Genomic DNA, 48994 nt, shown 5'->3' with positions numbered 1-48994 from the left:
CAGGCCGGGGGACAGCCGCGGAGTCACTCACCCCGGCGCCCTCGGGCCTCCGGCGCCTGAGCGTAGTGTGCATGCAACCTCGAGGTCGCAGACGCTTGAGCCTGCGTTCGTGGATCATGTCCTGACCCCACGCACCGGCATGCTGGCCAAGGCGAATCCTTGATTGAAGCTGGCGCGTGTCACCAGTATGTATTTGAGGTAGCCGCCGGCCCCGGCGGCACAGGCCCCGGCGACGGCTAGCAGCAGCGGCTGCACCCAGGCTCCCAGCAACCAGCCAAGCGCCAGCAAAACCAGGGGCGCCACGCTGCCCAGCCACAGCAAGCGGCGCCCGGCCAGGTCCAGCGCGCGGCGGGCCGGCACGGCCAGAGTGTCGTCGACGCTGCCGCGGTAGCGGCTCCAGACCAGCAGACGCAGCACCAGCAGCGCCAGGAACACAATCGGCATGGCGCTGGAAACTCCGCCGTGCAAAAACCCCAGCAGCAGAAAAATGCCACAACCCTCACACCAGCCGGTAATCAAAAAAAGCGGCGACAGCAGCCCGGAGCGCCAGGCCGGAATACCGCGCGCCGCCGGCAACATGCGGCTCTGGCAGTAGAGAAACAACAAGGCCAGGGCTGCGGTCACCCAAAGCCAGCCGCTCCAGCCCAGCATGGCCGCCAGGCCGGCCGGGAACAAGACCGCGCCGACAAAGGCTTCGCGCGACATCCAGGAGGTGCGCGGATTGATGAAGACGTGCAGGGCGCGCAGCGGCCGCCCGATCTCGAGCCAGACGCACAGCAGCCCCAGGCCGACCAGGGCCAGTCCGACCAACAGCAGCCAGGTCTGGGTCCAGTGGCTGGCCACGCCGGTTCTGGCAAACAGGGCGCTGGTCAGCAGCAGACCGGTGCCGGCGCCGCCACAGATGAAGTTGCCGGCGGCACGCCAGTCCCAACTGGTCTGCTGCCATGGGTTGGGTCCGAAGGCGCTGGCCGCGCTGACTTTGATTTTCATGTGTCCACCTTGTCCCACAGGTAATGAAAACCGGGCCCGGTGCCAAGTTCTTCGTGCATGCGAAAACTCTGATTTTTTTCCAGCAGCTGCGAGACATTGCTGTTGGGGTCTTCCAGATCGCCAAAGGCCAGGGCATCGGCAATACACGAGTTGACGCAGGCCGGGGTCGCTGCCGGGTCGACGCCGGGTGTCAGACCGGCGGCCAGACCGGCGTCGATGCGGTCGACGCAGAATGTGCACTTGGTGGCTACCGCGAGACGCGAATCGTCGCGCCGCTTGGACTCGTTCTGGGTCGGCGCACCGTAGGCGAAACTGGCTTTCTCGGTCTTGTAGCGCGCCTGGTAGGGACAGGCGACGGCGCAGTAGGAGCAGCCGATGCAGAGGTCGTAGTCGATCGTCACGATGCCGTCGGGGCGCTGCTTGGTGGCAGTGGTGGGGCACACCTCCATGCAGGGCGGGTCTTCGCAGTGCTGGCAGCCGACCGGCACAAAAACACGTTTCACGTTCGGAAATTCTCCGAACTCCATGTCCAGCACGCGTCGCCACTGCACGTCCGGCGGCGTCGCGTTGGTGTGCTTGCAGGCGGCGGTGCAGGTCTGGCAGCCGACGCAGCGCCGCAAGTCTGCCGTCATGGCCCAGCGCGTCATGCTGCCACCTCCCGTGCGCGGCTGATTTTCACCCGCACGATGTCGGCGCCGGAGCCGGTGGCGTCGGTCAGCGCCATCGACATGGTGGCCAGCGAGTTCATGCTGGGCATGCCGAAGTCCTTCGCCAGCGGCGTCTCCCAGTGCTCAAACTGGCCGATCAGCAGCAGCGTGTCCGGGCGTATGCCCTGGCGCACCACCGCGCGACCGCGCACGCTGCGTTTCGGGGTGGCGATCTCGATCGCGTCGCCATCGGCAATGCCCAGCTTCTGCGCGGCGCCGCTGTTCATCACCACGCCGCGGTGGCCGGTGATGTTGTCGGCCACTTCGTGCATCAGTTGAATGCCGGCATTGGCGCCCCAGGCGTACTGCATGCTGCGGGCCGTGAGCAGCCAGAACGGATAATCCTGCGCCCGTCCACCGGTCTGGCCGATGATGGCCTCCCACAGCCCCGGAAAGTCCTTCCACACCGGCAGCGCCTGGTATTCCTTCAGCTGCTCGTCCCACCAGTGCATGTCGTGCTCGTGCAGGCGCCGGCCCAGCTCGGTGCCGACGCGCAGCAAGCGCTCCTGGTACGGCAGCTCGTAGCGCAGGCCCTGCTTGACCATGGTCCGGTCCAGGTACCAGGTGCTGCGTGACAGAGGCTTGGTCGCCAGGCCGTGCTCCTTCCACCAGTCCAGGCCGTGCGCGTGCTCTCCGTCGCTGACCTCGGCGCTGGCGGCGCGGCAGACCGCGTCCCAGATTTCGTCGCGGCCATGGCAGCGCTGCGTGTCGAGCGAAAAGTCGCCGTGCACACCCTTCAGCGGCACGCTGCCGGCACCCTTGTTGATGGCCGCCACATAGCGCTCGGTCAGGCCCGTGCGCTCGGCCAGCTCGCTGGCGATGTCGGTCATGTCGCGCGCCTCGCCACTGCCCTGCACCACCGGCTGGCGCAGCGCAAAACCATTAACCTCCCAATACTGTTCCTGGTACTTGGTGCCGCCGATGCGCATCAGTTGCAGGCTCTCCAGATCGGTGGCGTCGGGCAGCAGAATATCGGCAAAGTGATTGGTCTCGTCGCGCGTGTAGGCAAAGGCGACGACAAACGGGAAGCGCGCCATCTTCTCGGTCAGCGCGGTGGTGTCCCAGTAGGAAATGGCCGGATTGGTGCGGTACAGGAACCAGACATCGGGCAGCGTGACGCGCGGCAGCCCCTTGGGCGTTTCGTCCAGAAACAGCCACGAAAAATGGGTCGGCCCGAGCGCCTGGCTCCACGGTCCATCGGCCGCCAGCGGCACCATGGAGCGATAGGCGTTGCGGATGTTGGGGTTGGGCGACCAATGCGCCTTGTCGGTCGGATTGAGCGGGAAATGCATGAAGCCGTCGGGCCCCGGCTTGACGCTCTCATGCCGCTGCGACATCGGCCTTGTCAGCCGGATCGTGGTACCCAGCGTGCCACCGGGCACTTCCAGGGCGCCCACCAGCGTGGCCAGCAGGGTGCGCGCCCAACAGCACTCGAAGCCACCCCAGCCGTTGTTGACGGTCTTGCCCAGGGTCACCGCCACCGGCCGGTAAGGCATGGTGATGCCGTCGACCTCTATCGTCTGACCGACGCAGGCATGGTCTATAAACTCGTTGGCAATGCTGCGCATGTGCGCCGCCGGCACGTCGCAGATGGTTTGCGCCCACTCCGGCGAGTAGGGCTGCATGTGTTCCACCAGGCGCGTGAAGGCGGTACTGCCGGCCAGCCGGCCGTCGCCCAGCACTTCGTCGTCGGGACCGATCTCGATGGCGTCGACCTCGAAGCTGCCTTCAATCGCTTCCTGCAATCCCGGGCTGTCGTGCACACGCGCACTGCCAGTGGCCAGGTCCCACACCAGCGGCTTGCGGCTGGCGCGCTCACGCAGGTAAAACCCGTGCGGACCGACCAGATAGGGCGAGGCGGTGCGCGCCGCCAGGAACGCCACATCCAGGCGCGCGCGCGGCAGCTCGTGCAGCAGCACATGGATCAGGGCGTAGAGGAAGGCGGCGTCGGTCTTGGGCTTGATCGGCACCCACTGCGCCGAGCAGGCACCGGTGACCGACAGGTGCGGCTCCACCTGCACCCGTTTGAGGCCGCGCAGACGCGCCTCGGAGTGCCGCCAGACACCGATGACGCCGCCCGAGGCCTCGATGTTGGAGCCGCAGGAGATCAGGTAATTGCACAGGGGCGTATCGGGCGTGACGATGAAGGCGCGGTGCCAGAACTCGCCGTACAGATGCTCCGAGTGGTAGCACTTGACGCCCTGGCCGGAGCCGAAGCCCATGTCGACCGCGCCCCAGGCCGCCAGGAAGGCCGGCAAGGTTCCCATGTAGGACTGCGGCGTGCCGGCACCGCCAAAGCTGGCGGCCAGCCGCGGGTAGCCGGAGGCATCCAGGATGCCCTCCGCACGCAGTGCGTTGAGTTTGGCGGTAATCGTCTCGAAAGCCTCCTCCCAGGAGATAGCCACGAAGCCCGGGTCCTGGTCGCGCCCCTTCTTTGGATTGCTGCGCTTCATGGGCCTGAGCACCCGGTTCGGGTTGTAGGTCTTTTGCACCAGGCCGTAGGCCTTGACGCAGACCCTGCCGCCGCCGGGGTGAACATCGGCGGCGCAGAAATTGGGCTCGACCTCGGTCGCCACCCCCTGCTCCACTTTGACGGTGAGCAAGTCCGGCCCGGCGACGCACTGGTAACAGTAGGTCGGGACTTTGCGCACATCCTTGGCTTCAAGATTCATGGGAATCCTTGTCAGACGTGGTTCAATGCTGCGCTGGCGGCAACGCAAGGTCGCAGACGCCCCGTTTGGCTCCAACGCATCCCGCGTTCCAGGCCAGACCGGCTGCCAGAGGAGGTCTTCATCGATAGTCTCCGTTAGAGTATGGTGTCGTGGCACCAGTTTTTAGTACGGTTAATTTCATTCTACCTATTCTTGCATTTGCATGCAATAATTGCCTGAGGCAAAAAAAATGATGAGCAAAATCGCGCGCCAAGGCGCCCACCCCCAGGGTCCCAAAAAGAAGCCGGCAGCACCCGCCGCCGCGCCCACCGAGCCGGGCACCGCACCCCTGACCATCCGGCCGGTGCGCCGCGGCGACCTGGATGCGGTGATTGAAATGGATGCCATGGTGACGGGTATCGAGAAACGCGATTACTGGAACTCGCTGTACCGGCGGTACGCCGACGCGGTGGCCACCGGCCAGCACTTCCTGGTGGCGACGGCCCGTGACGAAGTGATCGGCTTTGCCATCGGCGAGGTGCGCGATTGGGAATTCGGCTCGCCGCCTTGCGGCTGGGTCTTTGCCATCGACGTCCGGCCCGACGCCCGCCTGGCCGGCACCGGAACGCAGTTGCTGCTGGCCATGTGCCAGGGCTTCAAAAAGGCCGGCGTCAGCAAGGTGCGCACCATGCTGTCACGCGACAACACGCTGATCCTGTCTTTCTTCCGCAGCCAGGGCATGATGATAGGCCCCTTCGTTCCGCTGGAGATGGACCTTGAACCCTGATCCCCTGCCACAGGTTGAGCGCTCATGAAACTACAACAGAACACGCGACTGGCCTTGTTCAGCCTGCTCGAATTCGCCGCCGATCCGGAGCGCCAGATTCCGGCCGCCGAGATCGCACAAAAGTACGAGGTGTCGTCACACCATCTGGCCAAGGTACTGGCGGAGTTGTCGCGTGTCGGCATGGTGCAATCGGTCCGGGGTGTAGGCGGCGGCTACCGCTTTATCGGCAATGCGCGCCGACTCACCCTGATGGATGTGATCTCGCGCTTTGAAGATGTGTTGCCGGCCGAGAACAGCCACAGCGAGGTGACGCCGGTGGGGCAGGCGCTGGCTTCGGTGCTGTCTGAAATTGACGAAATCGCCAAGGCCTCCATGAGTTCCATCACGCTGGCCACCATGCTGCGCATCATCGAACGCCAGCAAGCCGCCAGCGCCGCGCCGGCGACGGCCAAAGTGAAAATGAAACGTTCCACGGCTTGAGGCTTTTTCATGCGGGTCCTCAGGCGGCGCGAGCGCGCAGCTTGAACCTTTGAATCTTGCCGGTGGCGGTTTTCGGCAGCTCGTCGATGAACTCGATCCAGCGCGGATATTTGTAGGGCGCCAATTTGGACTTGACGTGCTGCTGCAACTCGCTGGCCAGCGCGTCGGTGGCGGCAAAACCGACCTTCAGCACAACGAAGGCTTGCGGTTTCACCAACATCGCCTCGTCCTGGCGCCCGATCACCGCCGCTTCCAGCACCGCCGGATGGGTGATCAGGCTAGCTTCCACCTCGATCGGCGAGACGTAGATGCCGCCCACCTTGAGCATGTCGTCGCTGCGCCCGGCGTAGGTGTAATAGCCATCGGCGTCGACCGAGTACTTGTCGCCGCTGCGGGTCCAGGGCCCCTGAAAAGTGTCGCGCGATTTGGCGCGGTTATTCCAGTAGGCCATGGCCGCCGTGGCGCCGCGTATTTGCAACTCGCCCACTTCGCCTGCCGGCAAGGGGTGCCCCTGCTCGTCCACGATGCGCAGGTCGTAGCCTGGAATCGGCTGGCCGGTGCTGCCGTAGCGCACGCTGCCGGCGCGGTTGCTCAGGAACACATGCAGCATTTCGGTGGAGCCGATGCCGTCCAGTATTTCGACGCCCAAATGCTCGGTCCAGCGCTTGCCGATGTCGGCCGGCAGCGCCTCGCCGGCCGAGGTGCACAAGCGCAGCCGCAGTTCGCCTTTGGCCGGCAGCAAAGGACTGGCCAGCAAGGCGGCGAACAGGGTCGGAACACCGTAAAAAATGGTTGGTTGCTGCTGGCGCAAACGTTTGAATACTGCCTCCGGAATGGCGCGCTCGGCCATCAGCAAGGCGGTGGCGCCAACCGCCATCGGAAAGGTCAGGCCATTGCCCAGGCCATAGGCGAAGAACAGCTTGGCCGCCGAGAACACCAGATCGTCCTCGCGCAGACCCAGCACCGGCAACGCGAACAACTCGGCCGTATTGATCAGGCTGGAGTGGATGTGCACCGTGCCCTTGGGAGCGCCGGTGGAGCCCGACGAATAGAGCCAGAAGCAGGGCTCGTCGGGCGACGTTTCGGCGGCCGCGAACTGATCGCTGGCGGCCGCGCACAAGGCGGAAAAGCTGAGCCGTTCAAGCGTCGAGGCACCGACTATTTCGCCCGACACGACAACGTGTTGCAAGTGTGGCAGCTGGCCCATCAATGGCGCCAGCTTGGGCCACAGCGCCTCCGAGACGATCAGCGCGCGGGCGCGGCTGTCGCGCAGCATGTAGTCGTAGTCGTCGGTGGTCAGCAAGGTGTTGGCCGCCACCGGCACCACGCCGGCCTTGATGCAACCGAGAAAGGCGACCGGCCAGTCGATGCTGTCGAGCAGGCACAGCAGGACGCGCTGCTCCGGCTGCACGCCCAGGCCGGTGATGGCATTGGCAAAGCGGTTGACGCGCTGCGCCAGTTCGCCGTAGCTGTAACTGCCGGCGTCGTCGATGACGGCCAGTTTGCCGGCGCGGCCCGCTTGCAGATTGCGCTCTATCAGGTCGAACGCCGCGTTGTACTGGCGCGGGAAAGTGACGGCGGGGGGTGTTGCGCTACGGTCAACAGTGCTCAATTGAGGCATGATTTTTCCTGTCGGTAAGAGGTGGTCCGGTACGGGAACTCCATCCTACGCTCTGTCGCTGGCGGCCAGGCTGGCTCTGGCCTGGCTGGTGGCCACGCGTTGTTGCAGCGTGGCCCAGCCGTCATCGATCTCGGCCTGCAGCGTGGCGATGTCGGCGCTGGCCAGGTTGCGGTAACGGCGTTGCAGCGCCAGGTAATCGGCCACCGGCCGGGTCTTGCTGGCGTGGTTGAGCGTGTAGCGCTGGCCGTCCTCGATTTCGTACAGGGGAAAAGCGCCGGACTCCACCGCGTAGCGCGCCGTCGTCAAGCCGGCGTCGTCGGCCACGCCCCAGCCGTCCATGCACGGAATCAAGAGCGTGATGATGCGGGTGCCCTGCATCGCTTTGGCCTTCTCGACCTTGCGCAGCAGGTCCGGCAGATGGCCCACGCTGGCGGTGGCAACGTAAGGGACCCGGTGCGCCGCCATGATTTCGGTCAGGTTCTTCTTGCGCGAAGTCTTGCCGGCCGGGGTCGAGCCGGTGCGCGCGAAATGCGGTGTCGAGGACGACTTCTGGGCGCCGGTGTTCATGTAGCCTTCGTTGTCCAGACAGAAATAGATGAAATTCTCGTTGCGCTCGGCGGCCGACGACAGGCACTGAAAACCGATGTCGTAGGTGCCGCCGTCGCCGGCAAGCACGATCACATGGGTGTCGTGCTTGCCCTGGGCGTCGAGCGCACGGCGCAGCCCGGTGGCAGCCGCGGCACTGGCTTCCAGCGTCGGCTGGTAGACCGGAATGCGCAGCGAACTGTAGGGCTGCGCGCCGGCAATGATGGCCATGCAGGAAGGCGGAATCACGGCCATGGTGTTGGGTCCCATGGCGCTCAGGACGTGGCGCGCCGACAGCGCGTCCAGGCAACCGGGGCAGGCGGCGTGGCCGGAGCACAGCATCGCTTCCTGCTCCGCTGGTTCGATTCTGATCATGCTGTTCACTCCGTTCACCTTACCCACTGCGACTCGGCCTGCGCTTCGCCCTGCACCGCCTGTTTGACGAACTCGACGATCCTGGCCGGCGAGACATTGACGCCGCCGACGCCCGCCAGCAGGCCATGGATGCGCGGCGTCACGGCGCTGCCATAGAGCGCCGCGCGCAGTTCCTGGTGCAGTACGCCGCCGTGGCCGGGGGAATAGTTGCGATCAAGCACGATGACCTCGTCGACCCCGGTCAAGGCGGCCCGCAGCCCTTCGACCGGCAGCGGCCGGAACAGCCGCACCTTGAGCAGGCCGACCGCCTCGCCGGCCTCGCGCAGGGCATCGACCGCGTCGCGCGCCGTGCCGCACATGCTGCCCATGGTGACGATCACCGTGCGTGCACCGTCGCAGCGGTAGCGCTCCAGCACACCGTGGCTGCGGCCGGTCAGTTGCGCCCATTCGAAGTCGGCCTGCGCGGCCAGTGCCGGCACCCGGGCCATCGCCTCGGAGAGCGCCTGGCGATGCCGGTAAAACATGTCCTGCGAGACCACATTGCCCCAGGACTCGACCTTGCCGGTGTCGAGCCGGTGCGGCGGATCGAAAGCCGGCAAGTACTGGTCGACCAGTTCTTGCGCCGGCACGAACACCGGCTCCAGCGCGTGCGAGACGTAGAAGGCGTCCAGATTGACCATGGTCGGCAGCAGCACCTGTTCGGCCACGCGAAACGCCTGCAGCACGCTGTCGAGTGCTTCCTGCGCGCTTTCCACGTAGTACTGAATCCAGCCGGTGTCGCGCTGCGACAAGCTGTCGGTCTGGTCCGGCCAGAACGCCCAGGGCGAGGCGACGGTGCGATTCACGTTGACCATCACGATGGGCGCGCGGGCACCGCTGGCGTAATGCAGCAACTCGTGCATCAGCAGCAAACCCTGCGAGGCGGTGGCGGTAAAGACACGGGTGCCGACCAGGGAGGCCGGAATGCAGGCCGACATCACCGAATGCTCGGACTCCGGCGTGATGATTTCGGCGTCGAACGTGCCCTGCGCCTGAAACTCGGTCAGCTGTTCCAGCACCGGCGTCTGCGGCGTGATCGGATAGACCGGAACCACCTTGGGCCGCGCCAGCCTGGCCCCCCAGGCGACCGCCTGGTTGCCGGTCAGCAGCATCGATTTCAGCGCCGTAGTCATTGATACCCCCTCGCTTGTCACTTCGTGTATGGCGCTGCCCCCCGAGGGGGTGCGAGCTTGCTTGGGGCGGCCCGGCGCGGCGCTCATCGCAATTCCTCCTGCATGGTCATGGAGCCGGTGGGGCATTCCTTGACGCAGACACCGCAGCCCTTGCAGTAATCGGTCAGGACGGTGTAGCCGTGGTCGACCCGCTTCACCGCCATGTCCGGGCAGTAGACGACGCAGTTGTCGCAGTAGATGCAGGTGCCGCAGGAGAAGCAGCGCTGGCTCTCGGAGAGCGCCTGTTCCAGTTCCAGGCCCAGTTGCACCTCGACCCCGCTGGCCAGGCGTTCCCGGGCATCCAGCAACTGGGTCTGGGCCCGCTGCGCCTTGGGGTGATAGAAGGTGCTGATGGCCGCCAGCGGCACCAGGGGCTGGTCGTCGCCGGTGGCGATGGCTGTCGTGTCCTGGTCAGCGCCGCGCCAGCGCAAGGCGTCGGCAATCGCCTGCGCCGCGCGCTGGCCCATGCCTATCGCTTCGGTCACAAAACGCGCCATGCTGACCAGGTCGCCGCCGGCGTAGATGCCCGCCGTGCTGGTGGCGAGCTGCGCATCGGTTTGCAGCAGACCACCGGCGGCGGCGAAGCCCTGGCCCAGCAGCGCCAGGTCGGGGTCCTGGCCGATCGAGGTGACGATGGCATCGGCGGCGATGCTAAAGCCGCCGCCTTCGATAACGCTGAGCGTGAACTGTCCGCGCTCTGCGCCGGGAACGAACAAGACCTTGCTGCAGGCCAGTGTCAGACCGTCGGTCCCGGCAGCGCTGACAGCGTCCAGACGGGCGCCGTCCAGCAAGGTGATGCCTTCCTCCAGCGCCTCCTCCACTTCCTCCGCCTGGGCCGGCATCTGGGCGCGCTGCTCCAGCGCCAGCAGAGTCACCTGGTGACCCAGTCGGCGCGCACTGCGTGCGGCGTCCAGCGCGGCACTGCCGCCACCGATGACCAGCAACCGCCGGCCCAGTGCCAGCGCTTGACCCGAGTTGGCGGCGGCCAGGTAGCGGGCGCCGTCGCAGACCCAGGGCTGGCTGTAGTCCAGCATGGGCAGGCGCTTCTGCCGCGCCGCGCCCAGGGCCAGGTACAGCGCATCGTGCTGTTGCCGCAAGCGCGTGAAATCTTCGGCGCTTTCGATGCGGCAACCGCAGTTGACCTTGACGCCCAAGGCCACGATGCGGGCGATTTCGCCATCGAGCACGTCGCGCGCCAACCGGTAGGCCGGAATGCCGTAACGCATCAGACCGCCCAGCTGGGCCTGCGCCTCAAACAGCGTCACGGCAAAGCCCATGCGGCGCAGTTGAAAAGCCGCCGACAGGCCGGAGGGACCGCCACCGACGATCGCCACATGACCCGGCTGCGCGGCAGCGGGAGCTTGAAAGCCCCAGCCTTGCGCCAGCGCCTGATCGCCGACAAAGCGCTCCAGCTTGCAAATGGAAAGTGCCTGGTCGTAGCCGCCCCGGTTGCAAGCCGTCTCACACGGGTGATGGCAGATGCGCCCGGCGATGGACGGGAACGGGTTGTGCCGCGTCAGTACCTGCCAGGCCCCATGGAAATCGCGCGAACGCGCCAGTCCTATCCACTCGGCGATGTCGCCATCCACCGGACAGGCGCCGTGACAGGGTGCCGGCGCCTTGATGTGTTTGGCCAGGGAAGCACGCCAGGTGCCGGTCTTGACGGCCTCTGTGCTGCCGGTGGTCCAGATGGTGGGGATGCGGGCGTTCATGCGGCGCTCTCCAGCAGTTGCAGGCCGGCGCGGTGGTAGCCCTCGGCGCAAGCGGCCACGTTCTCGTCGTGCTGCTTGGGCGCGTTGTCAACCAGGGCCTGCGTCAACACCGACAGCGCGGGCGCCTTGATGACCCGCGCCAGGGCGCCCAGCAAGGCCGAGTTGACGATGCGCCCCAAGCCCTGCTGGCGCGAAATCGTCAAGGCATCAATCGGGATCACGCGTTTGCCGGGCAGTATCCGGGCAAAGTCGGCGGCGCTGCGGGCCGAGTTCACCACGATCCAGGTGGCGGCATCGGCGCTGGCCAGCAGGCGGCCTTCCAACAGGCTGGCATCGAAGCACAGAATGGCGTCGGCACGCTCGATGTCGCAGCGCACCCGCACCGGACGCTGATCGACCCGGATGTAGGAATTGACCGGCGTGCCGCGGCGCGCGCCGCCATAGCTGGCAAAGCATTGCACCTGCAAGCCCTGCGCATGAAAAGCGCCGGCCAGCAGGTTGCCAGCGGTCTGCGCACCCTGGCCGCCGCGGCCCTGGATGATGATCTCAAGCACCTTGTCGTCTCCTTCTCGGTTTCTGCCGGCAATCAAACGCCTAGCAGATTTCCGTATGGTTGGTTCCCGGTAGGGACTTGTCTGGAACGGAATCTAGGCGCTTTGGCGTCATCCGTCTAATTGAATTTTGAAATCCGCTACATTCACGAAGCAGATAATCCGGATAAACCCTGATCATGAATTTCAGACAGCTCGACCTCAACCTGCTGCGCGTTTTGTGCGCTGTTTACCGCTTCGGCTCGGTCACCGAGGCGGGTCGGCATCTGGCCCTGTCGCAACCCGCCACCAGCAATGCGCTGGCCCGCCTGCGCACCATTTTTGCGGACGAGTTGTTTGTCCGCTCGCCGCGCGGCCTGCAGCCGACGCGCAAGGCGCAGCGCATGGTGCCGGCGGTGATAGCGCAACTCCACCTGCTGGAAAACACCGTCAGCAGCGCCGAGGAATTCGAGCCCGCCAGCAGCCATGTGCATTGGCGGCTGTCGCTGTCGGACCTGGGCGAGATGATGTTCCTGCCGCCGCTGGCGCAGGCACTGCGCAGCCAGTCGCCGGGCAGCCACATCTCGAATGTCGCGGTGGCGGCGCTGGAGGTGAGTGGCGCGCTGGAAGCGCATGAAATCGATTTGGCGATCGGCATTCTGGACACCAGCCGCAACTCGACCGCCAGTGAACTGCTGTTTCAGGAAAACTTCGTTGCCATCACGGCCCGCGACTGGCGGCCGCCCGGCTGGCGTGGTGGCGGCAAGCTGAGCGCCAAACAACTCTCCGCGGCGTCCCTGGCAGTGGCTTCGCCGGCCGCCACCTTTCATGGCAACCTGGACCTGATGCTGAGCCAACTCAAGCTGAGTGAGCGCATCGTGCTGCGCGCCCGCCACTACGGCGCGCTGCCGGAACTGGTGACGCGCACCGACCTGCTGGCCATCGTGCCCCTGATGTACGCCAACTCTTTGGCGCCGCGCTACGACGTGCGCATCTGGCAGTTGCCGGAGCACGGTTCGCGCTACGACGTGCACATGGTCTGGCACCAGACCGCCAGCCTGGATCTGGCGCACAGCTGGCTGCGCGGCGTGGTGCGCAAGCTGTTTCAAAGATCGCCAAAAATTGGCGCCGGCAGAAACTAATTTAACCGGCTGGGATGGCGGGCGCCGCTTGGGAGCAACGCCTTGGCCAGGGCGGGAGTGCCTTTGATGGCCCTCAGGCGGCCAACAATTCCCGATCCCGACGCAATTGATAAGGCTTGACCAATACCTCGGCAGGAAGTTTCAAGTTGACCGTGAGGCGTCGAATCATCTCCAGCGTCAAAGGGCGAGTCCGGTTGAGAATGTCTGCCACACGCCCTCGGGCACCGATGTAGGGCTCCATATCCTTGCGCGTCAGGCCCCGGCTTTCCATGACATGGTTGATGAACTCGATTGGATCGGGGTCTGCAATGGGATAGTGAATGCTCTCGTAGCGTTCAACCAGCAGGGCAAGAATATCGAGCTTGTCGGCATCCGAGGACTTGGCTGGCGCGTCCCACAGCCGTTCAATCTCTGCCAAGGCAGCCTGGTAGTCTTTCTTGGTATGGATGGGTTTGAGTTCCATGCTTACTCCTTCAAATCGTTTCAACGTCAATCTTGTCGTACTGTCGATGGGTTCCGATGAACCGGACAAACTGGTATCAATTATGGGCGCGCAATTGTTCGCGGGGAACAATGCTGATGGATTTGCCGAGCCTAGAATGCACCAACTACAAAAAGATGGAGTCCATTCATGCCGAATCCAACGCAGCTCAATACCTCATCGGCGGCTGCCTACCCAGTGGCGACAGCCCTGTTCAGAGAAGCCTCTGACGCCGGTCGCACAACACTGAACCGGAGCGAACTGAACACCTTGCTAGCCGCGCTGGGCAGCCGGCTCGCGGAAGATCTGGCCCCTGTGCTGACGTCGAACCATGGCGAGCTGCGTGTCGGCCTGCACAACAGCCGCGAGTTCGGCCTGGTGCTCAGCGCCGGCCTCGGCGGCCTCGACGGCGAGCTTTGTGAAAGCAACTTCCGCCAGGACCGGGCAGCCGTTCATGCGGCGGTGGAACTCTGCGGCAGCGCGGATTTTTTGCAGCGTTTCAAACACACGCTGGCTTACCAGAAACTGGCCGGCTACGCCCGGCACGCACAAGGGTCGGTGCCGGATGAACAACTGACGCAACTTTTTGAACAGTTGCTGCAACTGGGACGCGGCGCGGCAGCCGATGCGGGCGCGCCTTGGGTCCTGCAAACGCTGACACTCGAACTATTGGTCAGCGAGAGGCAGTTGCTGGTCTCCAGCGCGCAGTGCAGCTTCAGCTCGCCGCCGGCGGCACGGCTGCCGCGCCCGATCGCAAAAATCGACAAGCTGCTGCACCCCAGATCGATCGGCCTGATCGGCGTTTCGGCCACCAGCATGAATTTCGGCCGCATCATCTTGCGCAATCTGGTCGGCAGCGGCTACAGCAAAACACAGCTCAGCGTCATCCGTCCGGGTGAGACCGAGATCGACGGCGTCAAGTGCATCGAGAGTCTGAAGACGCTGGAGCACAAGCTCGACCTGTTGATCGTCGCCGTCGCCGCCGACGCGGTTTACGCGCTGGTCGATGAAATCATTGCCAGCGACGCCGTCGAGTCGGTGATGCTGATTCCCGGTAGCCTGGGCGAGACCAAACTGAGCCGGGAGCCGGCCGCCGCGCTGGCCGCCAGAATCAACGCGGCGCACGGCAGAGCGGGCGGCGGTCCGATCTTCCTGGGCGCCAATTGCCTGGGCGTGGTCTCGCATCCCGGCGCTTACGATTCGTGGTTCATTCCGTTGGAACGTTTGCCAAAGCCGCAGAAGAAGCCGCAAAGAAATTCCGTCATGCTGAGTCAGAGCGGCGCCTTCATGATCACCCGGCTCAGCCAGAACCCCTGGCTGGACACCAGCTACATGCTGGCCCTGGGCAACCAGACCGACCTGACACACGGCGACCTGCTGACTTATTTTGCCGCCCGTCCCGAGATCGAAACCATCGGTATCTACATCGAGGGCTTCAAGGATGGCGACGGACTGCACTTCGCCAAGGCGGTACGCACAGCGGTGCTGAGCGGCAAGCAGGTGGTGCTCTACAAGGCCGGCAAGACCGCGCCCGGCAGCGCCGGCGTGCTGGGCCACACGGCATCGATTGCCGGTGACCCGGCGCTGTTCGAAGCGGTGATGCGACAGGCCGGCGCCATCGTTGCCGAGGACATCAACAGCTTCGACGACTTGTTCTACATCGCCGGTGCCCTGCACCACAAGAGAATCGGTGGCAACCGACTGGGCGCCATCAGCGGCGCCGGCTTCGAAGCGGTCGGCATGGCCGATGCGATCAGTAGCGACACGTTTTCGATGCAGGTGTGCGAACTGCAGGACGGCACCGTCAAACGGGTCGAAGAAATTCTGCTGGCCAAGAAACTGGCGGCGCTGGTGGAGGTCAGAAACCCGATCGATATCAACCCCGGTGCCGATGACGAGGCGCATCTGCAGATCACCGAGGCCTTCCTGCTCGATCCCAACATCGACGCGGTGGTGGTCGGGCTGGACCCGACCGCTCCGTCGGTGCGCGCGCTCGAAGCGAGCAAGCTGCGCCCCGGCTACGACATCAACGATGCCAAGAGCACCGTGCAGTTGATGCCGCCCATGGTGCAGCGCAACGACAAGCCGATCATCGGTGTCATTGACGGCGGCACGCTCTACGATGCGATGGCGGCGCGGCTGATGGACCAGGGCGTCTGCGTGTTCCGCAACTGCGCGCGCGCTGCCAAGGCACTGGTGCGCTACTGCGAAGCGCGGCTGTATGCCGACAGCCTTCGCCAGCGGCCGGCCAAAAACTGAACCGAACAACTCACCCACCCTACAAGGAAGCCACATGAGCGAAGCACTGATCAACGACATTTTCCGCAGAGCACACAGCGAAGGGCGGTCCGCGCTGTTCGAGCATGAGGTCTACCGGCTGCTCGGCGTGGCCGGCGTTGGAAAGGCGCCAAGACATGAGGTGATCGCCGCCGGGACCGAGCCGACGGACGAACAATTGGCGTCGTGGCCGGGAAGCCGGGTGGTGGTGAAGATCGTCTCAGGCAGCATTGCCCACAAGTCGGACGTGGGCGGGGTCGCCATCGTGCCCAACCAACCGGCGGCCGTGCGAGCCGCCTGCAAAAGCATGCTGGCGGAGCTGTCGGGACGGGACATCGCGGGGCTGATGCTGACGGAGTTCATCGAAGCGGACGCCGCGGGTTCCGGCAGCGAACTCCTGGTGGGCATCCGCAACACGCGCGAGTTCGGCATGATCCTGAGCGCCGGGATGGGCGGCGTCGACACCGAGCTCCATGCCGCGAGCGCCCGTCGCGGGCAGGCGGTGGTGTCGGCCTCGACCGCGCTGACCAGTGCCGAGGAATTCCTTGAACTGTTCAGGCCGACCATTGCCTACCGGAAGGTCGCCGGACTGACGCGGGGGGGCCGCCGGCTGGTGGCAGACGAAACCCTGCTCCAGTGTTTTGGCGCCTTCATCCGCCTGGCGAACAGCTGCTCGGCGGGCGACCCCGAGACCGACTTCGTCATCGAGGAGCTGGAGGTCAACCCCTTCACCTGCTCGGCCGGCGCGCTGGTCGCGCTCGACGGCTTGTGCCGCTTCGGCCGGCCGCAGCGTGTGCGCCCGCCGCGGCCACAGGGCAAGATCGACAAGCTGCTGCACCCGGCTTCGATCGGCATCATCGGTGCCTCCGCCACGCGCATGAACTTCGGCCGGATCACCCTGAAGAACATCATCGCCTCCGGTTATGACAAGGCGCGGCTGCTGGTCATCAATCCCGACGGCCAGGAAGTCGATGGCGTGCGCTGCGTAGCGAGCCTGGGCGCGCTGGAGAAGAAGCTGGACCTGCTGATCCTCGCGGTGACCGCCGATGTCGCCTTCGGAATTGTCGATGAGGTGATCCGGACCGATGCCGTGGAATCGGTGCTGTTGATCCCCGGCGGCATGGGGGAAACCGAGGCCAGCCGGGAGCCGGCCCGGCGCATGCTGGCGACGATCGACGAGGCACGGCGCGCGGGGGTCGGACCGGTGTTCGTCGGCGCGAACTGCCTGGGCATCATCTCGCACCCCGGCAACTACGATTCCTGGTTCATTCCCGAGGAACGCCTGCCCAGAACCCAGAAGAAGGCACAACGCAGCTCGGCGTTCATCAGCCAGAGCGGTGCCTTCCTGGTCACGCGGCTCAGCAAGAACGCCTGGCTGGACCCGGCCTACATGGTCGCCCTGGGCAACCAGAACGACATCACGCACGGCGACATGGTCGAGAGCTTCGCCGCCAACCCGGACATCCATGTGATCGGCGCCTACGTCGAAGGATTCAAGGACCTCGACGGGCTGGCCCTGGCACGCGCCGTGCGCAAGGCGAGCGCTTCCGGCAAGCAGGTCGTCATTTACAAGGCCGGACAGTCCGCCGCGGGCGGGCGGGCCGCGATGGGTCACACCGCCTCGATCGCCGGCGACTACGAGGTCTGCCTGTCCGTGCTGACGCAGGCCGGCGCGCTGGTCGCGAGCGACGTCAGCGAGTTCAGCGACCTGTTCTACATCTCGGACTGCCTGCGCAACAAGGTCGTCCACGGCAAGCGACTCGGCGCGGTGGCCGGTGCGGGGTACGACACGGTGGCCATCGCCGACAGCATCCAGGTGGGCGACTTCTCCATGTCTCTGGCGGCGATCGGAGCAGCGACACGGGAACGGCTGGTCGCGATCCTGGCGTCCAAGAAGCTCGATGCGCTGATGGAAGTCAGGAACCCGTTCGACATCAACCCGGGGGCGGACGACGAGGCTCACCTGCTGTGCACCGAGGCCATGGTGGCCGAGCCGGAAGTCGACTCGGTCGTCGTTGGGCTCGACCCGACCTCGCCCATGGTCAGGTCACTGCAGAAGAGCGCGCGCTCGGGCTTCGACATCGACAGCCCGGAGAGCATCGTCCAGACGCTACCCAAGCTGGTCGCCTCCTGTCCGAAACCGATCGTGGCCTTCATTGACGGCGGAGCGCTGTTCGACCCGATGGCCGACAAGCTGATGGCGCAAGGCGTCTGCATCTTCCGCTCCAGCGAGCGTGCCACGCGAGCGCTCGTGCGCTATACCGAGGCACGGCTGCGCGCGGCACGCTTGCGCGGCGCTTGAAAGCGAAACTGGCCAAGGCAGGCTAAAACGGCGCGGCGACAAAGAGTCCAGGTTCGCAAATAAGGTGTCACTACCCGGCATGCAAATCCGTACCGTCACCGCAGGCGACATCCCAGTCCTGGCTCGCCTGCGGCTGGCCCTGCTCGAAGAGACCGGCGGCGTTTTGGGTGCGTCTGACAGAGGCACGCTGACCCAAGCCAACGAGGCCTTCTTCCGTGACAACCTGGGCTCATCGCTGTGGCAGAGTTGGGTGGCTGAGATCGCAGGCGAAACGATTGCCGTGGGAACGCTGGCCTTCTTCATGCGGCCGCCCTACCCTGGCAACCCCGAGGGCAGAGATGCCTACTTCCTCAACATGTACACGCGCCCTTCGTACCGCGGCCAGGGAGCGGCCAGCGCCATCCTCCAGGCCGCCCTGGCGTGCGCCCGTCAGCGCGGAGCACGCAAGCTGATACTGCACGCCACCGAGGCTGGGCGACCCCTGTACGCCAAGGCCGGCTTCCTTGCTTCATCGTCCTACATGGAACTCGCCATTGAGCCGCGCGACGCCTGAATTGAACAGCTGCGTTCGGCGACCGGCCATGAACCCATTCGCTCTCAAGCCGCAGGTCGAGCGTTCGAATGCTCAAGCAGGCGAAATCAACCGGCAGCCACCGATGCCCAAGTACGTCTCGATGATGCGCGGGTCGCTGGCCAGCTCACTGGACTTGCCGGTGAGGGTGAGTTCCGGCAGGCCAACAAGCAACAAGGGTCACATCAGCTGTTCGTCGCCGGGCGGCAAGTCAGTTGTCAAACCACTGTCCGTCATCGGGCCATTTTCATCGGTGTAGTCTTCCTTGATCTTCCGAATCGCGGGAAGCACTTTGCGGAAGGCGGCCATGAGGGAAGGGTCGAAGTGGTGACCATCTTCAGCATTCATGATATTTATCGAATCGTCGATAGCGAATACCTTCTTGTAAGGACGCACCGAAATCAAGGCATCGAAGACATCGGCGATGGCGACGATTCGTCCTGCCAGGGGAATGCCTTCCCCTTCCAGCCTTGATGGATATCCGTTGCCGTCCCAGCGTTCGTGGTGAGTCAGGGCAATGATGCGAGCCGTTTCCAGCATTTCGTTTTCGTGCCTGCCGATGATGTTTGCCCCTATGACCGGGTGCTGCCGCATCGGTTCCCATTCTTTGGCATCGAGCTTTCCCGGTTTGAGAAGAATGGCATCACGAATTCCGATCTTGCCAACGTCGTGCATGGGGGCAGTGCTGAAAATGATGCCGGAGGCTTTCGGTCCGAGCCCATGCGCTTCGGCAATGAGGCGGGAATAGTGAGCCACGCGCAGCACATGGTTTCCGGTTTCGTCATCGCGGTATTCAGCGGCGCGTCCGAGTCGGCGAATGATCTGTTGGCGCGACATGCTCAATTCACTCGTTCGCTGATTCACCATCCTTTCCAACTCGCGGGTCTGGTCGTAAAGCGCCAGATGAGTTCGCACCCGAGCCAGGACAACGGGTAGACTGACGGGCTTGGTGATGTAGTCGACGGCACCGGTTTCCAAGCCGAGCTTTTCGTCTTCGACCGTGCACATGGCGGTGACAAAAATGATCGGGATTTTGCGCCGATCGGGATTGGCCTTGAGACGCCGGCACAATTCCAATCCCGACAAGCCGGGCATCATGATGTCGAGCAGAATCAAGTCTGGCGGTGCATCGGAATAAACTATTTTGAGCGCCTTCTCACCACTGGTTGCGACGCGAATATGGTAGTCGTTGCGCAGGATCTCTATCAGTATGTCGATGTTGTCTGGAACATCATCCACACCAAAATCGTTTGTCGGTTGAGCAGATTGGTCATATTGGTCACCCCAGTTTTTGGTCTATCGTTTCATTTCAAGATTAACCCGCAACTTTGAGCCACGCCATGCAGTAATTCGGCGGCGGCCTCGAACTCGTAGTGGATTACCAAATAGGTCAATCTGTCAATTTCCTCCGCTTTCATGTGCGCCGACAGAGCGGACGCCACTTGCTCCAGGCGGCGGGCCGCATCGGCGTCGTCGGCGCGCAAGAGAGCGTACAGGTCGGATAACTCCGGTGCCAGGGAATCCTTGGCCGCGGCCGGCAATTCAGCGATGTGTTGCGACAGCGCTTCTTCCGGCACCGGTCGTTCATCAATCACCGCGAAGACACGTTCCAGGTTCGACTCGAGTTGCGCAAGCTGTCGATCGAGTAAGGCGTCGGCTTCGTTTGCGGCGATACCCTGCTCAAGCCGGAAAGCGGTTTGAGCGAGGTCCACTGCCCCGACGTTGCCGGCCAGACCGTTGAGCGTGTGCGCCAGACGTTTGGCCGTATCGCGCTCACCAGAGGCGAGGGCCGCGCGGATGCGGGCCATGACATCGGACTCGTCCTGCCGCATTCTCCCGAGGAGCCGCCGGTACATGTCGTGGTTGCCGCCCAATCTGGCCAGAGCGCCATTTTTGTCGATCAGGGTATCCGCGTCGGTCCGATTCGTGGCATCCGCTTTTTCGCCGGTCGGTTCGGGGACTGGAACGCCGCCGATCCAAAACGCAAGTTTGGTGTAAAGGTCGGCAACATCGACGGGTTTGGCCACATGGTCGTTCATGCCGGCGGCGAGGCATTGCTCCCGGTCGCCCAGGAGAACGCTGGCTGTCATGGCAATGATGGGAACCGTGCCGAACGCCGAGTTGGCCCGAATCTCCCGCGTCGCGTCGAAGCCGTCCATGACCGGCATATGGCAGTCCATCAGTATCGCGTCGTAGCGGACGGCGATAGCACGCTCCACCGCCTCGGCACCATTCGTTGCCGTGTCCACTTTCATCCGCGCGGCGTGGAGGATTTCTTCCGCCAACTCGCGGTTGACATCATTGTCTTCAACCACCAAAACATGGCGCCCGCGCAACGCAGGCGGAACAATATCGCCGGTCGGATGATGCGCGGCCACCACCAATTGTCCATCACTGCGCAGCGCCTCCGCGATAGCGTCGAAGAGGGTCGATGGTGTTGCCGGCTTGGCCAGGATGGCGCCGACCCTGAGCGTGCCGAGCGAGTCCGCCAGCCGCTTGCTGTCGCCATCGCTTGTCATCAGAATGGCGGGACCGAACGAGTCGTTCTTTGACGCGTTGATGCGGCTTATGGTTTCGATGCCGTCGGTACCCGGCATCTTCCAGTCGGCAATCAACAGTCCGTAAGGTTCGCCACGGGACTCGGCGGCAACGTAAGCGGCAACAGCCGCTTCACCCGCCGAGACGCAGTGGGGAACGAAACCGAAACTGGCAAGCAGATGCTGCAGAATCCCGCGCGATCCCGCATTGTCGTCGGCAACCAGAACCCGCAGCCCCCGCGGACCCGGATTGTTCTGAGCCGGTGCCTCTTGCGCGCCACGATCAAAGGACATGCTGAAGAAGAAGCGACTGCCCTTGCCCGGCTCGCTGGCAACGCCGATCTCACCGCCCATCAATTCGACCAGGCGCTTGCAGATCGAGAGTCCGAGTCCCGTGCCGCCGTACTTGCGCGTTGTCGAACTATCGGCCTGGGTGAAGGGCGTAAACAGGCGCTGCTGCTCTTGCGCGCTCAAGCCGATGCCGGTGTCACCGACGACGAAGCACAGCTGAATTCTGTCGTTGTCGATAACCTCACGATTGACTGTGACCGTAACTTCTCCATGCTCGGTGAATTTCAGCGCGTTGCCGACCAGGTTCAGCAACACTTGCTCAAGCCGGTGCGGGTCGCCCTTCAAGTGCTCCGGCACGCCGGAATGAATGTCAAACAGAAGTTCCAGCCCCTTCTGGTTCGCCCTGGGCAGCGACATGTCGGCCAAGTGGCGCATGACATGGTTGAGACTGAAGTCGACCAGTTCGATCGTCATCATGCCAGCCTCAATCTTGGACACGTCGAGGATGTCGTTGACGATGCTGAGCAGGCTTTGGGTGGCAGCGTCGACCTTCTCCAGATAATTGCGCTGGCGCGCATTCAATTCAGTCTGCAGGGTGAGGTGGGTCATACCGACGATGGCATTCATGGGGGTGCGGATTTCATGACTCATGTTGGCCAGAAAATCGGCTTTTGCCCGTGCCGCGGCTTCGGCGGCGGCACGGGCTTGCTGGGCTTCCCGTTCCGCGTCTTTGAGAGGGGTTATGTCAACGATCAGTCCCACCAGTCCGCCCGGCGTCCCATCGCGATTGGTGAAACCGGTGACCGAGTAGAGCGTGTCATGCGGGCGGTCGTCGGACAGGACCATGGGGACTTCCCTGGTCACGCGACCGGAAGAAGAGATGACCGCCTCGTCCTCGGCTTGATAGGCGAGTCTGTCCGCCATTGGCAGGTAGTCCAGGTCGAGTACGCGTTTGCCAATAAGTTGCTGTCTGCCGATCCCGAAAGCTTCTTCATAGGCCCGGTTGCAACTGATGAAGCGGGTGTCGGCACCTTTGTAGAAGATCGGGTTGGGGATGGTGTTCAGAATCGCCTGCATCAAGACAAACTGTCGTTCCAGTTCATCCTCCATGGTGCGGCGATCATGGATGTCCAGAATGGTGACAAGCAGCGACATCACCTTGCCTTCGGCATCGCGGATCAAGGTTAGCTGGACGTCGGCCCAGCGCAGATTTCCATCCGAGCGGACGAATTGGACCTCGGTACGGAAATTGGACAAGCGGCCCGCCGCCAAGTCCTCGTAGGCGCAACGGACACGATCACGATCCGATGGCGCAATCAAATCAAGGCTGCCGGCTGACAGCAGTTGCGCCTCCGTGTATCCGGTGAATTCGCAGAAAGCGCGGTTCACTCGCTGGCGGGCGAGCTTGGTCGTCAGGCTGGAAATGCCGATCACCGCATTTTCAAAGATGGCGCGGAACTGGACCTCGCGCTCCTCCAGAGCCCGTTGGCTTTGATTCAGCTCCCGGGTGCGCTCCGCCACCTTGCTTTCCAGCGACGCGTTGGCGTTTTCCAGAGCGCGCTTGGATTCGCCCAGTCGCAGGCGCATGTTCTCCTGTGCAACGGCCAGTTCCCGCACTTCGCGCCAGGGTGCGGACACAAGCACCGGCGCATCCAGTTCCATACGGCCGATGCGGGCGCTTTCGCGAGCCAGTACAGAGAGCGGATTGCCGAACTGACGGGCAACCCGAGCCGCCACCACGATACCGGCAAGCAGGGCGAGCATTGCAATCGCAGCGAGGATGATCAGATTCGCGCTGTTGGTGGGAACGAACTCATTCTCCGGGGCAAACACACCCAGCCAGAATTGCTGGCTGCCGGCACTGATCGGTCGGAACAGACTGAACCAGCGAGCCTTCCCCAGCACGTAGCTGTCAACGGTTTGGCTGGCGGTCTGGCGAGTTCGCCACTCTGCGAAACCGCGGTCGATCTCCTCCAAACCGAGCTCGCCCGGGGATTTCAGAACTGCCGCCTTGATAGCGTCGGCCCTGGCGAATCGATTGTCGTGGGGAAGTGTAATCAGCTTGCCATCGGATTGGAACATGGCTGCTTTGCCCGATTTTCCAACCGACAGACCGACGGTAAACGCCGAAAGATCGAGCAGACGTACATCGTGCCCGATCACGTAGCGGTTGCCGTCCTTGCCCTGCCAGCGCATCGAAGCGGTAATGCCCGGTTCCTTGCTGGTAAAGAAGATATAGGGCTCGGTCCAATGGATTCCCTGCTCGCCGGAAAGACTCATTGCGCCCTGAAACCAGGGGCGTTGACGGGTGTCGTAGTCCATCAGCCGCATCTCGGTTCTTTCCAACTGGCGGCTGCTATTCCAAAACAACCAGTAAGTTCGTTTGCCCCAAACCGCCGGGTTGCTGAACCGGTTGACCCAACTGCCGTCGGCGTTGTGCAGCAGCAAAATCTCGCGCCCCGATTCGCTGGCGAAATTGACTGACGATATTTCGCCGTGGTTGGCGATGATGGGAAAGAAGAATTGGTTGAAGCGCAGCCATTGATCCAGATCCAGATCGCCATTGGCACCCCAATCGCGACTGCTGTGCAGCGTGGTCTCCACCATCTTCAGCAGCAAGTTGACGCGTGCTTCCAACTGTTGGGACACCAGCCCCATTTGGGCATCGGCCAGACTGGTGATGGTGGGCCTGACGATGAATTGGTAGCTGCCAGCCGCAAACAGGGACAGCGCAAGGATCAACAACAGGGCGATGCGAACAATCAGGCTGTTGGTAAGACTGGGCTCGCGCAAAGATAAGTGAGGGCTCTTAGTCATATGCATGTTGTCAGTCCCATCCCCGGTAGTGTTGGCTTGACGAATGTGGACAGGATTTTCGACCACATCGGAGCAAGTATCGCACCTTGGAGCAGAGCGAGAACCCTCGCTTTTACGCGATGCGACGCCGCTCTCGGCAAGTCTTCAAAAAATGTGCACTCGACCGCGCTGACGGTCAGACGTTTCCCGTGCCGAGACAAATGGCTGTTCGCCAACGGCTCGGGAAAGCGAGCCGTCAGTATCGAGAGCCTGCAACCTGTCCTGTCAAATGGCGGTGGTAGCTTTGCGCCCACCGATGCCCAGGTACGTCTCGATGATGCGCGGGTCGCTGGCCAGCTCGCTGGACTTGCCGGTGAGAGCCACCTTGCCCATTTCCAGCACGTAGGCCCGGTCCGCCACCGCCAGGGCGGCGCGGGCGTTTTGTTCCACCAGCAGGATCGAGACGCCGCGCTCTCGCAGCCCGACCACCACTTGCAACACCTCGCGCACGATGTTGGGCGCCAGGCCCAGCGAAGGCTCATCGAGCATCAGCAGCTTGGGCTTGGCCATCAGGGCGCGGCCCACCGCCAGCATCTGCCGCTCGCCGCCGGACAGCGTGGAGGCCAGCTGGGTGCGCCGTTCGTGCAGCCGCGGGAAGATGGCAAACACTTCGTCGCGGCACACACCCTGGTCCCGCAGGCCGCGCCGCCAGCGCGAAAAACCACCCAGCAACAAGTTGTCCTCGACCGACATTTCACCAAACAATTCGCGCCGCTCCGGCACCAGGCCGGCACCGCCGACCACCAGCGCATGGACCGTCGGGCGGCGGATCAGGCTGCCATCGAGCCAGATCTCGCCGCTGCTGGGCAGCAACCCCATGGCGGCCGACAGCAGCGTCGATTTGCCGGCGCCGTTGGGCCCGATGACGGTCACGATCTCGCCCGGCTGGACCACCAGGTCGACCTGGTGCACGGCTTCCACCACACCGTAGCAAACGCTCAAGTGTTTGAGTTCCAGGGCCGGCCGCGTCATGGCTTGAACTCCACCTCGACACCGCCCAGATAAGCCGCCACGACTTTGGGATCGACCTGCACCTGGGCCGGTGTGCCGTGGGCAATGACCTGGCCGAACTCCAACACCGTGACGCGGTCGGCAATGTTCATGACGAATTCCATATCGTGTTCCACCACCAGAATGGCCATGCCCTCGTCGCGCAGTTGCGTCAGCAGCCGCCCCAGTGCCTGCTTTTCCATGTGCGGCAAACCGGCGGCCGGCTCGTCCAGCAGCAGCACGCTGGGATGTCCGGTCAGGGCGCGGGCGATTTCCACGATGCGCTGCTGCCCCAGCGCCAGCGAGGCCGCCGTTTCGTGCATTTGCGGACCCAGATCGCAGCGCTCGATCTGGCGCCGTGCCTCCGCCATCAGGGCCGCTTCCTCGGCACGGTCCAGACGCAGCATGGAAGCGATCCAGCCATGGTGGCCGCGCAAGTGCGCACCGAGGGCCACGTTGTCCAGTACGCTGCGCGGCCCCAGCAGGCGCACATGCTGAAAAGTGCGGCCCAGGCCGCCGGCCGCGAAGGCGCGCGACGACTGGCCCAGCATGTCGCGCCCGAGCAGCTTGACGACGCCGGAACTGGGATCATCAACGCCCGAGATCATGTTGAAGAAGGTGCTCTTGCCGGCCCCATTGGGCCCAATCAGGGCGTGGATTTCACCGGCCCTGACATCCAGATCGACCTGGTTGTTGGCCAGCAAGCCGCCAAAGCGCTTGCTGACGCCGCTGGCGCCCAGCACCACGCTGTCCTTGGCGGGGAGCTGGCGTTGGGTCAGTCCGCGTCCACCATCGCCGCTGGCCAATGGAGGCGCTCTGAGGTAGCGATTGACCAGCCGCGCCAGACTGGGCCACAGGCCGTCCGAGAAGCGCTGCAACACCAGCAGCATCAGGAGACCGAACACGATCACCTCGAAGTTGCCGCTGCTGCCCAGCAGACTGGGCAAAATGTCCTGCAGGTACTGTTTCATCAAGGTGATCAGGGCGGCGCCCAGCACGGCGCCCCACAGATGGCCGGCACCGCCCACCACCGCCATGAACAGGTACTCGATGCCGATGTTCAGGTTGAAGGGGGTGGGGTTGACGAAGCGCTGCAAGTGGGCGTACATCCAGCCCGACAGGCTGGCCAGCAAGGCGGCCAGCACGAAGACCTTGATGCGGTAACGGGCGGTGTCGACGCCCATGCTCTCGGCCATCACGCGGCCGGTTTTCAGCGCGCGGATGGCGCGTCCCTCGCGCGAGTCCAGCAGGTTGTGCAAAGCCCACAGGGTCAGCAGCAGCACGGCCCAGATCAGCAGGCCCAGTTCGCGCACCGAGCGCAGATCGAAGCCGGCCAGCGACAGCGCCGGCAGCCCCGCCAGACCGGTGTGGCCGCCCAGAAATTCGAGGTTGCCAAACAGGAAATACAGACTCAGACCCCAGGCAATGGTGCCCAGCGGCAGGTAGTGACCGGACAGGCGCACCGTCACCGCGCCCAGCAACCAGGCCACAGTGGCGCTCAGCACCAGTCCCACCAGCAATCCGACCCAGGGCAAGGCCGCGGAACCGGGCGCCAGTCCGACCAGCGACTCGGCAGCCGGCGCGGTGCAAAACCAGGCCGTGGCGTATGCCCCCAGGCCGACAAAGGCGGCCTGGCCAAAAGAGGTCATGCCGCCGACGCCAGTCAGCATCACCAGGCCCACCGCCACCAGCGCGTAGAGGCCGATGTAGTTCAGCATGGTGACCGTGAACTCGGGCAGAAAACCCCACAGCGCCAGCAACAGAAATACTGCCCCCAGGGTAAGCCGACGCTGCGTCATTCTTCGTCCTCGACGTGATGGCTGTTGAGGGAGCGCCACCACAACACCGGAATGATCAGGGTGAAGACGATGACCTCCTTGAACGCGCTGGCCCAAAAAGACGAAAAGGATTCCAGCAGGCCGACCAGCAGCGCACCGGCCAACGCCAGCGGGTAGCTGGTCAGGCCGCCGATGATGGCGGCGACAAAACCTTTCAGGCCGATCAGAAAACCGGTGTCGTAGTAGACCGTCGTCAGGGGCGCCACCAGCAGCCCCGAGACCGCGCCCACCAGCGCCGCCAAGGCAAAGCTGAGGTCGCCCGACAGTTCGGTCGGAATCCCCATCAACCGGGCACCGACCCGGTTCATGGCGGTGGCACGCAAGGCCTTGCCGATGATGGTGTGCTCAAAAAACAGGAACAGCGAAATCACCAGCAGGCTGGCCACCCCCATCACCACCAGCGACTGTCCGCTGACCGGAATGCTGCCCAGGTCCAGCCGCAGGTCGGAAAAAGCCGTGGTCCGGGAACCCTCGGCACCGAAAAAATACAAGCCCAAGCCGACCAATACGCCGTGCAGGGCAACCGACACGATCAACAAGGTCAGGACCGTGGCATGCGCCAGCGGCCGGTAGGCCAGGCGGTACACCAGAGGCCCCAGCGGGGTGATCAGCAGCAAGGTGGTGCAGGTTTGTCCGGCCAGCGAAGTGGGCTTCAGGAACAGGACCAGCAAGGCCGCCAGGCCGGGCAGCAAAACGGCCCAGAAAGCGCTGGACAGCCAGTCCACCGCGATGCCGCGCTGCTGCCGCACCGCCTCCACCAGCAGGGTCAGCGCTGCCAGCGCCAGCAGCAGCCACAGGGTACCGGGCGCGCGGCCGGCCTGTAGCGCGGCCATGGTCAGCGCGCCAAATGCAACAAACTCGCCTTGCGGGATGAAGATCACCCGGGTCACCGAAAACACCAGCACCAGTGCCAGCGCCATCAAGGCGTAGACCGCCCCGTTGACGATGCCGTCCTGGGCCAGCAGCAAGGCGATTTGGCCGTCCATCAGGGCTGGAATTTCCAGGCACCGCCCTCAATCTTGACCATCACGCGGGCGCGTTGGTCCAGGCCCAGATGGTCCGTCGCCGACATATTGAAAACACCGTGCGCACCGGCTACTTCTTTCGCCGCTTCCAGGGCGTCACGCAGCGCACTGCGGAATTCGGCGGTGCCGGGCTTGGCTTTTTTCAGCGCTGGGCCGACGGCGGCTTCCATCAGCTTGCCGGCATCCCAGGCATGACCACCGAAGGTCGAGACGGAACCGACGCCGTAGGCTTTTTCGTATTTCGTCACGTACTCCTGCGACGACTTCTTGAGCGGATGGTTGGCCGGCAGTTGGGCCGCCACCAGCACCGGGCCGGACGGCAGGAAGGTGCCTTCCACGTCCTTGCCGCCGACGCGCAAAAAGTCGTTGTTGGCGACGCCGTGCGTCTGGTAGAACTTGCCGCTGTAGCCGCGTTCCTTGAGCGCGCGCTGCGGCAGCACGGCCGGCGTGCCGGAGCCGGCAATCAGCACCGCGTCGGGCTTGGCGGCCATGATTTTCAGCACCTGGCCGGTGACCGATGTGTCAGTGCGGTTGTAGCGTTCGTTGGCGACGATCTGGATGTTCTTCAAGGCCGCAATCTTGGTGAATTCCTGATACCAGCCTTCGCCATAGGCATCGGAAAAGCCGATGAAGCCAACGCTCTTGACGCCACTGTCGGCCATGTGGGCGGCGATCGCCAGCGACATCATGATGTCGTTCTGCGGGGTCTTGAAGATCCAGCGTTTCTTGGCGTCCTGCGGCTCCACGATGCGGGCCGAGGCGGCCATCGAAATCATCGGCGTCTTGGCCTCGGCGGCGACGTCTATCATGGCCAGCGAGTTGGGCGTGGTGGTGGAGCCCAGCAGCACATCGACCTTGTGCTCGTTGATCAGTTTGCGCGCGTTGGTGACAGCGGCCGTGGTGTCGGACGCGTCATCAAGCACGATGTAATTGATCTTCTGGCCGGCGATGCTGGTGGGCATCAGGGCGATCGTGTTCTTTTCCGGAATGCCCAGGGACGCGGCGGGGCCGGTGGCCGATACCGTGACGCCGACATTGATGTCGGCCTGGGCGACGCCGGCAAGCATCAGCGCGGCGATCAAGGGCAGGGTTTTTTTGAAAATCATAGTCTCTCTCCTGTTAATAATGGTTTGAGGGCAGATCGTATGCGGCGGTTTGCGGGCGGCGTCACCGGGTCAAGCCGCACGGCACCCGGTTCAGCCGAAAAAATCCTGCCCAACAGCCAGGCCCCGCTCACGCGGGCCAGCCCAACCGTCGACGACAACTGCATATCAACAATCATTTCTTCTAAATATGCTACGCAATGCAACATCTTAAACACGACTGCCTGCGCCGCACCCCGGGGTTTACCAGCAAAGCGTGGAATAAATGCCACTCACTTGGGTGCCGGCACGACCGCCGTGGCCTCCAATTCGATCTTGCCGGGACTGTCCAGCAGGTCGGACACAAAGATCATGCTCATGGCCGGGTAATGGCGGCCCATGCGGCGGCGCCAGATGGCGCCCAGCTCGCGGCGGGCCGCCAGATAAGCCGGTTTGTCGCAGCAGTAAACCGTCATGCGGCAGATGTGCTCAGCCCGGGCGCCGGCCTGCGCCAGCACCGCCAGCACATTGAGCAGTGCCTGCTCGAACTGCGGCGCAAGTTGTTCCGATTGAAAACGCTGCTGCGCATCCCAGCCGACTTGACCTGCGACAAAAATAATGCGCCCGGCGTCGACCGCAATGCCGTTGGAATAGCCGATGGGCGGCGCCCAGCCTTCAGGAAGCAGCGTCTGCATGAGAACTCCCGTTCTTCGGTGTCCATTCCATGTCGATTCGGCGCGAGATTAGGCGCACCGCCGCAGGCAGTGCTTCAGCACGACAAGGTGGGGCAACGACATATCGCGTCGAACTCGACATGGAATCAGTCGTCGTAGCGCGGCGGGTCGGGATCCTGATCCCAGTCAGGTTGCGGCTGCGGCACCTTCAACATCCAGGCCTTGACCAGTTGCACGTGCTGAGCCTCCTCCTGCTGCAATTCGAGCGCCGCCTGGCGCACCGCGTCGACCGTGGCCAGGCTCGCCAAGCGGGCAAAAAAACGCTGGGCCCGTTCTTCGTTGGCCAAGGCCAGTTGCAGTACGTGCCAGGGCCGCATCAGGTAATGGACTTCTTCAACGGCCGCCGTTTCGGCCGCCTCGAAACCTTCGAAGACAGGTGCTCTCGTCAACGGTTGGGGTGCCTGGCGCCAGCCCATCTGGGCCATGATCTGTTGGGCGTGCTTGCCTTCAATCGCGGCCATCTTGCGAAACCACTGGGCCACTTCCAGGTTGTTGTGGATTTCCATCATGTCGGCGAACTCGCCGTAGCGCTGCTCTGCGTCCAGTTCCATTTGCAGCGCTTGTGCCATGAAGTCGGCCAGCGTTGCGGGCAGTTGCCCGGCGGTGGGTGTGACGGGCTGCTTCACAGTGCGAACTCCGCTTCCAGTTCGGCCACGCTGCGCCGCGCCGGCCGCACCGAAGCCGGGTAAGGCGTGCGGTCGCCGGCGTACAGCACGCCGATATTCAGACCGTCGTCGCTCATCAGACGGCGTGCCGCGCGTCCGGCATCGTCGGTGGCCTGCAACTCGGCCGCGCGCACCAGTTTGCGCCAGTCGCGCTGCTCGGGGCGGAAGGTGACGCAGGGGGAGAGAATCTCGACAAAAGAGAAGCCCGGATGCTGCATCGCCTTGGCAATGATGTCGGCGGTGCCGTGCAGGTCGCCGGCAAAAGCGCGTGCCACAAAATTGGCGCCCGAGGCCAGCGCCACCACCAGCGGGTTGAAGACCCGCACGCCGGTGCCACCGGGCGACAGTTTGGAATCCCAGTCCGGCTCGGTGGTCGGTGACGGCTGGCCCTTGGTCATGCCGTAGACATGGTTGTCCATCACCAGGTAAGTCATGTCGACATTGCGCCGGCAAGCGTGCAGAAAATGGTTGCCGCCGATCGAATAACCATCGCCGTCGCCGCCCGCCACCAGCACCTGCAAATCGGGCCGCGCCACCTTGAGGCCGGTGGCGGCCGCCAGTGAACGGCCGTGCACGCCGTGGAAGCCATAGCAGGTGGTGTAGGCCGGAATGCGCGACGAGCAGCCGATGCCGGAGACCACAGCACAGTCCTTGGGCGGCACGCCCATGATGGCCAGCGCCTTGGTGACCGAACTCAGCACCGTGAAGTCGCCGCAGCCCGGGCACCAGATCGGTTTGTAGCTGGACTTGAAGTCGGCGGCGGTGAAGCCCACCACAGTGGCTGCCGGCGCCGTGTCCTGATTGATGTTCTGGTTCATTTTGCATTCCTCCACGCCAGCAAGGCCGTCAACAATTCGGCCGGCCGCAAGGGCAGCGGGCCGCTCCGGTGGTAGCTGGCCGGCGGCGCCGGAAAGTCGTACCAGGCGCGCAGGTAGCGGTACAGCTGGGCACCGTGGTTCTGCTCCACCACGATGCTGCGCTTGACGCCTTGCAATGCAGCCGCCATTTGCTCCGGCCGGGTCGGTGCCAGCAGGCGCAGCACGATCAGGCGCAGGTCGGTACCCAGCGCCCGGGCGCGCGCCACCGCCTCGCGCACCGGGCCCGAGGCCGAGCCGAAAGTGATCACCACGGCGTCGGCATCGCCCTCGATGTCGGCCCAGTAAGGGCCGTAGTCGTGCAACGCCAGCTTACGTTGGCGCTTGTCGAGTTGCAGCACGTGGTCTTTCGATTGGCTGCTGGGAATGCCGGCTTCCGAATGCTCCAGCCCGTCGGCGGTGTAAGTCACGCCTTCGGTGCCGGGGATGGCCATCGGCGAGACGCCGGACTCGGTATTGCGGTAACGCTTGTAATCCGGCGTGTTGGCCTCGGCCGTCAGCCGCCGCGCCGCAAACCCGCTATCGAGCGGGCGGTCGATGACGGCGCGCGATTGGCCCATGAACTGGTCCGACAGCAAAATGGCCGGCGCTTGCAGCGCTTCGGCCAGGTGCACGGTCCACTGCGCGGCGCCCAGACAGTCGCCGATTGAGCTGGGCGCCACCACCAGGCGCGGCGCGTCGCCAGGCAGCCCACCGACTGCAAAAGATAAATCGCTTTGCTCGCTCTTGGCCGGTATGCCGGTGGAGGGTCCGCCGCGCATTACGTCGACCACCACGATAGGCACCTCGGAGGCCACCGCCAGGCCCAGGGCCTCGGTCATCAGGGCCAGCCCCGGGCCTGCGGTGGCGGTCAGCGAGGGCACGCCGCCATAGGAGGCACCGATGATCATGTTGATGGAAGCCAGTTCGTCCTCGGCCTGCAGCAGGGTGCCGCCGACCTCCGGCAGCTTGGGCGCCAGCCACTCCAGCACCTCGGTGGCGGGGGTAATCGGATAGGCCGCGACAAAACGCACGCCGCCCCGCAGGGCACCGAAGCCGGTGGCCTCGTTGCCGCTGATCATCCAGCGCGGCCTGGACTGCAAGGCGCCAAGCTCCAGTTGCGCCATCGGTCCACCGCTGTGCGCCAGCGTGGCGGCGATGCCGGCGGCGGCCTCGGCACCGGCGGCCACGGCCAACAGGTTGGCCTCCAGCGTGGCGGGCTTTTTCCAGGATTCGCGCACCGCCTCCTGCAACACCTGCAGCGGCAGCCCGGCCAGCGTGCCGGACAGTCCCAACGCAATCATGTTGACCCAGCTGCCCGGTATCGCTTTGGCCATCTTCTTCAGGCTCAGGGGCGCGTAGCGGGCACCGGTGGCCTTGAACACTTCGGGCGCCTCGCCTTCGTCCGGGTCGCCGATCAGCACGCTGCGCGGCCCCAGCACGATCTCGTCGGCGAAACGGTTGACGTTCTGCCAGTCGATCGCCAACAACAGGTCGAAACCGTCGTCCAGCGAACCCATCGGCTGCGGGCCCAGGCGCAACAGGGCCGCCGCCTCGCCGCCGCGAATCTGCGGCCCGCTGGTGCGCACCATCAAGCCATAGGCACCGGCCTTGGCGGCGGCGGCCAGCAAGACGGTGCCGGCCGTCATCACGCCGCTGCCACCGCTGCCCGCCAACGCGATGGAAACGCTGGTCGGAACTGTCATTTGTGTCTGCAAGTTTTTCTCCTGTGTTTTTCCTTGAGTTTGACCCAAATCAGCGACATCGCGCGCTCTTGCCGAATAATTTTAAAACAATGTTGGTAATTAGGTACTAATATACGATAATAGATTCGACCGGCGTTGCAGTCAAACCTGATGGCAGGCTGAAACGCCCCTCTTTCGAGAACCGAGCAGGAGACAAAACATGAGCATTGATGCCTACCGTTGGCAGATGAACAAACCCGGCGCACCGTTCGAGCGAGTCGCCTTTGTCGCCGAGCCGGCGGCCGGCGAAGTGGTGGTGGCGATTGCCGGCTGCGGCGTCTGCCACACCGACCTGGGCTACTACTACGACGGCGTGCGCACCAACTCGGCGCCGCCCCTGACCCTGGGGCACGAGATCAGCGGCCGTGTGGTGGCCGCCGGCGCCGCCGCCCAGGCCTGGCTCGGCAAGGCGGTGATCGTGCCGGCCGTGCTGCCCTGTGGCGAGTGCGACTTGTGCAAGCGCGGCCTGCAACCGATATGCCGCGCCCAGAAAATGCCCGGCAACGACATCCAGGGCGGCTTTGCCTCGCACATCGTGGTGCCGGCGCGCGGCCTGTGCCCGGTCGACGAGGCCCGTCTGGCTGCCGCGCATCTGACGCTGGCGCAAGTCTCCATCGTGGCCGACGCCTTGACCACGCCTTACCAGGCGGTGCGCCGCGCCGGTGTCACGCCCGGCAGCCTGGCGATCGTGATCGGCGCCGGCGGCGTCGGCGGCTACTGCGTGCAGATTGCGCGTGCCTTCGGCGCCCAGGTGGTGGCGATCGACGTCGATGACGACAAACTGGCGGCCATCGCGCAGCACGGCGCCGGCCTCACGCTCAATGCCCGCACGCATGACGGCAAGGCCATGAAGGCGGCGGTCAACGCCTTTGCCAAACAACAGGGCTTGCGCAGCACCGAGTGGCAGATCTTCGAGTGCTCCGGCACGGCGGCCGGCCAGCTCTCGGCCTATGGTCTGCTGGTGCACGGCGCCACCTTGTCGGTGGTCGGCTTCACCATGGACAAGGTCGAGGTGCGCTTGTCCAACCTGATGGCGTTCGATGCCCGAGCCCTGGGCAACTGGGGTTGCCCGCCCGAGTACTACCCGGCCGCGCTGGACCTGGTGCTGGACGGCAAGGTGGCCTTGGCACCTTTTGTCGAAGAGCGCCCGCTGGACAGCATCAATGCAGTCTTTCCCGCCGTGCACCATCGCGAGATCAAAAAGCGCGTGGTGCTGACTCCGGCCGCCTAAGGGAACATGCAATTGCTGAAATACCCTTGTCATGCCGGCCCCGGATCAGGTCCGGGGTTTCAACATCCGGCATCCATGCAGTCTGAAGCACTGGATTGCGGGTCAAGCCCGCAATGACAAACCGTCTTCCCCGTAATGACAAACCCAGGAGCCCTACCATGACCGCCTCCCCCGCCACGCGCGACTTCAAGATCCACGATCTGGTCGATGACATCGCCAAGCCCGGCGTCAAGTTCGAGAAACGCCCGGCGCACCTGCCCGACGGCAGCGTCGTGCCAGGCCTGTTCAACGCCTGGATCACGCTGGACAACCAGAGCCAGTACAACTCCTACACCACCGACATGGTGAAGGGCGTGATTCTGGCCATGCGCGCCGCCGCCAATGCGCGCGACGTGGTCTGCGTGGTCTTCACCGGTGCCGGCGACAAGGCTTTCTGCACCGGCGGCAACACCAAGGAATATGCCGAGTATTACGCCGGCCACCCGCAGGAATACCGGCAGTACATGCGCTTGTTCAACGACATGGTGAGCGCCATCCTGATGTGCGACAAACCGGTGATCTGCCGCGTCAACGGCATGCGCATCGGCGGCGGCCAGGAGATCGGCATGGCCTGCGACTTCTCGGTCGCGCAAGACCTGGCGCGCTTCGGCCAGGCCGGGCCCAAGCACGGCTCGTCGCCGATCGGCGGCGCCACCGATTTCCTGCCGGTGATGGTGGGCGCCGAGCGCGCCATGGCGGCCTGCGTGCTGTGCGAACCTTTCTCGGCCCACAAGGCGAGCTGGATGGGCATCCTGACCGATGTGGTGCCGGCGCTCAAGGTGGACGGCAAATTTGTCGCCAACCCGCTGGTGCACACGCAGCAGATGGTGGACGAGCAGGGACGATTCTCCTTTGGCGAGCCCAAGACCGGCGAGGCGCTCAAGGCGGGCAAGGCCTTGCTGGCGCGCGGCACGGTGGACCTCTCGCTGTTGGACGCCAAGGTGGAAGAACTGTGCGCCAAGATTCTGCTGACCTTCCCGGACTGCACCACCAAGACACTGGAAGAACTGCGCAAACCCAAGCTCGAAGCCTGGGACAAGAACAAGGAAAACTCGCGCGCCTGGCTGGCCCTGAACATGATGACCGAAGGCCGCGCCGGTTTCACCGCCTTCAACGAAGGCACCAAGGAAGACCGCGAAGCCGACTTCGTCCTGCTGCGCCAGAAATTGGCCGCGGGCGAAAGCTGGGTCGGGCCGCTGCACGATTCGATTCAGCCGCGTAACAAGCGCAAAGGGGGGTGATTGTGTCGGGATGTGCGCCCGACGGCGCGCTGTCTATCGGGTCTTGCGCAGGCTCGCGCGGGCGGCCGGGTCTCGCCCCGGCGGGCGAGGTACTTTTCTTTGCTTCGCCAAAGAAAAGTACCCAAAAGAAAGGCGAGCCGGATTCGTCGGCCCTGCGGGCACGCTGCGTTGCTCGGCGCAGCCGGGGTCTGGCTAAACTCGCTTCGCTCAAACAACGCCAGCCCTTATCCGGCTTCACCTGCGCTACTCGCCTCCTCATAACGGCGCGGGCATCCAATCGCCAATACCGAATCGGAAACCGAAGCCCACAAGGGCGCGCCATGGCGCGTACTTGTGGGATTGGATGTTTGCATTCTGGCTGTCTGGACTTCGCCGTCCTGGCAGAGCTGAGCAGCGCAGCAGCGGGCGGATCAGGGCGGGCGTTGTTTGAGCGAAGCGAGTTTAGCCCGACCCCGACCGATGCGAGCAGCGCAAGGAACCGCGTAGCGGCTCTGACTGCGGCTGCCTTTTCTTTTGCCTTCTTTTCTTTGGGCAAGCAAAGAAAAGAAGGTCGCCCGCCGGGGCGAGACCCGGCAAACCGCGCGCACTCGGGCGCAAATCCCGGCCAGCAAGCCTCTGCAAGCGCGAATCCTGGCTCTCGACACCGCCTGTCAACACCATCAGAGAATTGATATGAGTGAACCCTCTCCCCTCAAAGTCTGGCTGGAGCACGATGGCGCGCTGTTGCGCCTGCGACTGGACCGGCCCAAGGCCAACATCGTCGATGCCGCCATGATTGCGTCTCTACAGGCGGCCTTTGATGCGCATCGGGCGTCAAAGGGCTTGCGCGGCGTGCTGCTCGATGCCAGCGGGCCGCATTTCAGCTTTGGCGCCAGTGTCGATGAGCACCTGGCGGAGCGCTGCGCCGCCATGCTGGCCGCCTTGCACGCGCTGATCATCACGATGGTCGAGTTCCCGCTGCCGATCCTGACCGCGGTGCGCGGCCAGTGCCTGGGCGGTGGCCTTGAAGTGGCGCTGGCCGGTGGTCCGATTTTTGCCACGCCGGAGGCCAAGCTGGGACAACCCGAGATGAGCCTGGGCGTCTTTGCCCCGGCCGCCTCCTGCCTGTTGCCGTACCGGGTGAATCAGCCCGACGCCGAAGACTTGTTGTTCTCCGGTCGCTCGGTCAGCGGCGCCGAGGCCAAGGCCATGGGCCTGGTGCAGACCGTTGCCGACGACCCCGAGGCAGCAGCCCTGGACTATTTCGACAAGCAGCTGGCACCAAAAAGCGCCGCCGCGCTGGCGTGCGCCGTGGCCGCGGCGCGTGGCCCGCTGATCCGCAGCCTGCGCGCACGACTGCAGGAAGTCGAAACCCTGTACCTGGATCGCCTGATGAAAACACACGACGCCAACGAAGGGCTGGCCGCCTTTCTGGCGCGTCGGCCAGCCAGCTGGGAACACGCGTGATTCCGGCGCGCAAGATTTTTGCATAGCAACACCGTCTGAGAGAGGCCACAAAAAATGCGTTATGGAGAAATAGGGTTTGACCTGGAAGTGGATCTCTCGCGCGGCAGCATCGACCGGGTGGAGACCGACCCGAACGACACCCGGCTGTTCATGGGAGGCCTCGGCACCAATGCCAAGATCATGTGGGACCGGGTGCCGGCCGAGACGGACGCTTTCTCCCCCGACAACTTGCTGATCTTCAGCAGCGGCCTGCTGTGCGGCACCGCCGCGCCCGGCAGCAACCGCACCATCGTCTCGACCATTTCGCCGCAAACCAAGCTGATGGCGTATTCGATGATGGGCGGCTTCTTTGCGCCGGAACTCAAGTATGCCGGCTACGACAAAGTCATCCTCAGCGGCAAGTCGGAACAACTGGTCTACCTCTGGATCAACAACGACAAGGTCGAGATCCGCGATGCCTCGCACCTCAAGGGCCTGGGCGCGACCGAGACCTCCGAGGCCATTCGCAAGGAATTGAAAGACCCGGACATCCAGGTGGCGGCGATCGGCCTGGCCGGCGAGAACCGCGTCTTCTTCGCCTCGATCGAGCAGGGCCGCTCCAGCGCCAGCCGCGGCGGCATCGGCGCCGTGATGGGCGACAAGGGCCTGAAGGCGGTCGCCGTGCGCGGCACCAAGGACATCAACGTGGCCGACCCGGTCAAGTACATGGAACTGTGCGACGGCGTGCTCAAGTACATCAAGTTCCGCGGCGAGAACCCGATCCAGGGCGTGCCGCCGATTCTGCAGGGTCTCGGCTCGCCGCAGGAGATGGCCATCGTCGACGAGCAATGGCACACCACCAACTTCATGTGGGGCAATTCGCGCACCCGGCGCAAGGATTTCTGGACCCATCAAATCGAGGAGAAGTGGCGCGAGAGCCAGGAGAACGTGCGCACCCGCCTGATCAGTTGCCACAACTGCCCGATGAAGTGCGGCGCCACCATCTCGGTGCCGGGCCTGCCGACCTACATGATGAAGTGCTATTCGAAGCTGACCTACACCATGGCGGCCTTCTCGGACCTGGACTTCGGCTTCAAGATCGCGCAGAAGGCGACCGAATACGGTATCGACGGCTTTTCGGCGCCGCAGGCCCTGGCGTTCGGGCTGGAACTGCTGGAGGCCGGCATCCTGACCAAGGAAGACTTCCCCGGCATGCCCGAGGACACGGAGGGGCGCTTCTACTACCTGCTGGAAAAGATGGTGCGCCGCGAAGGCATAGGCGACTACCTGGCCGACGGCGTCTACTGGGCGGCGCGGCGCATCGGCAAGGGCGCCGAGAAGTTCGACCACAACACCATCAAGAAGCACGAGCAACTGCCGCTCAAGCTGGGCATGCTCAACCCGGTCTACTACCTGATGTACTCGACCGGCGAGAAGATCAACATCACGCAGATCGAAGGCCAGTTCCCGCAGGAGCCTTTCGCCACCCGGGAGTTGCGCGAAGAGTTCGTCAAGGACTGGTTTCAGGTACCCGACGAGAAGTTCAAGAAATACTATGTCGACTGGGAGCCGCGCGGGGAAATGTCCAATCCCTACTACCCGACGGTCGAGGCCAGTTGCGAAATCGTCGACTGGATGGAGAAGATGCACTACATCGACGATGCGCTGGGCATGTGCGCCGGGCTGTCATCGTTCCCGCTGAAACCGCCCTACCACATCCACAACTATCCGGAGTTCGTCACCGCCGCCACCGGCATCAAGATGAGCAAGGACGACGTCTGGAAATCGGCAACGCGCACCCGCACCCTGATGCGCGCGCTCAATGTGCGCCGCGGCATGCGCCGCGCCGACGACAAGCCGCCCGAGGACCATTGGAAGAAGCGCTTCCCCGATCTGGAGAAACAACTGCTGGATCAATATTACAAGCTGAAGGGCTTCAACAGCCAGGGCATCCCGACCAAGGAATCCCTGCACGACCTTGAAATGGATTTCGTCGCCGAGGAATTTGAGTTGAAGGGGATTTACGACCATGGCTAAGGTCAAGAAAATCGTCAAGTCGATCACCATCGACGCCGACAAGTGCAACGGCTGCAAGGCCTGCGAGGTGATCTGCTCTTCCTGGCACGCGACGCCGCGCTACTCCAGCAACAATCCGGCGCGCTCGCGCATCCGCATCGTGCGCCTGCCGCTGCGCGACATCTACCTGCCGGTCTATGCCGGCGAGTACACCGAGGCGGAATGCACCGGCCGCGACAAGTACATCATCGACGGCAAGGAATACAACGAATGTGATTTCTGCCGTGCCTCCTGCCCGTCGCGCACCCTGTTCAAGGAGCCCGATTCGGGCCTGCCGCTCAAATGCGACATGTGCGAGGAAACGCCGGCGCTGGATCAGCCCAAGTGCGTCGAGTGGTGCCACGCCGAGGCGCTGATTTTTGTGGAGCGCGAAGAGGAAGTCGAGGACGACCAGCCGCAGTTGGGTGATGTCGAGATCGGCATCGGCGCGATGATAGACAAACACGGTTTGCAGCAGGTGCTGGACACCCTGGCCAGAATGTCAAAGGCCTGAGGCATGGAGACCGTAGCCCCGCAAAAGGAAATCATCGACGCCATCAAGGCAGCCGGCGGCGATGCTTTCAAATCCTGTTACCAGTGCGGCATGTGCGACACCGTCTGCCCCTGGAACCGGGTATCCAAATTCAGCATGCGCAAGATCGTGCGCGAGGCGACCTTCGGCCTGACCGAGATCGACAGCGAGGAGATCTGGCGTTGCACCACTTGCGGCAAATGCCCGCAGGTCTGTCCGCGCGACGTCAAGCAGATCCAGTCCGGCATTGCGCTGCGCCGCATCGCTACCGAGTACGACGTCTTCGCCGGCGGCGCGGCGCCGATTCCGGGTATTGCCGCCAGCCTGCGTGCCGAGGGCAATCCGTTCGGCGAGGCGCGCGCCAAGCGCGCCGACTGGTCGCTAGGCCTGGGCGTCAAGCGTTTTGAAGAGGGCATGGAAATCATGTACAGCCCCGGCTGCTACCTGTCCTACGACCCGCGCGGCAAGAAGATTGCCAAGGCCACGGTGGAGATACTGCAGGCGGCCGGCGTGGACTTCGGCATCCTCGGCAGCGACGAGAGCTGCTGCGGTGAGAGCATCCGCAAGACCGGCGACGAGAAACTGTTCCGCACGCTGGCGCGGCAGAACATCGGCCAGTTGATCGGCAATGGCGTGAAGAAGATCCTGGTGTCGTCGCCGCACTGCTATCACAGCTTCAAGAACGAGTATCCCGAGTTCATGGTCAACTTCGAGGTAGTGCACATCACTGAATTCATCCATCAGTTGATAGTCGAGGGCCGCTTGAAGCTGACCAAGGAATACGCGAAAAACGTCACCTACCACGACCCCTGCTATCTGGGCCGGCACATGGGCATCTTCGAGCAGCCGCGCCAGGCGCTCAGGAGCGTGCCGGGGCTGCAATTGAAGGAGATGTCCGAGAACCGCAAGAACAGCTTCTGCTGCGGCGGCGGCGGTGGCCGCATCTGGATGGAAACGCCCAAGGGCCAGCGCTTCTCTGACCTGCGCCTGGCGCAGGCGGCCGGCACCGGCGCGCAGGTGCTGGCGACGTCGTGCCCGTACTGCATCACCAATTTCGAAGACAGCCGCCTGGGCCGCTCCGACGGCGGTGCCGCTATCGAGATCAAGGACATCACCGAAATCATTCGCGAAGCGATCTATTGATGTTTACGGAATTCACGACACCGTTGGGCCAGAGTCAACACAGATTTGTCATTGCGGGCTTGACCCGCAATCCAGGGTTGGTGTGGCACTGGATCCCGGATCGAGTCCGGGATGACAGCATCATCCCTTGTAGGTGTCATCATTTACGAAAGTCTCAATAGGCGAGGACACAGACGTGGAATTCGGACTCTTACAGCAGCAGTGGAACACGCAGAACGCGCTTCGTCCGGCGGACGACAACATGGGCGACGTGATGATCATCGGTGGGGGCATCAGCGGCATCCAGTCCGCGCTGGACCTGTCGACGGATGGTTACAAGGTCTATCTGGTCGAGAAGTCGCCCACCATCGGCGGCAAAATGTCGCAGCTGGACAAGACCTTCCCGACCAATGACTGCTCGATGTGCATCGAGTCGCCCAAATTCATCGAAACCGACCGCGCGCCCAATATCCAGTTGATGACCTATACCGATGTCGACAGCGTCGAGGGCCAGCCCGGAGACTTCACCGTCACACTGCTGAAAAAGCCGCGCTACGTCAACGCCGACAAATGCACGGGATGCACCGCCTGCGTCGAGCGCTGTCCGGTCAAGATCCCCGACCCCTTCAATCAGGAACTATCGCTGAACAAGGCGGTGCATATCTACTTTGCACAAGCGGTGCCGCTGGTCACTTACATCGACGACAGCTGCCTGTTCCTGAAGGACAAGACCTGCAATATCTGCCAGGCGGTCTGCGAAAACGATGCCATCGACTTCGGTCAAAAGCCCGAGAAGGTCCAGATCAAGGTCGGCGCCATCATCCTGTCGCCCGGCTACGAAACCTACAACCCCCTGCCGCGCAACGATTACGGCTACGGCCAGTTCAAGAACGTCGTCACCAGCATGGACTTCGAGCGCCTGCTGTGCTCCACCGGTCCGCATGAGGGCCAGATCCTGCGACCCTCGGACAAAAAGCATCCGCACAAGATCGCCTGGATTCACTGTGTCGGCTCGCGCCAGGTCAACCCGCAAGGCGCCAACAGCTACTGCTCGGCGGTGTGCTGCTCGTATACGCAAAAGCAGGTGATCCTGGCCAAGGACCACCTGCCGGAGATGCACGCCAAGATTTTCCACAACGACATTCGTTCCTATGGCAAGGACTTTGAGCGCTTCTACCAGCGCGCGCAAAAACTGCCCGACGTGCATTTCGTTCGCAGCTACGTTTCTGTTGGCAGCGAAGATCCGGTGACCGGCGATGTCTCGATCCGCTACACGACACCGGACGGCGTGGTCGAGGAATTCTTTGAACTGGTGGTGCTCTCGGTCGGCCTGGCGCCGCCAAAGGATGCCCAGCGCTTTTCCAAGGTCTTTGGCATTGAGCTGAATCAGCACGGCTTTTGCAAGGTCGAACCTTTCAACCCGCTGCAAACCAGCCGGCCCGGCATTTTCACCAGTGGCGCCTTCCAGGGTCCAATGGACATTCCCGAGTCGGTGATGGGGGCCAGCGGCGCTGGCGCCCAGGCCGCCAACCTGCTCAAGTCGCGCCGCGGCCAGCTCTCGACGGACCGCGTCTATCCGGTGGAAAAGGATGTCTCGCAAGAGGAAGCCAAGATCGGTGTCTTCGTCTGTCGTTGCGGTGCCAACATCGGTAGCGTGGTCGATGTGCCATCCGTCGCCGAATATTCCTTGGGCCTGCCGGGCGTGGTACACGTGGAAGATTCCCTGTTCGCCTGCGCCACCAACACCGCCCAGGCGATCTCGGACACCATACGCGACAAGGGCTTGAACCGGGTGGTGATCGCCGCTTGCACGCCGCGCACGCTGGAGCCGCTGTTTCGCGACACCTTGCGCGAAGCTGGCGTTAACCAGTACTACATCGACATGGCCAACATCCGCGAGCACTGCTCCTGGGTGCACTCCAAGGAAAAGGAAGCCGCCACGGCGAAGTCCAAGGATCTGGTCCGCATGTCAGTGGCACGGGTCGGCATACTCGAGCCACTCGAAGAGTTTTCACTGCCGGTGGACAAGACCGTGATGGTGATCGGCGGCGGTGTCGCCGGCATGACCAGCGCCCACACCTTGGCCGAGCAGGGCTATGAGACCTACCTGATCGAGAAAGCCTCGGATTTGGGTGGCATGGCCAACCGCCTGCACTACACGCTCGAAGGTCTGGACGTCCAGACCTTCCTCAAGGACCTCAAGAAAAAGGTCTATCGACACCCGAAGATCCACGCCATCATGGATGCCACGATCACGCATGTGGATGGCTATGTCGGGAATTTCACGACCACGGTCAAGTCCAAGGGCCGGGTGCGCACCATCAAACACGGTGCCGCCATCATCGCGACCGGTGCCACGGAGTACAAGCCAACCGAATACCTGTACGGCAAGAGCGACAAGGTAATGACGCTGCTGGAGATGGAAGGCAAGCTCGCCAAACAGGAAGAAAAGCTGCTGGCTTCGAATAGCGTGGTGATGATCCAGTGCGTGGGTTGCCGCAACGACGACCGCAACTACTGCGCCCGCGTCTGCTGTAGCGGAACCATGAAGAACGCCTTGAAGATGAAGGCGCTCAAGCCCGAAGTGGAAATCTACGTGCTGTTCCGCGACATCCGGACCTATGGCTTCCGCGAGGATTACTACCTCGAGGCGTCGCACCAGAACGTCAAGTTCATCCGCTACGAGGCGGACGACAAGCCGCAACTGGAAAGCGTCGAACAGGGCGGACGCAGCTTCATCCGCGTCACCGCAGCCGATCCGATTCTGGGCAAGAAGCTTGAACTCGAGGCCGATGCCATCATTCTGGCCGCAGCCGTGATCCCTGCTGCCGGTTCCGCCGAGCTGGGGCGCATGTTCAAAGTGCCGTTGAGCCCGGACGGATTCTTCCAAGAAGCCCACGTCAAGCTACGGCCGGTGGACTTTGCGGCAGAAGGCGTTTACCTGTGCGGCACCGCGCAGTATCCCAAGCACCTGTCGGAGACCATCACGCAGGCTTACGGTGCAGCGGGACGAGCGCTGACCCTGCTGTCAAACGACACGGTGGTGGCCTCGGGCGCCGTGTGCGCGGTGGCCGCCAGGGACTGCGTGTCCTGCGGCGCATGTATCTCGGTGTGCACCTACGGCGCGATCTCGTTCGAGGATACGCCGCGTGGCAAGAAGGCCGTGGTCAATCCGGTGCTGTGCAAGGGCGACGGCCTGTGCGTCGCCAAGTGTCCGACCGCAGCCATCAGCCTTTCGCACTTCACGGACGACGAGGTGTTCGTCCAGATTGATGCCGCACTTGCGGAAATTTGACAAAGCCAAACCAAGGTACCGAGAATGGCCGCCCCTTCTGAATTCAAACCCGTCATCGTCGGTTTTCTGTGCAATTGGTGCTGCTATGGCGGTGCCGATCTGGCTGGCGTCTCGCGCTTCCAGTATCCGCCCTATCTGCGCGTGATTCGCCTGATGTGCTCGGGCCGGGTTGATCTGGAGTTCATCTTCCGGGCCTTTGCCAAGAAGGCTGACGCCGTGTTTATCGGCGGCTGCCATCTGGGCGACTGTCACTACAACCCCGAAGGCAATTACGACGCCCTGGGCAACAGCTTCGTCGCCAAGCGCATCCTGGAGAACATCGGCATCAACCCGGACCGGCTGCGGCTGGAATGGGTCTCCGCCGGCGAAGGCATTCGCTTCTCCGAGATCATGCATGAGTTCGGGGCCAAGATCAAAGCCCTGGGCCCCTTTGGCTCAAGCGAAGGCCGCGACGTTGGTGGTCTGCTGGACGGCCTGAAGGCGGCGACAGATCTGGTGCCCTATTTCAAGCTGGTCGAGCGCGAACGCTTCCGGGTGAGCAAGCGGACCGAAGACGGCTACAAGGAATTCTTCGCCAGACCCGACTATGAGCCGCTGTTCAAGGAACTGGTGCTCGACAAGCTGACCATGAGCCGCATCATGGGCGCGCTGCGCGGTGGCGAGGCCACGGCCGAGGGCATCGCTCGCAAGTTGGGCGTCGATGGCGCGGAAGTCGCGCGGCACCTCCTCCTGCTGTCGCAGCAGGGCATGGTCCGCATGGACGGCAGCCAGGCGCAGGTCGCGCTGGTCGCCTGAGGCGCAACAAGCAAACCGAGGTCCAAGCAACCATGTCCGAAGAAAAAGTCAACGCCATCATCGAGAAATACCGAGGCCAGCCGAGCTCGCTGATCCATGCGCTGGTGGAGATCCAGCACGCGAACCACTGGCTGCCTCGGGAAGTGATGCACCAGGTGGCCGACGCGCTGCAAGTGCCGTTCGCCCAGGTGATGCAGATCGCCAGCTTCTACAAGACTTTCAGCCTGACGCCCAAGGGCCGCCACGAAGTGCATGTCTGCACCGGCATGACTTGCCACCTGCGCGGCGCCGCCAAGTTGCAAGCCAAGGTCGAGGAACTCACCGGCCTGACAGATGGGCAGACCGACGCCGACGCCAAATTTACCTTTGCAACCGGCGCCTGTTTGGGCAGTTGCAGCATCGCACCCGAACTGATCGTCGACGGCAAGCACTATGGCCGGATGACGCCGGACAGAATCGAAGGCGTCTTGAAACAATACGAGTAGGTCACGCAATGCCAAAGTTCCAATCAGCCGCCGAGCTGGAAACATTCAGGGCAGAAATCCTGGCCAAGCGGGACAACGCCAAACCCTGCATCGCGGTCTGCGCCGGCGCCGCTTGCGACGGCCTGGACTCGGCGGCGGTGGCTGCCGCCTTTCTGGCCGAGGCTGCCAAGCAGAAACTCGACGGCAAGTTGGAGGTCAGAACCACTGGCTGCCACGGCTACTGCGAGAAGGGGCCCAACGTCGTGATCACGCCCGGCGACATCTGCTACTTCGAGGTCAGAGCGGCCGACGTGCCGGAGATCATCGCCGCCACACTGAAAGGCGAAGTCGTGGAGCGTCTGGTTTACAAGGACCCCAACACCGGCGCCAAGGCGGTGCACATGGCGGATGTGCCGTTCTACAAGCACCAGACACGCCTGTTGATCGGCGACAACCCGAAGATAGACCCGATGAAAATCGACGACTATCTGGCGCTTGGTGGCTACAAAGCGCTGGTCAAGGCCTTGACCAGCATGAGCCCGCAGCAAGTGCTCGACGAAGTCAAGAAGGCGAATCTGCGCGGGCGCGGCGGCGGCGGTTTTCCGGCCGGCTCCAAATGGGAGACCACGCGCAACGCACCGGAGAAAACCAAGTACGTCATCGTCAACGGCCACGAAGGCGAATCCGCCGCCTTCATGGACCGCGCCATGCTCACCGGCAACCCGCACAAGATCCTCGAAGGCCTGATCATCGGCGCCTACGCCATCGGCGCGCAGAAGGGCTTCATGTACACCCGGCACGACATGCCGCTATTGGAAAAGCATGTGCGCAACGCGCTGGCCCAGGCGGCGGAATATGGCCTGCTGGGCAAGAACATCCTGGGCACCGGCTTTGACTTCGAATGCGAACTGCACTTCGATGTCGGCATCTTCGTCTCCGGCGAATCGAGCGCGCTGATGCGTTCGATCGAAGGCAATCCGCCCGAGCCGCGGCCCAAGTACATCCGCACCTCGGTGTCGGGCATCTGGGACAAGCCCAGCAACCTGAACAACGTCGAAACCTGGGCCAACGTGCCGCAGATCATTGAGAAGGGTGCCGACTGGTTCACCAGCATAGGCACGGAAAAAAGCAAAGGCACCAAGCTGGTCTCGTTGTCGGGCCATGTGGTGAACAGCGGCATCGTGGAAGTGCCCATGGGCACACCGCTGCGCACCCTGGTGTTTGACATCGGCGGCGGCGTGCGCGACGGCAAGACGCTCAAGGCCATCCACTTCGGCGGCGCCATGGGCGGCTCGATCCCGGCCGACCTGATAGACGCCCCGCTGGACTTCGACGGCATGTCCAAACTGGGCGCACCGATCGGCGCCGGCGGCCTGCTGCTGATGGACCAGGACACCGACATGGTCGAAGTGGCGCGCTACCTGATGGACTTCCTGACCAAAGAGTCCTGCGGCAAGTGCGTGCCGTGCCGCGAAGGCATGGCGCAGATGCTGCAGATCCTGACCCGGCTCGCCGAGAGCCAAGGCAAGCCGGGCGACCTGGAACGGCTGCAGGATCTGATCGAGGTGACCGGCGTGGCCAGCCTGTGCGCGCTGGGCAAGACTTCCGGCGACCCGCTCAAAAGCATGTTCCGCTATTTCAAGCCCGAGTACGAAGCGCGCATTGCCGGTGGGAGCGAAAGCAAATGACCGAAATCGTTTTGACCATCGACGGCCGGCAAGTCAAGGCCGAATCCGGCACGACCGTTCTGCAGGCGGCGCAACAGGCGGGCATCCACATCCCCACCCTGTGCCATCACGAAAAACTGGAAGCCTTCGGCGGCTGCCGCCTGTGCATGGTGGAAGTGGAATCGCGCGGCTGGACCAGCTACGTCGTGTCGTGCCTCTATCCGGTGGCGCAAGACATCGTCGTGCGCACCCGCTCGGAGAAGGTGGACAAGATCCGCAAGGTGCTGGTGGAGGAACTGATGGCCCACGCGCCAGACGCCCCCGAGCTGGTGAAGCTGGCCGAGGAGTACGGCGCCGACCGCAACCGCTTTGAGCGCGAGGCGTCGTTCTGCGTGCTGTGCGGGCTGTGCGTGCGCTACTGCGACGAGGTGAAGAAAAAGAACGCAGTCAGCTTCTTCGACAACGGCTCCGTGCGCCAGATCAGCTTCGTGCCGGAAGTCGCCAAAATGGAATGCTGGGACTGCCAGGAATGCTTTGCGCTGTGTCCGACGTCGTATGCGCAAGCCGCTTACCTGCTGACCGAGGCGCTGGCCTTTCCGGGCCAGCGCAAGACCGCGACCCGCGCCGCCAAGGCAGCCGCCAAGCCACGGGTGATTATTCCGATCACGGCGGTATCCATGACGGTCTGAAACAGCAGCTGATTCGGCTGACATTCCACCAGTTGTGGATCCATGACTTTTCAATCGTGGAATTTTGAAACCAGTGGAGGTGAATTCACAGTTTGGTCGACCGCAGCGCAGCGGGAGCCGACATTCGAGGGCGCGGCCTACTGGGCTATAGTCGGGCAACAGTGACAGAATTTCGCCAGGATAGGCGATACGATTCAAACGGGAGGGCAGTGACTTCAATATCTATCGCAGTTGACGCAAAGCTGGGCTCCATGCGTCTCGCCGCATTGTTGCTCAACGGCGTCCGCAGAGGGAGTCCCAGGATATCCCGTCGTCTAGCTTGGGATTGCCAAGATAGGCGCTCGGCTACATCACGTTATGCATAGGAGATTGCGTCGTGCTCTTCTGGATATTGGTCATTCTCCAAATCGTTACTGGCATAGTCGCTGGAGAAGCGGCTATTCGGAAAACGCCGGAAGGAGCAGCTACGCTTCAAACGTTGTCGAAAGCTGGATTCTTCTTTCTTCGTTGGCGAGCCTACGCCGATTACAAGAAGGAATTGTTGGGACTGCAAAGGCTGTTCGGAATTGCCGCAATCATTTTTTCGGTCATGTTTTTTGGCCTTGGCAAAACAGTCGCAGGCACTCCTTTTGCGATTCTTCCTGGACTATTTATCTTTCTCTGGATGGCAGTGCAATTCGGAACAAACTTCAGAAAGAGCGTTCGTGAACAACTGTTCATGGCTGCAATCATGGTGATAGGCCCCTGGGGCATTTATCTCCTCGACTATCTGACGGATTTTCAGTTTCACCAAATACGGTTGCTAGTGCGCCCCTTGGCTCCGTTCGGGGGCTCTTCAACTCCCGGACTTGCTCATCACGGCAATGTTAAGCGGCATCGGTCTAATTGGTGGGCTGCTAATGGCTGGCTTTGCAATCGTAGTTTTCTCGGTTTTTCCACTGTTCTTTTTGTTCTTGATGGTTGTTACTTCCGCCCTATCAAGGAAGGCACTGCTGGTATCGCCGAGAACCGCGTACAACCTGTCAGCGCTGTATTTCTTTCTTGTAGGGCCAGCGCTCATCGCCCTAGAAAACAAAGGTGTAATTTAGCCGCTATGCATAACACTTCGCTCAACCCGCCTGCGCGAAAAGCCGCGCAGGCCGGTTAGCTCCACGTTGAACTTTTATGGCTACCTCTAGACCGAGAACGTTTATTGTCGATTGCCACGTTTGCAAGGCTAAAGTTGCTGCTACTGAATCGGGGCGCGCGGAACTTTTTACCAGCGATGACGAGTCTGAGCAGCCTTATGGAACACGAGTATTTGTTGGTAACTGCCCAAGCTGCGGCACCATTCTTGTTGACGAACCAGATCAAGTCGATATCGAGGGCATCGACGCATACGGGGATCGCTGGAGTGACAT

The 48994-nt window shown here is 63.3% G+C and carries 38 protein-coding genes; 19 read left to right on the top strand and 19 right to left on the bottom strand.

Annotation, left to right across the window (positions count from 1 at the left end; genetic code table 11):
• Nucleotides 1–114 precede the first annotated feature (114 nt).
• Genes PHS32_RS16775 through PHS32_RS16765 form a run of 3 tightly spaced genes read right to left on the bottom strand, consistent with a single transcriptional unit; the run spans nucleotide 115 to nucleotide 4369 of the window.
• Nucleotides 115–990 carry a DmsC/YnfH family molybdoenzyme membrane anchor subunit gene (locus tag PHS32_RS16775; protein ID WP_301080203.1) on the bottom strand — a complete coding sequence of 292 codons (876 nt, stop codon included), beginning with the start codon at nucleotides 988–990 and terminating at the stop codon, nucleotides 115–117.
• Nucleotides 987–1637, bottom strand: a complete 651-nt coding sequence (locus PHS32_RS16770) for a 4Fe-4S dicluster domain-containing protein (RefSeq protein WP_301080202.1) — start codon at nucleotides 1635–1637, stop codon at nucleotides 987–989. The genes PHS32_RS16775 and PHS32_RS16770 overlap by 4 nt, the downstream gene beginning before the upstream one ends.
• On the bottom strand, nucleotides 1634–4369 hold the full coding sequence (locus PHS32_RS16765) for a molybdopterin-dependent oxidoreductase (RefSeq protein ID WP_301080201.1): 2736 nt from the start codon (nucleotides 4367–4369) through the stop codon (nucleotides 1634–1636). The genes PHS32_RS16770 and PHS32_RS16765 overlap by 4 nt, the downstream gene beginning before the upstream one ends.
• Nucleotides 4370–4598: 229 nt before the next feature.
• Here PHS32_RS16765 and PHS32_RS16760 point away from each other — a divergent pair, with 229 nt between their 5' ends.
• A complete protein-coding gene (locus PHS32_RS16760; RefSeq protein ID WP_301080200.1) occupies nucleotides 4599–5135 on the top strand; it encodes a GNAT family N-acetyltransferase in 537 nt (178 codons plus the stop codon).
• Nucleotides 5136–5159: 24 nt separating this feature from the next.
• The gene (locus PHS32_RS16755; protein ID WP_301080199.1) at nucleotides 5160–5615 is read left to right on the top strand and encodes an Rrf2 family transcriptional regulator; all 456 of its coding nucleotides are present in this window, start codon (nucleotides 5160–5162) and stop codon (nucleotides 5613–5615) included.
• A 19-nt stretch (nucleotides 5616–5634) separates the two neighbouring features.
• On the opposite strand, the gene PHS32_RS16750 is transcribed toward PHS32_RS16755, so the two are convergent.
• The 5 genes from PHS32_RS16750 to PHS32_RS16730 all read right to left on the bottom strand — a co-directional run bounded on the left by PHS32_RS16750 (nucleotide 5635) and on the right by PHS32_RS16730 (nucleotide 11673).
• A complete protein-coding gene (locus PHS32_RS16750) occupies nucleotides 5635–7236 on the bottom strand; it encodes a benzoate-CoA ligase family protein (RefSeq protein WP_301080198.1) in 1602 nt (533 codons plus the stop codon).
• Nucleotides 7237–7281: 45 nt separating this feature from the next.
• Nucleotides 7282–8196, bottom strand: coding sequence for a thiamine pyrophosphate-dependent enzyme (locus PHS32_RS16745; protein ID WP_301080197.1), 915 nt, complete (start codon nucleotides 8194–8196; stop codon nucleotides 7282–7284).
• Nucleotides 8197–8210: 14 nt separating this feature from the next.
• Nucleotides 8211–9368: a transketolase C-terminal domain-containing protein gene (locus tag PHS32_RS16740; protein WP_301080196.1), complete on the bottom strand. Its 1158-nt coding sequence runs from the start codon at nucleotides 9366–9368 to the stop codon at nucleotides 8211–8213.
• 83 nt (nucleotides 9369–9451) lie between these two features.
• Nucleotides 9452–11119: an NAD(P)-binding protein gene (locus PHS32_RS16735; protein WP_301080195.1), complete on the bottom strand. Its 1668-nt coding sequence runs from the start codon at nucleotides 11117–11119 to the stop codon at nucleotides 9452–9454.
• A complete protein-coding gene (locus PHS32_RS16730; RefSeq protein ID WP_301080194.1) occupies nucleotides 11116–11673 on the bottom strand; it encodes a 2-oxoacid:acceptor oxidoreductase family protein in 558 nt (185 codons plus the stop codon). The genes PHS32_RS16735 and PHS32_RS16730 overlap by 4 nt, the downstream gene beginning before the upstream one ends.
• Before the next feature lie 176 nt (nucleotides 11674–11849).
• Between PHS32_RS16730 and PHS32_RS16725 the strand changes: the two genes are divergently transcribed.
• Nucleotides 11850–12791, top strand: a complete 942-nt coding sequence (locus tag PHS32_RS16725) for a LysR family transcriptional regulator (protein ID WP_301080193.1) — start codon at nucleotides 11850–11852, stop codon at nucleotides 12789–12791.
• A gap of 73 nt (nucleotides 12792–12864) precedes the next feature.
• On the opposite strand, the gene PHS32_RS16720 is transcribed toward PHS32_RS16725, so the two are convergent.
• Nucleotides 12865–13254, bottom strand: a complete 390-nt coding sequence (locus PHS32_RS16720; protein WP_301080191.1) for a transcriptional regulator — start codon at nucleotides 13252–13254, stop codon at nucleotides 12865–12867.
• A 168-nt stretch (nucleotides 13255–13422) separates the two neighbouring features.
• Here PHS32_RS16720 and PHS32_RS16715 point away from each other — a divergent pair, with 168 nt between their 5' ends.
• From PHS32_RS16715 to PHS32_RS16705, 3 genes are all read left to right on the top strand, one after another.
• On the top strand, nucleotides 13423–15531 hold the full coding sequence (locus tag PHS32_RS16715) for a CoA-binding protein (RefSeq protein WP_301080190.1): 2109 nt from the start codon (nucleotides 13423–13425) through the stop codon (nucleotides 15529–15531).
• A gap of 34 nt (nucleotides 15532–15565) precedes the next feature.
• A complete protein-coding gene (locus tag PHS32_RS16710) occupies nucleotides 15566–17851 on the top strand; it encodes an acetate--CoA ligase family protein (protein ID WP_301080189.1) in 2286 nt (761 codons plus the stop codon).
• A gap of 79 nt (nucleotides 17852–17930) precedes the next feature.
• Nucleotides 17931–18404 (top strand): GNAT family N-acetyltransferase, encoded by a 474-nt coding sequence (locus PHS32_RS16705; RefSeq protein ID WP_301080188.1) that lies wholly within the window; start codon nucleotides 17931–17933, stop codon nucleotides 18402–18404.
• Nucleotides 18405–18602: 198 nt separating this feature from the next.
• Here PHS32_RS16705 and PHS32_RS16700 read toward each other — a convergent pair whose 3' ends face one another.
• The 10 genes from PHS32_RS16700 to PHS32_RS16655 form a co-directional block, all read right to left on the bottom strand.
• A complete protein-coding gene (locus tag PHS32_RS16700; protein WP_301080187.1) occupies nucleotides 18603–19661 on the bottom strand; it encodes an HD domain-containing phosphohydrolase in 1059 nt (352 codons plus the stop codon).
• Between the two features lie 65 nt (nucleotides 19662–19726).
• Nucleotides 19727–24073, bottom strand: a complete 4347-nt coding sequence (locus tag PHS32_RS16695; RefSeq protein WP_301080186.1) for a response regulator — start codon at nucleotides 24071–24073, stop codon at nucleotides 19727–19729.
• A 258-nt stretch (nucleotides 24074–24331) separates the two neighbouring features.
• The gene (locus PHS32_RS16690; RefSeq protein ID WP_301080185.1) at nucleotides 24332–25078 is read right to left on the bottom strand and encodes an ABC transporter ATP-binding protein; all 747 of its coding nucleotides are present in this window, start codon (nucleotides 25076–25078) and stop codon (nucleotides 24332–24334) included.
• Nucleotides 25075–26895 (bottom strand): branched-chain amino acid ABC transporter ATP-binding protein/permease, encoded by a 1821-nt coding sequence (locus PHS32_RS16685; protein WP_301080184.1) that lies wholly within the window; start codon nucleotides 26893–26895, stop codon nucleotides 25075–25077. The genes PHS32_RS16690 and PHS32_RS16685 overlap by 4 nt, the downstream gene beginning before the upstream one ends.
• Complete coding sequence (locus PHS32_RS16680; RefSeq protein ID WP_301080183.1) at nucleotides 26892–27920, bottom strand: branched-chain amino acid ABC transporter permease; 1029 nt, start codon at nucleotides 27918–27920, stop codon at nucleotides 26892–26894. Before PHS32_RS16680 ends, PHS32_RS16685 begins: the two co-directional genes overlap by 4 nt.
• Nucleotides 27920–29065, bottom strand: a complete 1146-nt coding sequence (locus PHS32_RS16675) for an ABC transporter substrate-binding protein (protein WP_301080182.1) — start codon at nucleotides 29063–29065, stop codon at nucleotides 27920–27922. Before PHS32_RS16675 ends, PHS32_RS16680 begins: the two co-directional genes overlap by 1 nt.
• A gap of 269 nt (nucleotides 29066–29334) precedes the next feature.
• Nucleotides 29335–29736 (bottom strand): RidA family protein, encoded by a 402-nt coding sequence (locus PHS32_RS16670; RefSeq protein ID WP_301080181.1) that lies wholly within the window; start codon nucleotides 29734–29736, stop codon nucleotides 29335–29337.
• A 125-nt stretch (nucleotides 29737–29861) separates the two neighbouring features.
• Nucleotides 29862–30401 carry a ferritin family protein gene (locus PHS32_RS16665; RefSeq protein WP_301080180.1) on the bottom strand — a complete coding sequence of 180 codons (540 nt, stop codon included), beginning with the start codon at nucleotides 30399–30401 and terminating at the stop codon, nucleotides 29862–29864.
• Nucleotides 30398–31258 carry a 2-oxoacid:ferredoxin oxidoreductase subunit beta gene (locus PHS32_RS16660; protein WP_301080179.1) on the bottom strand — a complete coding sequence of 287 codons (861 nt, stop codon included), beginning with the start codon at nucleotides 31256–31258 and terminating at the stop codon, nucleotides 30398–30400. Before PHS32_RS16660 ends, PHS32_RS16665 begins: the two co-directional genes overlap by 4 nt.
• Nucleotides 31255–33000, bottom strand: coding sequence for a 2-oxoacid:acceptor oxidoreductase subunit alpha (locus PHS32_RS16655; RefSeq protein ID WP_301080178.1), 1746 nt, complete (start codon nucleotides 32998–33000; stop codon nucleotides 31255–31257). The genes PHS32_RS16660 and PHS32_RS16655 overlap by 4 nt, the downstream gene beginning before the upstream one ends.
• A 199-nt stretch (nucleotides 33001–33199) precedes the next feature.
• On the opposite strand from PHS32_RS16655, the gene had reads away from it, so the two are divergent.
• The 13 genes from had to PHS32_RS16590 form a co-directional block, all read left to right on the top strand.
• Nucleotides 33200–34270 (top strand): 6-hydroxycyclohex-1-ene-1-carbonyl-CoA dehydrogenase, encoded by a 1071-nt coding sequence (gene had, locus PHS32_RS16650; RefSeq protein WP_301080177.1) that lies wholly within the window; start codon nucleotides 33200–33202, stop codon nucleotides 34268–34270.
• A gap of 158 nt (nucleotides 34271–34428) precedes the next feature.
• A complete protein-coding gene (oah, locus tag PHS32_RS16645) occupies nucleotides 34429–35550 on the top strand; it encodes a 6-oxocyclohex-1-ene-1-carbonyl-CoA hydratase (protein ID WP_301080176.1) in 1122 nt (373 codons plus the stop codon).
• 672 nt (nucleotides 35551–36222) lie between these two features.
• Nucleotides 36223–36996 (top strand): cyclohexa-1,5-dienecarbonyl-CoA hydratase, encoded by a 774-nt coding sequence (locus PHS32_RS16640; protein WP_301080175.1) that lies wholly within the window; start codon nucleotides 36223–36225, stop codon nucleotides 36994–36996.
• A gap of 54 nt (nucleotides 36997–37050) precedes the next feature.
• On the top strand, nucleotides 37051–39012 hold the full coding sequence (locus tag PHS32_RS16635; protein ID WP_301080174.1) for an aldehyde ferredoxin oxidoreductase N-terminal domain-containing protein: 1962 nt from the start codon (nucleotides 37051–37053) through the stop codon (nucleotides 39010–39012).
• The gene (locus PHS32_RS16630) at nucleotides 39005–39544 is read left to right on the top strand and encodes a hypothetical protein (protein ID WP_301080173.1); all 540 of its coding nucleotides are present in this window, start codon (nucleotides 39005–39007) and stop codon (nucleotides 39542–39544) included. Before PHS32_RS16635 ends, PHS32_RS16630 begins: the two co-directional genes overlap by 8 nt.
• 3 nt (nucleotides 39545–39547) lie before the next feature.
• Nucleotides 39548–40705 carry a (Fe-S)-binding protein gene (locus PHS32_RS16625; protein WP_301080172.1) on the top strand — a complete coding sequence of 386 codons (1158 nt, stop codon included), beginning with the start codon at nucleotides 39548–39550 and terminating at the stop codon, nucleotides 40703–40705.
• A gap of 241 nt (nucleotides 40706–40946) precedes the next feature.
• Nucleotides 40947–43979 carry an FAD-dependent oxidoreductase gene (locus tag PHS32_RS16620; RefSeq protein WP_301080204.1) on the top strand — a complete coding sequence of 1011 codons (3033 nt, stop codon included), beginning with the start codon at nucleotides 40947–40949 and terminating at the stop codon, nucleotides 43977–43979.
• Nucleotides 43980–44003: 24 nt separating this feature from the next.
• A complete protein-coding gene (locus tag PHS32_RS16615) occupies nucleotides 44004–44774 on the top strand; it encodes a hydrogenase iron-sulfur subunit (protein ID WP_301080171.1) in 771 nt (256 codons plus the stop codon).
• 32 nt (nucleotides 44775–44806) lie between these two features.
• Nucleotides 44807–45259 carry an NAD(P)H-dependent oxidoreductase subunit E gene (locus PHS32_RS16610; protein ID WP_301080170.1) on the top strand — a complete coding sequence of 151 codons (453 nt, stop codon included), beginning with the start codon at nucleotides 44807–44809 and terminating at the stop codon, nucleotides 45257–45259.
• A gap of 8 nt (nucleotides 45260–45267) precedes the next feature.
• The gene (locus PHS32_RS16605; RefSeq protein ID WP_301080169.1) at nucleotides 45268–46926 is read left to right on the top strand and encodes an NADH-ubiquinone oxidoreductase-F iron-sulfur binding region domain-containing protein; all 1659 of its coding nucleotides are present in this window, start codon (nucleotides 45268–45270) and stop codon (nucleotides 46924–46926) included.
• Nucleotides 46923–47594 carry a 2Fe-2S iron-sulfur cluster-binding protein gene (locus PHS32_RS16600; protein WP_301080168.1) on the top strand — a complete coding sequence of 224 codons (672 nt, stop codon included), beginning with the start codon at nucleotides 46923–46925 and terminating at the stop codon, nucleotides 47592–47594. Before PHS32_RS16605 ends, PHS32_RS16600 begins: the two co-directional genes overlap by 4 nt.
• A 376-nt stretch (nucleotides 47595–47970) precedes the next feature.
• Complete coding sequence (locus PHS32_RS16595; RefSeq protein WP_301080167.1) at nucleotides 47971–48741, top strand: hypothetical protein; 771 nt, start codon at nucleotides 47971–47973, stop codon at nucleotides 48739–48741.
• Between the two features lie 17 nt (nucleotides 48742–48758).
• A partial coding sequence (locus PHS32_RS16590; RefSeq protein ID WP_301080166.1) for a hypothetical protein occupies nucleotides 48759–48994 on the top strand: 236 nt, incomplete at its 3' end.

It is taken from the genome of Rhodoferax sp. (genome assembly GCF_028714215.1).
In the GTDB taxonomy this organism is placed as follows: domain Bacteria; phylum Pseudomonadota; class Gammaproteobacteria; order Burkholderiales; family Burkholderiaceae_C; genus Rhodoferax.
Note: the sequence above shows the minus strand (reverse complement) of the source record. Positions and strands in the feature narration are given on the sequence as shown.

Bases quoted from the DNA above. Each gene is read 5' to 3' on its own strand.
- PHS32_RS16775 (WP_301080203.1), bottom strand. From the start codon at position 990: ATGAAAATCAAAGTCAGCGCGGCCAGCGCCTTCGGACCCAACCCATGG.
- PHS32_RS16770 (WP_301080202.1), bottom strand. From the start codon at position 1,637: ATGACGCGCTGGGCCATGACGGCAGACTTGCGGCGCTGCGTCGGCTGC.
- PHS32_RS16765 (WP_301080201.1), bottom strand. From the start codon at position 4,369: ATGAATCTTGAAGCCAAGGATGTGCGCAAAGTCCCGACCTACTGTTAC.
- PHS32_RS16760 (WP_301080200.1), top strand. From the start codon at position 4,599: ATGATGAGCAAAATCGCGCGCCAAGGCGCCCACCCCCAGGGTCCCAAA.
- PHS32_RS16755 (WP_301080199.1), top strand. From the start codon at position 5,160: ATGAAACTACAACAGAACACGCGACTGGCCTTGTTCAGCCTGCTCGAA.
- PHS32_RS16750 (WP_301080198.1), bottom strand. From the start codon at position 7,236: ATGCCTCAATTGAGCACTGTTGACCGTAGCGCAACACCCCCCGCCGTC.
- PHS32_RS16745 (WP_301080197.1), bottom strand. From the start codon at position 8,196: ATGATCAGAATCGAACCAGCGGAGCAGGAAGCGATGCTGTGCTCCGGC.
- PHS32_RS16740 (WP_301080196.1), bottom strand. From the start codon at position 9,368: ATGACTACGGCGCTGAAATCGATGCTGCTGACCGGCAACCAGGCGGTC.
- PHS32_RS16735 (WP_301080195.1), bottom strand. From the start codon at position 11,119: ATGAACGCCCGCATCCCCACCATCTGGACCACCGGCAGCACAGAGGCC.
- PHS32_RS16725 (WP_301080193.1), top strand. From the start codon at position 11,850: ATGAATTTCAGACAGCTCGACCTCAACCTGCTGCGCGTTTTGTGCGCT.
- PHS32_RS16720 (WP_301080191.1), bottom strand. From the start codon at position 13,254: ATGGAACTCAAACCCATCCATACCAAGAAAGACTACCAGGCTGCCTTG.
- PHS32_RS16715 (WP_301080190.1), top strand. From the start codon at position 13,423: ATGCCGAATCCAACGCAGCTCAATACCTCATCGGCGGCTGCCTACCCA.
- PHS32_RS16710 (WP_301080189.1), top strand. From the start codon at position 15,566: ATGAGCGAAGCACTGATCAACGACATTTTCCGCAGAGCACACAGCGAA.
- PHS32_RS16705 (WP_301080188.1), top strand. From the start codon at position 17,931: ATGCAAATCCGTACCGTCACCGCAGGCGACATCCCAGTCCTGGCTCGC.
- PHS32_RS16695 (WP_301080186.1), bottom strand. From the start codon at position 24,073: ATGCATATGACTAAGAGCCCTCACTTATCTTTGCGCGAGCCCAGTCTT.
- PHS32_RS16690 (WP_301080185.1), bottom strand. From the start codon at position 25,078: ATGACGCGGCCGGCCCTGGAACTCAAACACTTGAGCGTTTGCTACGGT.
- PHS32_RS16685 (WP_301080184.1), bottom strand. From the start codon at position 26,895: ATGACGCAGCGTCGGCTTACCCTGGGGGCAGTATTTCTGTTGCTGGCG.
- PHS32_RS16680 (WP_301080183.1), bottom strand. From the start codon at position 27,920: ATGGACGGCCAAATCGCCTTGCTGCTGGCCCAGGACGGCATCGTCAAC.
- PHS32_RS16675 (WP_301080182.1), bottom strand. From the start codon at position 29,065: ATGATTTTCAAAAAAACCCTGCCCTTGATCGCCGCGCTGATGCTTGCC.
- PHS32_RS16670 (WP_301080181.1), bottom strand. From the start codon at position 29,736: ATGCAGACGCTGCTTCCTGAAGGCTGGGCGCCGCCCATCGGCTATTCC.
- PHS32_RS16660 (WP_301080179.1), bottom strand. From the start codon at position 31,258: ATGAACCAGAACATCAATCAGGACACGGCGCCGGCAGCCACTGTGGTG.
- PHS32_RS16655 (WP_301080178.1), bottom strand. From the start codon at position 33,000: ATGACAGTTCCGACCAGCGTTTCCATCGCGTTGGCGGGCAGCGGTGGC.
- had (WP_301080177.1), top strand. From the start codon at position 33,200: ATGAGCATTGATGCCTACCGTTGGCAGATGAACAAACCCGGCGCACCG.
- oah (WP_301080176.1), top strand. From the start codon at position 34,429: ATGACCGCCTCCCCCGCCACGCGCGACTTCAAGATCCACGATCTGGTC.
- PHS32_RS16640 (WP_301080175.1), top strand. From the start codon at position 36,223: ATGAGTGAACCCTCTCCCCTCAAAGTCTGGCTGGAGCACGATGGCGCG.
- PHS32_RS16635 (WP_301080174.1), top strand. From the start codon at position 37,051: ATGCGTTATGGAGAAATAGGGTTTGACCTGGAAGTGGATCTCTCGCGC.
- PHS32_RS16630 (WP_301080173.1), top strand. From the start codon at position 39,005: ATGGCTAAGGTCAAGAAAATCGTCAAGTCGATCACCATCGACGCCGAC.
- PHS32_RS16625 (WP_301080172.1), top strand. From the start codon at position 39,548: ATGGAGACCGTAGCCCCGCAAAAGGAAATCATCGACGCCATCAAGGCA.
- PHS32_RS16620 (WP_301080204.1), top strand. From the start codon at position 40,947: ATGGGCGACGTGATGATCATCGGTGGGGGCATCAGCGGCATCCAGTCC.
- PHS32_RS16615 (WP_301080171.1), top strand. From the start codon at position 44,004: ATGGCCGCCCCTTCTGAATTCAAACCCGTCATCGTCGGTTTTCTGTGC.
- PHS32_RS16610 (WP_301080170.1), top strand. From the start codon at position 44,807: ATGTCCGAAGAAAAAGTCAACGCCATCATCGAGAAATACCGAGGCCAG.
- PHS32_RS16605 (WP_301080169.1), top strand. From the start codon at position 45,268: ATGCCAAAGTTCCAATCAGCCGCCGAGCTGGAAACATTCAGGGCAGAA.
- PHS32_RS16600 (WP_301080168.1), top strand. From the start codon at position 46,923: ATGACCGAAATCGTTTTGACCATCGACGGCCGGCAAGTCAAGGCCGAA.